General features: G+C 72.9%; 55 protein-coding genes and 3 pseudogenes (1 of these 58 cut by a window edge). 31 read left to right on the top strand and 27 right to left on the bottom strand.

All coding sequences use genetic code 11. The features are described 5' to 3' along the window. The 4 genes from ACFV6X_RS19190 to ACFV6X_RS19175 all read right to left on the bottom strand — a co-directional run. Positions 1 to 889: the 5' portion of a serine/threonine-protein kinase gene (locus ACFV6X_RS19190; RefSeq protein WP_385384948.1), read on the bottom strand. The gene continues 731 nt to the left of window position 1, outside the view; the window shows 889 of its 1,620 coding nt (coding positions 1–889); its start codon is at positions 887 to 889; its stop codon lies beyond the left edge, outside the window. Between the two features lie 58 nt (positions 890 to 947). Then, positions 948 to 2,561, bottom strand: a complete 1,614-nt coding sequence (locus tag ACFV6X_RS19185) for a nickel transporter (protein WP_385384946.1) — start codon at positions 2,559 to 2,561, stop codon at positions 948 to 950. Next, positions 2,558 to 4,063, bottom strand: coding sequence for a tetratricopeptide repeat protein (locus ACFV6X_RS19180; RefSeq protein WP_385384943.1), 1,506 nt, complete (start codon positions 4,061 to 4,063; stop codon positions 2,558 to 2,560). Before ACFV6X_RS19180 ends, ACFV6X_RS19185 begins: the two co-directional genes overlap by 4 nt. A 100-nt stretch (positions 4,064 to 4,163) precedes the next feature. Then, positions 4,164 to 5,687 carry a DUF4331 domain-containing protein gene (locus tag ACFV6X_RS19175; protein ID WP_385384940.1) on the bottom strand — a complete coding sequence of 508 codons (1,524 nt, stop codon included), beginning with the start codon at positions 5,685 to 5,687 and terminating at the stop codon, positions 4,164 to 4,166. Between the two features lie 204 nt (positions 5,688 to 5,891). On the opposite strand from ACFV6X_RS19175, the gene ACFV6X_RS19170 reads away from it, so the two are divergent. The 3 genes from ACFV6X_RS19170 (at position 5,892) to ACFV6X_RS19160 (ending at position 7,680) form a co-directional block, all read left to right on the top strand. Beyond that, positions 5,892 to 6,434 (top strand): sigma-70 family RNA polymerase sigma factor, encoded by a 543-nt coding sequence (locus ACFV6X_RS19170; protein ID WP_385384938.1) that lies wholly within the window; start codon positions 5,892 to 5,894, stop codon positions 6,432 to 6,434. Between the two features lie 43 nt (positions 6,435 to 6,477). After that, entirely contained in the window at positions 6,478 to 7,284 is an 807-nt protein-coding gene (locus ACFV6X_RS19165) for an anti-sigma factor domain-containing protein (protein WP_385384935.1), read from the top strand. A 126-nt stretch (positions 7,285 to 7,410) separates the two neighbouring features. Further along, on the top strand, positions 7,411 to 7,680 hold the full coding sequence (locus ACFV6X_RS19160) for a hypothetical protein (protein ID WP_365448303.1): 270 nt from the start codon (positions 7,411 to 7,413) through the stop codon (positions 7,678 to 7,680). Positions 7,681 to 7,722: 42 nt separating this feature from the next. On the opposite strand, the gene ACFV6X_RS19155 is transcribed toward ACFV6X_RS19160, so the two are convergent. Then, a complete protein-coding gene (locus ACFV6X_RS19155) occupies positions 7,723 to 8,919 on the bottom strand; it encodes a CaiB/BaiF CoA transferase family protein (protein ID WP_385384932.1) in 1,197 nt (398 codons plus the stop codon). 10 nt (positions 8,920 to 8,929) lie between these two features. Here ACFV6X_RS19155 and ACFV6X_RS19150 point away from each other — a divergent pair, with 10 nt between their 5' ends. Then, positions 8,930 to 9,157, top strand: a complete 228-nt coding sequence (locus ACFV6X_RS19150; RefSeq protein WP_385384930.1) for a hypothetical protein — start codon at positions 8,930 to 8,932, stop codon at positions 9,155 to 9,157. On the opposite strand, the gene ACFV6X_RS19145 is transcribed toward ACFV6X_RS19150, so the two are convergent. From ACFV6X_RS19145 to hmgA, 3 genes are read right to left on the bottom strand one after another with little or no spacing between them, the layout of a single operon-like run. Further along, the gene (locus ACFV6X_RS19145) at positions 9,154 to 10,299 is read right to left on the bottom strand and encodes a type ISP restriction/modification enzyme (RefSeq protein WP_385384928.1); all 1,146 of its coding nucleotides are present in this window, start codon (positions 10,297 to 10,299) and stop codon (positions 9,154 to 9,156) included. The genes ACFV6X_RS19150 and ACFV6X_RS19145 overlap by 4 nt on opposite strands. A 26-nt stretch (positions 10,300 to 10,325) precedes the next feature. Then, positions 10,326 to 11,075 (bottom strand): GntR family transcriptional regulator, encoded by a 750-nt coding sequence (locus ACFV6X_RS19140; RefSeq protein WP_385384926.1) that lies wholly within the window; start codon positions 11,073 to 11,075, stop codon positions 10,326 to 10,328. Between the two features lie 27 nt (positions 11,076 to 11,102). Continuing rightward, the gene (gene hmgA / locus ACFV6X_RS19135; protein WP_385384923.1) at positions 11,103 to 12,479 is read right to left on the bottom strand and encodes a homogentisate 1,2-dioxygenase; all 1,377 of its coding nucleotides are present in this window, start codon (positions 12,477 to 12,479) and stop codon (positions 11,103 to 11,105) included. 165 nt (positions 12,480 to 12,644) lie between these two features. Between hmgA and ACFV6X_RS19130 the strand changes: the two genes are divergently transcribed. From ACFV6X_RS19130 to ACFV6X_RS19085, 10 genes are all read left to right on the top strand, one after another. Beyond that, complete coding sequence (locus tag ACFV6X_RS19130; protein ID WP_385384920.1) at positions 12,645 to 13,232, top strand: hypothetical protein; 588 nt, start codon at positions 12,645 to 12,647, stop codon at positions 13,230 to 13,232. Beyond that, the gene (locus ACFV6X_RS19125) at positions 13,229 to 13,846 is read left to right on the top strand and encodes a TetR family transcriptional regulator (RefSeq protein ID WP_385384917.1); all 618 of its coding nucleotides are present in this window, start codon (positions 13,229 to 13,231) and stop codon (positions 13,844 to 13,846) included. The genes ACFV6X_RS19130 and ACFV6X_RS19125 overlap by 4 nt, the downstream gene beginning before the upstream one ends. Positions 13,847 to 13,983: 137 nt before the next feature. After that, positions 13,984 to 16,236, top strand: coding sequence for a molybdopterin oxidoreductase family protein (locus ACFV6X_RS19120; protein ID WP_385384915.1), 2,253 nt, complete (start codon positions 13,984 to 13,986; stop codon positions 16,234 to 16,236). A 133-nt stretch (positions 16,237 to 16,369) separates the two neighbouring features. Continuing rightward, a complete protein-coding gene (locus ACFV6X_RS19115; protein WP_385384912.1) occupies positions 16,370 to 17,794 on the top strand; it encodes a CitMHS family transporter in 1,425 nt (474 codons plus the stop codon). A 43-nt stretch (positions 17,795 to 17,837) separates the two neighbouring features. After that, entirely contained in the window at positions 17,838 to 19,082 is a 1,245-nt protein-coding gene (locus ACFV6X_RS19110; protein ID WP_385384909.1) for an MFS transporter, read from the top strand. A gap of 87 nt (positions 19,083 to 19,169) precedes the next feature. Then, on the top strand, positions 19,170 to 19,337 hold the full coding sequence (locus ACFV6X_RS19105; protein ID WP_385384906.1) for a hypothetical protein: 168 nt from the start codon (positions 19,170 to 19,172) through the stop codon (positions 19,335 to 19,337). Between the two features lie 108 nt (positions 19,338 to 19,445). Further along, complete coding sequence (locus tag ACFV6X_RS19100) at positions 19,446 to 19,904, top strand: DUF3574 domain-containing protein (protein ID WP_385384903.1); 459 nt, start codon at positions 19,446 to 19,448, stop codon at positions 19,902 to 19,904. A gap of 101 nt (positions 19,905 to 20,005) precedes the next feature. After that, positions 20,006 to 21,394, top strand: coding sequence for an aldehyde dehydrogenase family protein (locus ACFV6X_RS19095; protein WP_385384900.1), 1,389 nt, complete (start codon positions 20,006 to 20,008; stop codon positions 21,392 to 21,394). A 14-nt stretch (positions 21,395 to 21,408) separates the two neighbouring features. Then, positions 21,409 to 22,494: a Zn-dependent alcohol dehydrogenase gene (locus ACFV6X_RS19090; protein WP_385384897.1), complete on the top strand. Its 1,086-nt coding sequence runs from the start codon at positions 21,409 to 21,411 to the stop codon at positions 22,492 to 22,494. Positions 22,495 to 22,650: 156 nt separating this feature from the next. Then, entirely contained in the window at positions 22,651 to 23,979 is a 1,329-nt protein-coding gene (locus ACFV6X_RS19085; protein ID WP_385384895.1) for an MFS transporter, read from the top strand. Here ACFV6X_RS19085 and ACFV6X_RS19080 read toward each other — a convergent pair. The 3 genes from ACFV6X_RS19080 to ACFV6X_RS19070 all read right to left on the bottom strand — a co-directional run bounded on the left by ACFV6X_RS19080 (position 23,971) and on the right by ACFV6X_RS19070 (position 26,552). Next, entirely contained in the window at positions 23,971 to 24,912 is a 942-nt protein-coding gene (locus tag ACFV6X_RS19080) for a DMT family transporter (RefSeq protein WP_385384892.1), read from the bottom strand. The genes ACFV6X_RS19085 and ACFV6X_RS19080 overlap by 9 nt on opposite strands. A gap of 115 nt (positions 24,913 to 25,027) precedes the next feature. Next, a complete protein-coding gene (locus ACFV6X_RS19075) occupies positions 25,028 to 25,864 on the bottom strand; it encodes an ArsR/SmtB family transcription factor (RefSeq protein WP_385384889.1) in 837 nt (278 codons plus the stop codon). Between the two features lie 46 nt (positions 25,865 to 25,910). After that, positions 25,911 to 26,552, bottom strand: coding sequence for a TetR/AcrR family transcriptional regulator (locus ACFV6X_RS19070; protein ID WP_385384886.1), 642 nt, complete (start codon positions 26,550 to 26,552; stop codon positions 25,911 to 25,913). Positions 26,553 to 26,639: 87 nt separating this feature from the next. On the opposite strand from ACFV6X_RS19070, the gene ACFV6X_RS19065 reads away from it, so the two are divergent. The 3 genes from ACFV6X_RS19065 (at position 26,640) to ACFV6X_RS19055 (ending at position 28,880) form a co-directional block, all read left to right on the top strand. Next, the gene (locus ACFV6X_RS19065) at positions 26,640 to 27,791 is read left to right on the top strand and encodes an acyl-CoA dehydrogenase family protein (RefSeq protein ID WP_385384883.1); all 1,152 of its coding nucleotides are present in this window, start codon (positions 26,640 to 26,642) and stop codon (positions 27,789 to 27,791) included. Positions 27,792 to 27,850: 59 nt separating this feature from the next. Then, the gene (locus ACFV6X_RS19060; RefSeq protein WP_385384880.1) at positions 27,851 to 28,138 is read left to right on the top strand and encodes a YiaA/YiaB family inner membrane protein; all 288 of its coding nucleotides are present in this window, start codon (positions 27,851 to 27,853) and stop codon (positions 28,136 to 28,138) included. A 100-nt stretch (positions 28,139 to 28,238) separates the two neighbouring features. Next, entirely contained in the window at positions 28,239 to 28,880 is a 642-nt protein-coding gene (locus ACFV6X_RS19055) for a TetR family transcriptional regulator (RefSeq protein ID WP_385384877.1), read from the top strand. Positions 28,881 to 28,907: 27 nt separating this feature from the next. Here ACFV6X_RS19055 and ACFV6X_RS19050 read toward each other — a convergent pair whose 3' ends face one another. Beyond that, positions 28,908 to 29,369 carry a MaoC family dehydratase gene (locus ACFV6X_RS19050; protein WP_385384875.1) on the bottom strand — a complete coding sequence of 154 codons (462 nt, stop codon included), beginning with the start codon at positions 29,367 to 29,369 and terminating at the stop codon, positions 28,908 to 28,910. Positions 29,370 to 29,481: 112 nt separating this feature from the next. Here ACFV6X_RS19050 and soxR point away from each other — a divergent pair, with 112 nt between their 5' ends. Beyond that, positions 29,482 to 30,003, top strand: a complete 522-nt coding sequence (gene soxR, locus ACFV6X_RS19045) for a redox-sensitive transcriptional activator SoxR (RefSeq protein ID WP_385384872.1) — start codon at positions 29,482 to 29,484, stop codon at positions 30,001 to 30,003. Positions 30,004 to 30,060: 57 nt separating this feature from the next. On the opposite strand, the gene ACFV6X_RS19040 is transcribed toward soxR, so the two are convergent. The 3 genes from ACFV6X_RS19040 to ACFV6X_RS19030 all read right to left on the bottom strand — a co-directional run bounded on the left by ACFV6X_RS19040 (position 30,061) and on the right by ACFV6X_RS19030 (position 32,735). Further along, positions 30,061 to 31,128: an RNA ligase (ATP) gene (locus ACFV6X_RS19040; protein WP_385384869.1), complete on the bottom strand. Its 1,068-nt coding sequence runs from the start codon at positions 31,126 to 31,128 to the stop codon at positions 30,061 to 30,063. 74 nt (positions 31,129 to 31,202) lie between these two features. Next, positions 31,203 to 31,943, bottom strand: coding sequence for a 3-keto-5-aminohexanoate cleavage protein (locus tag ACFV6X_RS19035; RefSeq protein ID WP_385384866.1), 741 nt, complete (start codon positions 31,941 to 31,943; stop codon positions 31,203 to 31,205). Positions 31,944 to 32,132: 189 nt separating this feature from the next. Beyond that, the gene (locus ACFV6X_RS19030) at positions 32,133 to 32,735 is read right to left on the bottom strand and encodes a hypothetical protein (protein WP_385384863.1); all 603 of its coding nucleotides are present in this window, start codon (positions 32,733 to 32,735) and stop codon (positions 32,133 to 32,135) included. 248 nt (positions 32,736 to 32,983) lie between these two features. Between ACFV6X_RS19030 and ACFV6X_RS19025 the strand changes: the two genes are divergently transcribed. Then, entirely contained in the window at positions 32,984 to 33,157 is a 174-nt protein-coding gene (locus ACFV6X_RS19025; RefSeq protein WP_385384860.1) for a hypothetical protein, read from the top strand. 269 nt (positions 33,158 to 33,426) lie between these two features. Further along, a pseudogene (locus ACFV6X_RS19020) lies at positions 33,427 to 33,889 on the top strand (penicillin acylase family protein); the annotation flags it as partial. Between the two features lie 48 nt (positions 33,890 to 33,937). Here ACFV6X_RS19020 and ACFV6X_RS19015 read toward each other — a convergent pair. After that, positions 33,938 to 35,182: an exo-beta-N-acetylmuramidase NamZ domain-containing protein gene (locus ACFV6X_RS19015; RefSeq protein ID WP_385384857.1), complete on the bottom strand. Its 1,245-nt coding sequence runs from the start codon at positions 35,180 to 35,182 to the stop codon at positions 33,938 to 33,940. Positions 35,183 to 35,362: 180 nt separating this feature from the next. Here ACFV6X_RS19015 and ACFV6X_RS19010 point away from each other — a divergent pair, with 180 nt between their 5' ends. Genes ACFV6X_RS19010 through ACFV6X_RS19000 form a run of 3 tightly spaced genes read left to right on the top strand, consistent with a single transcriptional unit; the run spans position 35,363 to position 38,411 of the window. Continuing rightward, positions 35,363 to 36,127 carry an SDR family oxidoreductase gene (locus ACFV6X_RS19010; protein WP_385384854.1) on the top strand — a complete coding sequence of 255 codons (765 nt, stop codon included), beginning with the start codon at positions 35,363 to 35,365 and terminating at the stop codon, positions 36,125 to 36,127. Then, positions 36,124 to 37,791 carry a class I adenylate-forming enzyme family protein gene (locus tag ACFV6X_RS19005; protein ID WP_385384852.1) on the top strand — a complete coding sequence of 556 codons (1,668 nt, stop codon included), beginning with the start codon at positions 36,124 to 36,126 and terminating at the stop codon, positions 37,789 to 37,791. Before ACFV6X_RS19010 ends, ACFV6X_RS19005 begins: the two co-directional genes overlap by 4 nt. Before the next feature lie 26 nt (positions 37,792 to 37,817). After that, positions 37,818 to 38,411: a TetR/AcrR family transcriptional regulator gene (locus ACFV6X_RS19000; RefSeq protein WP_365458460.1), complete on the top strand. Its 594-nt coding sequence runs from the start codon at positions 37,818 to 37,820 to the stop codon at positions 38,409 to 38,411. A 52-nt stretch (positions 38,412 to 38,463) separates the two neighbouring features. Here the strand turns inward: ACFV6X_RS19000 and ACFV6X_RS18995 are convergent, their stop codons facing one another. The 7 genes from ACFV6X_RS18995 to ACFV6X_RS18965 all read right to left on the bottom strand — a co-directional run bounded on the left by ACFV6X_RS18995 (position 38,464) and on the right by ACFV6X_RS18965 (position 43,531). Beyond that, on the bottom strand, positions 38,464 to 39,678 hold the full coding sequence (locus ACFV6X_RS18995; RefSeq protein ID WP_385384849.1) for an acyl-CoA dehydrogenase family protein: 1,215 nt from the start codon (positions 39,676 to 39,678) through the stop codon (positions 38,464 to 38,466). A 5-nt stretch (positions 39,679 to 39,683) separates the two neighbouring features. Then, positions 39,684 to 40,706, bottom strand: a complete 1,023-nt coding sequence (locus ACFV6X_RS18990) for a phosphotransferase family protein (RefSeq protein ID WP_385384846.1) — start codon at positions 40,704 to 40,706, stop codon at positions 39,684 to 39,686. 168 nt (positions 40,707 to 40,874) lie between these two features. Next, entirely contained in the window at positions 40,875 to 41,171 is a 297-nt protein-coding gene (locus ACFV6X_RS18985; protein ID WP_385384843.1) for a hypothetical protein, read from the bottom strand. 157 nt (positions 41,172 to 41,328) lie between these two features. After that, positions 41,329 to 41,661 (bottom strand): DUF202 domain-containing protein, encoded by a 333-nt coding sequence (locus ACFV6X_RS18980; protein ID WP_385384840.1) that lies wholly within the window; start codon positions 41,659 to 41,661, stop codon positions 41,329 to 41,331. After that, complete coding sequence (locus tag ACFV6X_RS18975) at positions 41,649 to 42,041, bottom strand: YidH family protein (RefSeq protein WP_385384837.1); 393 nt, start codon at positions 42,039 to 42,041, stop codon at positions 41,649 to 41,651. Before ACFV6X_RS18975 ends, ACFV6X_RS18980 begins: the two co-directional genes overlap by 13 nt. 37 nt (positions 42,042 to 42,078) lie before the next feature. Continuing rightward, the gene (locus ACFV6X_RS18970) at positions 42,079 to 42,588 is read right to left on the bottom strand and encodes an NUDIX hydrolase (protein WP_385384834.1); all 510 of its coding nucleotides are present in this window, start codon (positions 42,586 to 42,588) and stop codon (positions 42,079 to 42,081) included. 34 nt (positions 42,589 to 42,622) lie between these two features. Then, the gene (locus ACFV6X_RS18965) at positions 42,623 to 43,531 is read right to left on the bottom strand and encodes a DMT family transporter (protein ID WP_385384831.1); all 909 of its coding nucleotides are present in this window, start codon (positions 43,529 to 43,531) and stop codon (positions 42,623 to 42,625) included. 343 nt (positions 43,532 to 43,874) lie between these two features. Here ACFV6X_RS18965 and ACFV6X_RS18960 point away from each other — a divergent pair, with 343 nt between their 5' ends. From ACFV6X_RS18960 to ACFV6X_RS18950, 3 genes are all read left to right on the top strand, one after another. Further along, entirely contained in the window at positions 43,875 to 44,825 is a 951-nt protein-coding gene (locus ACFV6X_RS18960) for a hypothetical protein (protein ID WP_385384828.1), read from the top strand. Between the two features lie 134 nt (positions 44,826 to 44,959). Continuing rightward, the gene (locus ACFV6X_RS18955; RefSeq protein ID WP_385384825.1) at positions 44,960 to 45,685 is read left to right on the top strand and encodes a molybdopterin-dependent oxidoreductase; all 726 of its coding nucleotides are present in this window, start codon (positions 44,960 to 44,962) and stop codon (positions 45,683 to 45,685) included. Beyond that, positions 45,669 to 46,301 carry a cytochrome b/b6 domain-containing protein gene (locus tag ACFV6X_RS18950; protein WP_385384822.1) on the top strand — a complete coding sequence of 211 codons (633 nt, stop codon included), beginning with the start codon at positions 45,669 to 45,671 and terminating at the stop codon, positions 46,299 to 46,301. Before ACFV6X_RS18955 ends, ACFV6X_RS18950 begins: the two co-directional genes overlap by 17 nt. Before the next feature lie 44 nt (positions 46,302 to 46,345). Here the strand turns inward: ACFV6X_RS18950 and ACFV6X_RS18945 are convergent. The 3 genes and pseudogenes from ACFV6X_RS18945 to ACFV6X_RS18935 form a co-directional block, all read right to left on the bottom strand. Further along, a pseudogene (locus tag ACFV6X_RS18945) lies at positions 46,346 to 46,732 on the bottom strand (SDR family NAD(P)-dependent oxidoreductase); the annotation flags it as partial. A gap of 37 nt (positions 46,733 to 46,769) precedes the next feature. Beyond that, on the bottom strand, positions 46,770 to 48,167 hold the full coding sequence (locus ACFV6X_RS18940) for a GntP family permease (RefSeq protein WP_385384819.1): 1,398 nt from the start codon (positions 48,165 to 48,167) through the stop codon (positions 46,770 to 46,772). A 40-nt stretch (positions 48,168 to 48,207) separates the two neighbouring features. Further along, positions 48,208 to 48,735, bottom strand: coding sequence for a gluconokinase (locus ACFV6X_RS18935; protein WP_385384816.1), 528 nt, complete (start codon positions 48,733 to 48,735; stop codon positions 48,208 to 48,210). Between the two features lie 141 nt (positions 48,736 to 48,876). Between ACFV6X_RS18935 and ACFV6X_RS18930 the strand changes: the two genes are divergently transcribed. Next, a complete protein-coding gene (locus tag ACFV6X_RS18930; protein WP_385384813.1) occupies positions 48,877 to 49,578 on the top strand; it encodes a FadR/GntR family transcriptional regulator in 702 nt (233 codons plus the stop codon). A gap of 21 nt (positions 49,579 to 49,599) precedes the next feature. On the opposite strand, the gene ACFV6X_RS18925 is transcribed toward ACFV6X_RS18930, so the two are convergent. Then, positions 49,600 to 50,022, bottom strand: a complete 423-nt coding sequence (locus ACFV6X_RS18925; protein ID WP_385384810.1) for a YchJ family protein — start codon at positions 50,020 to 50,022, stop codon at positions 49,600 to 49,602. A 372-nt stretch (positions 50,023 to 50,394) separates the two neighbouring features. On the opposite strand from ACFV6X_RS18925, the gene ACFV6X_RS18920 reads away from it, so the two are divergent. The 4 genes and pseudogenes from ACFV6X_RS18920 to ACFV6X_RS18905 all read left to right on the top strand — a co-directional run. After that, a complete protein-coding gene (locus ACFV6X_RS18920) occupies positions 50,395 to 52,260 on the top strand; it encodes a phage tail sheath C-terminal domain-containing protein (protein ID WP_385384808.1) in 1,866 nt (621 codons plus the stop codon). Positions 52,261 to 52,294: 34 nt separating this feature from the next. Continuing rightward, the gene (locus ACFV6X_RS18915) at positions 52,295 to 52,819 is read left to right on the top strand and encodes a phage tail protein (RefSeq protein ID WP_141309194.1); all 525 of its coding nucleotides are present in this window, start codon (positions 52,295 to 52,297) and stop codon (positions 52,817 to 52,819) included. A gap of 20 nt (positions 52,820 to 52,839) precedes the next feature. Beyond that, positions 52,840 to 53,568, top strand: coding sequence for a hypothetical protein (locus tag ACFV6X_RS18910; protein ID WP_385384805.1), 729 nt, complete (start codon positions 52,840 to 52,842; stop codon positions 53,566 to 53,568). Beyond that, a pseudogene (locus ACFV6X_RS18905) lies at positions 53,561 to 54,031 on the top strand (hypothetical protein); the annotation flags it as partial. The gene ACFV6X_RS18910 and the pseudogene ACFV6X_RS18905, both read left to right, overlap by 8 nt.

Below are 54,031 nucleotides of genomic sequence, written 5' to 3'. Positions count from 1 at the left end.
ACGGGGTGTACGGCGTCGTCGGCGCGGTGTCCGCACGCCGGGTGCCTCCGGCGGAGGGGGTGCCCCCGGCAGCGACCAACCGCAGATCCCGCTCGGCCTGTTCGGGCGACATCCGCTCGGCCGGGTCCTTGCGCAGCAGCCCCTCGATCACCGGGGTGAGCGGGCCGGCCCGGTGTGGTGGCGGCGGCTCCTCGTCGACGATCGCGCGCAGGGTGCTCAGCGGGGTGTCGTGCCGGAACGGGGAGTGGCCCTCGACCGTCGCGTACAGCAGCACGCCCAGCGACCACAGGTCGGACTCCGGCCCCGGCGTGCGGCCCAGCGCCCGCTCCGGTGCCAGGAACTCGGGCGAGCCGACGACCTCGCCGGTCATGGTCAGCGCGGAGCTGCCCTCGACCGTCGCGATGCCGAAGTCGGTGAGGACGACCCGGTCGTCGTTCGACAGCAGGACGTTGGCCGGCTTCACGTCCCTGTGCAGCACCCCGGCCTCGTGCGCGGCGCGCAGCGCGGACAGCACCTCGGCGCCGATGCGCGCCGCGCGCCGCGGCGGCAGCGGGCCCTCGGCGTCCAACTGGTCCGCCAGCGAGATGCCGCGGACCAGCTCCATCACGATCCAGGGCCGGCCCTCCTCCGTGGCGACGTCGTACACGGTCACGACGTTGCGGTTGGCGACCCGCGCCGCCGCCCAGGCCTCGCGCTCCAGGCGGGCGTACATCCGCTCCACGTCGGAGGCCGCCAGGCCGGCCGGGGCGCGTACCTCCTTGACGGCGACCTCGCGGTTCAGCACCTCGTCGCGGGCGCGCCACACGGTGCCCATCCCGCCCTCGCCGAGCGGCGACAGCAGGCGGTACCGGCCGGCGATCACGCGTTCACTGCCCGGTTGCACGGACACGGGCGCCCCCCTTCGCAGCCGCGAGTGATGTGTCGTCTGATTTCTCCCCAAAAGTAGCTCACCCGAATGCCGTTGCCGCCCCCCTGAGCACCAATCCGGCGCCCAGGGCCACGACGACGAAGGCGGAACCAACCGGTGCGCCGCGGCGGACCAGCGCGGCCAGGGGGTTGGCGGTCCAGCGCGGCCGCCGGACCAGCGCGCGGCTCACTCCGGCACCGAACCTCACGACGGCGAAACCGGCGGCGGTCAGGGTGAGCGCCAGGCCGGCGCCGTAGGCGACGACGAGCAACAGCCCGAACCAGGCGTGTCCGAGGGCCGCGGCTCCCACGAGCACGACGACCGCGGAGGGACTGGGGACCATGCCACCGGCGAAGCCCATGAGGATCGTGCCGCGCAGGGTGGGGGCGACGGGGTGGGAGTGGGTGTGGCGCCCGTGGGTGTGGGTGTGGGCGTGAGGAGCGGCAGGGGTGTGGTGGCCGGGGTGCGGGCGGTCGTGTCCCCCGTGTTCGTGCGGGTGGTCGCCGTGGTCGTGCGGGTGGTCGTGTCCCCCGTGGTGGTGCGCGTGGTCCCGGTGGTCGGCCGCGTGTGCGTGCTCGTGGCCGTCGTGGCCGTGCTCCCGACCGTGCTCGTGCACATGAGCCGGGGCGTGCCCGCGGTTCCGGATCGCCCGCCGGACCAGGCCCGCTCCCGCCAGGGTCACCAGGACGCCGCTCGCGATGCCGAGCCAGGCGACCACCGAGGGGGCCGCCGCGGAGCCGCCCGTGACCAGGAGACCGAGGGCGACCACGCCGAGGGTGTGGGTGACCGTGACGGAGGCGGCCAGGGGCAGGACGTCCTTCATGCGGGCCCGGCCGCCGTGGGCCGCCGCGGTGGCCGCCATCAGCGTCTTGCCGTGTCCCGGTGCGAGGGCGTGCAGGGCGCCCAGGCCGGTCGCGACGAGCAGGGCGAGGGCGGCGAAACCGGCGGTGAGGTCCTGGCGGGCGACCAGCGAGTCCAGGGCCCTGGTCCAGCGGTCGGCGCCGCGCGGCAGGACGGACGCGGCGGGCGCGTCGCCCCGTTCCTCGGCCAGGGCGGGACCGCCGGGCCGAGTCCGCAGCGCGGCGGAACCGGTGTCGGCCGGGGACGACAACAACTCCTCCGGGTAGGCGGTCAGTTGGCGCGACACCGACTCCTCGGGCACGTCCGACGCGGTGAGCGTCGTACGGTCCCCGCGCGCGGTGACCTCCCGCCAGCCGGGCCCCGAGCCGGCACCGGCGCTGCGGAATCCGACGGTGGCGGGGTCGCCCTCGGGAAGGGGAGCGGTCAGTCCGCACTCCAGCCTGAGGGTGTCGAGCCCCGCCTGACCGGGCCGCACGCGCGCCTGGCTGCCGGTGACCCGGAGGGGCACCGAGCGCCCGTCGACGGTGACCTCGCTGTCCCGGGCGGCGGTGGCGCACCGCTGCCTCGCCCACCCGCTCAGGCCGAGCCGCTCGACGTCGGGTGCGGCCTGGGTCGCGGGGATCTCGGCGAGGTCCTCGACGTGGTCGACGCGGAGTTCACCGGGGGCGGCGACCAGGCCGTCGTAGTGGTTGACGGTGAAGTTGCCGAGCGGGTGCGCGGACGCGGTGCCGGCGGGGACGAGCAGAAGGGCGCCGGTGGCGGCCAGGACGGCGAGGAGACGAGGGAGCTTCACCCGGCCGCCTCCAGGGACTTCAGGGCCGTACGGGCCTCGCGGGCGCCCAGCGGGGAGAAGCCGGGGTTCAGTCTCAGGGCCGCCGTAAGGGAGGCGCGGGCCTGCTGTGCGCGGCCCGTGGCCAGCTCGATCATGCCGCGGTGGTACAGGAAGGCGGCGTTGCGGTAGCCGGTGGCGGTGGCCCGGCGGGCGTACGGCAGGGCCTCCTCGTCACGTCCGTTGACGTGCAGCGCCCAGGCGAGGGCGTCCGCGGTGTGCACGGTCCGGCGCCGGTCCCACTCGGCGCGGGCGGCCTTCAGGGCGAGCTTCGCGTCACCGTGGTCGGCGGCGGCGAGCGCGGTGTCGAGGTCGGCGTTGACGCCACCCGCGCGCGCGAGGGAGGTCCAGGCGTGGACGAGGGCGTACTGCTCACGGGCCTTGGCCCGCTCGCCGCCCGCTTCGTACAGCTCGCCGAGAGCGACGAGCGCGCCGGGCAGCGGGGCACGGGCGACGACCGCCTCCATGCCCCGCACGGCTCCGGCACGGTCGCCGTCCGCCGCCTGCGCGCGGGCCCGCCCCTCCAGGGCGGGAAGGTAGCCGTCGTCGGCGGCGAGGGCGCGGGCGTAGTGCCGCAAGGCACTCGCGTGGTCGCCCTGGTTCCAGGCGAGTTGGCCGAGCGCGGTGGCGATGTAGGCGGTGTCGGCCGGTGTGGCGGCGGCGTCGAGGGCCTGCTCGAGGACCCGGTGGGCGGTGCCGACGTCGCCGCGCAGCTCGCGCACATAGGCGTACCGCGTGAAGACGGGGATGCCCGGCCGCCGGGCGTCGGCGGTGCGGGCGGCCTTCGCCGCCTGCTCGTACCGGCCGAGTTCGAGCAGGGCGTCGATACGGCTGCACAGGGCGCGTTCGTTGTAGGGGTTGTGCTCCAGGGCCTGGTCGGCGTGCTCCAGGGCGCCGGTGAAGTCGTGACGGGCGGCGGCGAGAGCGGCCCGCCCGGCCAGCGCCTGGTCGTTGCGGGGACGCAGGCCGAGCGAGCGGTCCAGCGCCTCGTCGGCCTGCGGATAGCGGGAGGGGTCGCCGTCGACCCTGGCCTGTTCGACGTAGCCGAGCCCGAGGGTGGCCCAGGCGGCGAAGTCGCGCGGCTGCGCACGGAGATGGGTCTGGAGCCCGGAGACGGCCGCGTCCAGGTCGCCCCCGCCGAGCAGGGCGGCGGGGGACACCCCGCCGCCCGTCGTGGCCACGGCCCGTCCGTCGTCGGCCCGCGTGTTGCCGACCGCGATCGACGCTCCGGTGAGCGCCACGGCCAGCAGTACGACGCAGCCGGCGAGCTGGGCCCGGCGCCAGTGCCGTCCGTGCGCCGGGACCCGCCGCAGCGGGGCCACCCGCTCGGCGGTGTCCCCCGCCGCGGACGCGGTGCCGCCGGACGGGGCCGGGGCGCCGGCGCCCGCCGCCACCCCGCACTCCCGGGCGTCCGGCCTGCGGCCGCTCTCACTCTGCGGCGCTTCGTCGTTGGTACGCGGGACCATGCCTCTCCTCGGTGTGCCGGCGGGTGGGACGTCGATGGGGAGGCGCGGCCCGCGCCGTGGGGGATGGGAGGGGTACGGGCCGCGCCGTTCGGTGGGGGCGTCAGTACGCGCGGCCCCGCATGCGGCGCCACCACATCAGGGCCGCGCCGATCAGCAGGATTCCGCCCGCACCCGCGCCCGCGGAGGCGGCGATCAGGGTCGTGTCGTCCGAGCCGGCGGGCTGGAGGGCGTCACCGATCTGACTGCGGACGTCGTTGCCGCCCGAGGCGCCCTTGGCCAGCGGGCCGCGCGAGCCCTCCGTCGGCAGCGCCAGGTACGGGAAGGCCTTCTCGAACTCCTTGTCGTTCTTGTCCACCGCGTCGCCCAGGTCGTTCTTGGCGCCGAGCAGTTCGCCCTCGACGACCTGGAGGGAGGCGTCGATCACGTCGTCCGTGAGACGGCGGCCGTTGGGGAAGCCCGCGTTGTCGCCGTCCAGGACGCCGAGCCGCTTCGGTGTCGTGGCCGGCTTGACGGACGTGTTCAGGCGCAGCATCTCGGAGGGCGTCACATGGGGCGGCTGGTTGAGGTCCTTCACGCCCTTGAGGAAGACGTCGACCAGGTCGTTGCGCGGCTCGGCGGGCGCCGGGATCTTGTAGATCGCCTCGATCAGCCCGGGCAGTTCGGGGTGGGTGACGTTCTCCAGGAACTGGGCGTCGTCCCAGGGCCCGGACGCGTTGAAGGTGTCCTTGTCCTCGATCGGGTTGACGACCTCGTTGACCAGCGGATTGCCGAGGCGCGAGACCTGCCGGAAGTGCCCCTGGGCGTTCTTGCGCTGGGTCGTCGACCAGATGCCGACGACGGGCTGGTGGGTGGACTCCTGGATCAGGTGGTTGGGCACCTGGAGGGCGATGGAGTTGACGTTGTAGCCCTTGAGCGTGTCGTTGCCGACCTCGGAGAGGTTCCCGCCGTAGAGCAGGTCGAAGACCCGCAGGTCCAGGAAGAACGGGTCGTCGGCCTGACCGGCGAACGTCGTGGAGCCGCCCGCCAGTTCGTGCACCGCCGCCTTGCGCAGCCCGGCGTAGTCGGGCATGGACGCCTTGCCGACGTTCGACGGCGCGACCGGGACGTCGTCCGCGATCTTCGTGCGGGACACCAGCCGCTGCTTCTTCAGCCGCAGCAACTCGATGTCGTAGGTCTGCGTGACGTTGAGGTCCTTGTCGTCCAGGGTCTCGACGGCACCGGTGTTGTAGAGGAACGTCTTCTTGTTCTTGACGTGCGTCCTGAACGTGTAGCGGAACAGCAGCTCGCCCTGTCCGTCACCGTTGTTGTCGATGTGGAGGTCGTACTGGGCGTCCTCGGCGAACGTGAAGAAGTTCGGTCCGCCGGCCGGCTCCTCGAACGGGATCCAGTTCGCGATGATCGTCGTCGTGTCCGGCTTGTCCGGGCTGACGAACGCGTACACGTCGGTGTTGTCGTACTGCGGGGTCCCCGATATCAGCGGGGCCTCCCGGTGACTGGAGGCGGCTGCCGCCCCCGGTTCCAGTGCCGTCACGCCGGCGGCCGCGAGCCCTCCGGCGGCCAGCGCACCACAGACGAGGGTGGCGACGCTCCTGAGTCCCGCGCCGCGCTTGGAGATAGCTGTCATGCCGTCCGTCCTCAGTGCCAACTTGCCTGACGCCGGGGATTCGAAGCCGGGGGTGGACCGGATTGGTCGGACGGGAAATTGTTTTCCCGGCTGCCCGACCCGCGTTTTCGGCGAGCTGATCCGTAACCCCATCCGGAGGTGCGTGCGTTGCGAATGTCTGGTGTGACGGGGCGGCCGGGGTGCGGTCGCGGAAAGGGGGAGCGCGTGGAGGCGGACAGACTGCTGATCCGCGTCGCGGGCGGGGACCAGATGGCGTTCGAGGAGCTCTACGCACTGGTGTCCGGGCCCGTGTTCGGGCTCGTCAAGCGAGTGGTGCGGGACGCGGCGCAGTCCGAGGAGGTGGCCCAGGAGGTGCTGCTCGAACTGTGGCGGTCCGCCGCCCGCTTCGACCCCGCCCGTGGCAGCGCCCTGTCCTGGGTCCTCACGCTCGCCCACCGTCGTGCCGTGGACCGGGTGCGCAGCGCCCGCGCGGCCGGCGAGCGCGAGCAGCGCGAGGCACTGCGCTCCGGGACGCCCGCCTTCGACCAGGTCGCCGAGGAGGTGGAGGCCGGGCTCGAACGCGAGTGGGTGCGCCGGTGCCTGAACCGGCTCACCGCCCTCCAGCGGGAGTCCGTCACCCTCGCCTACTACGACGGCTACACCTACCGTGAAGTGGCCGAACGGCTCTCGCTGCCGCTCGGCACGGTCAAGACCCGGATGCGCGACGGACTGACCCGGCTGCGCGAGTGCCTCGGAGGAGTCGCGTGAGCTTCCTGGACCGTTCGCACCCCCAGGGCCGAGGGGGTACGGCATGAGCCTGCTCGACCGGCTGCGCGGCCGCGCCGACCTGCACAGCCTCGCCGCCCCCTACGCGCTCGACGCCCTGGAGCGGGACGAACGCGCCCGCTTCGAGAAGCACCTGGCGGCCTGCGAGCGCTGCGCGCGGGAGGTACGGGTGCTCTGTGAGGACGCCGTGCGGCTCGCCTGGTCCACGGCGGCCCCCGCGCCGGCCGCCCTGCGCGACCGCGTGCTGGCCGCCGTACGCACGACCCCGCAGGAACCGCCGCGCGCGCGTGCGGCGGCGCTGCCTCCGCACGTGTGGGGTACGCAGCCCACCCCGGCGCGCGCCCGCACGCCCCGGACACGCCCCCTGTTCGTCCCGTTCGCCACCGCGACCGCCGCCGCGGCCCTGGTCGTCGCCGCCCTCTTCGCCGTCCAGGCGAACCGGACGGGCGACCAACTGGCCGCCGAGCGGGACAGGTCACGTGAGATAGCCCACGTCCTGGCCGCCCCGGACGCCCGTGCGGCCACCGGACGGGATGCCGAGGGAAGAACGATCGGAGTGATCGCCTCCGCATCGGAGGGGCGCGCGGTCGTCACCCTGAACGGGTACGACAAGCTGCCGGGCGACCGTGTGCATCAACTGTGGCTCATGCGCCCCCAGGCGCAACCACGCTCCCTGGGCCTCCTGGACGGCGACACGCCCTTCGTCGCGAACGGCCTGGACAGAGCGGCGACGTCACTCGCTGTGACCGTCGAGCCCGACGGAGGCTCACTCCGGCCCACCACGCAGCCGGTTGTCCAACTCGCCCTGGAATCGGTTGGATTCGGAGGGTGATCGAAGAGGGATGGTCAACGCCCTTACGGGGAAGGTGAATCCTGTGACCGCGATACACGCGTGCCCCAAGGGGGAGATAGGGTTACCCTGCCCGGGCCGGGTGGACTCGTACGGGTGGGGAGTGACATGGAACAGATAACAGTGCGCAGCAGGGCAAGGGTCCCTGCGATCACCTGCGGGAGCAGCGCGACCAGTTCGCGTCTCGACCGCCATCTCTCGGTGCTGGCCGGCCCCGCCGTCCCGCAGCGCGAGGCGGCCGAGGCGACCTCGCTGATGCGTGAGATAACTGCACGTGACACCTCGCACGAGCGCAGCGACCGGGTGTCCCGGGTGCGCCGGGTCTCGCTCTTCGCCCCGCTGCGTCGCCTGCGCCGTTCGCTGTTCGGCGGCCGCTGACCCGCACGAACGTCCCCCGACGCACTCTTCGAGGGCCCGCGCTCAGACAGCCACACCGTCCCGGCGCAGCGCTGCGATCTCGCCGTCCGTCATCCCCACGGCACGCAGTAATGCTTCGGTGTGCTGCCCGAGCGCGGGTACGTCTCCGCTCCGCGCCGGCTCCCCACCCGGCCAGGTGATCGGGGGCAGCAGCGCCTTGAGCGGCCCGGCGGGCGAACCCACCTCCCGCCACCGCTCCCGGGCCGCCAGCTGCGGATGCTCCGCCACCTCACGTACGTCCCGCAGCCGGGCGCACGCGATCCCCGCGGCCTCCAGCCGGGCCTGTGCCTCGTCGGCGGTCAGCGCCGCCAGCGCCCGCGCGACCCGCGCGTCCGTACGTTCCCGGTGCGCCACCCGCGCCGCGTTCGTCGCGAACGCCGGATCACTGCCCAACTCGGGCTCGCCGAGAACCTGTTCGGCGAGCCGCCGCCACTCCCGGTCGTTCTGCACCGACAGCAGCACCCGCCCGCCGTCCGCCGTGGCGTAGGCGTCGTAGGGGGCGATGACGGCGTGCGCGAGGCCTGTGCGCGCCGGTGGTGCGCCGTCGTGCATCACATGGTGCAGCGGATGCCCCATCCACTCGGTGAGCGCCTCCAGCATCGACACCTCCACCGGCCCGCCCCGCCCGGTGGCGCCGCGCCTCACCAGCGCCGCCAGCACACCCGAGAAGGCGTACATGGCCGCCGCGATGTCCGCCGCGGGGATCCCCGCCTTCACCGGCTGCTCGGGCGTCCCCGTCACCGACACCAGCCCGGCCTCGCACTGCACGAGCATGTCGTACGCCCGCTTGTCGGCGTACGGCCCCGACGCCCCGTAGCCGGAGATGTCGACGGCGATCAGCCGCGGGTGCGCGGCGCACAGCGTGGCCGCGTCCAGCCCGAGCCGTGCCGCCGCCCCCTGCGCGAGGTTCTGCACGAACACGTCGGCCTCCGCCACGAGCCGCCGTACGGCGTCCAGTCCGCGCGGGTCCTTCAGGTCCAGCGCGATGGATTCCTTGCCGCGGTTGCACCACACGAAGTGCGAGGCGAGGCCACGCGCCGCGGTGTCGTAGCCGCGTGCGAAGTCGCCGCCGTCGACCCGTTCGACCTTGACGACCCGGGCGCCGAGATCGGCGAGCTGCCGGGTGGCGAAGGGGGCGGCGACGGCCTGTTCGACGGCGACGACGGTGATGCCCTCCAGGGGCAGGGGAAGACGGTCCATGGGGTGGATCATGTCCCGAGCGTGCCCGCCTTGTCAGCGGGGCCGGTCGTCAGCCCTGGCCGCGGCGGCCGTGCGGATCGCGGACGCCGAGGCATGGACGCGGATCCCGATGCGGCGGGTCGCCGCCGAGCCGAGCTGCGGCACGGTGTCGCTGTACAGCTACGCCGGCCACCGCATCCGGATCCACCGGGCCCGGGTGCTGGACTGCTTCGGGCCGGAGCGGCAGGGCGACGGCTAGAGCAGGGCGAACTGGCCTTCCGGGCCCTCCTCGCGGTGGTCCAGGACCGAGGCGGGGCGGCGGGCCGGGGCCGGGACCGGCAGGACCCCGGCCGTGCGCAGCTCGGTCGCGGTGAGGGTCGACTCCGTGCCCAGCGGGGGGAGTTCGGCCAGCAGCGTGAGGACCGTGATCAGCTCCTGCAGCTCCGAGGTCCACGTCTGGGGCCAGGTCGCCGGGCGGATCGCGAGGAGCGTGCCGGGGTCGCCCTCGGCCGTCCGGGCCGCGAACCAGTGCTCCAGGACGCGGACACCGCCCGCCTCGAAGTCCCAGGCCTGGGACGGCACGGGGGAGACGCGGCCCTCGTCGAGGTACAGGGCCTCCTCGTCGCGGTCGTAGCGGAGCGTGCGGGGCCGGGCGGGGAGCGGGGCACGGACGTAGGGGCGGCGGCCGCCGGGCAGTTTGGGGCGGTCGCCGTCGCGGCGCAGCAGCCAGAGCATGCGCCGGCCCCGCTGTACGCCCTGCGACCAGAGCGCGGGGTCCTCGGTGAGCGGCACCGTGAGGTCCGCCCGCACCGCGCTCAGGATCCACGCCAGGACGTCGACCGGGCCGGCGGCCTGTCCGAGGCGGTCGGCCAGGTGCTCCAGCAGGCCGGGGGCGAGGTTCGGCTCGGCGCCGCCGGGGCGGCGGTACAGGGGCCGTACCCGGCCGGGGCGGAGCAGCGGGACCAGGGACGTGGCCAGTAGGCGGGGGCCGCCGCCCTCGGGGTTCTCGACCACGAACACCTGCTGTTCGTCGGTGACCCGCCACAGCTCCGGCCGGGCCGCGTCGATCAGCCGGTGGTCCGGGATCAGCCACTGCTCGTCGAAGGGCGCCGGCAGCACACGGACCGGCTCCGGGCAGGGGCCCTGCGCGCGCAGCAGCTTCTCCGTGCCGGTGGAGCGGCCCGGCAGCTGCCCGACCGCCGAGTGCAGGGTGCGGGAGCGCGAAGGTTCGAACAGGGCCTCGCGGTCCGCGCCCTCGGCCTTCATCAGGGCGTCCCAGCGGGCCTTGAGGGTGGACGGGTCGGGGGCCGTCGGCCACCCCCGGCCGATTCGCGGCGGTGCGACGGACCACGGCATGAGGTCCGCGAGCAGCGGAGCGTCGTCGTGCGTCACGCCCGGCATCGTACGACGGCCCTCCGGCGCGTGGGTCAGGTGGCGTCCAGCGTCACCGTGAAGGAGAAGCGGTCGCCCCGGTAGTGGATCACGGCGACGTCCAGCACCCGCCCGGAACCGTCGTACGTCACGCCCGTGTAGTGCAGGATCGGGCTCAGCAGCGGCACGTCGAGCAGGCGCGCCGTCTCCGGGTCCGCGAGCCGGGCCTCCACCGTGTCCGTGATGCGGCTGATGTCCGCCCCGACCACGTCCCGCAGCACCTTGGTCATCGGCCGGCGGCCCAGATCGTCCAGGTCGATCCGGTCCGCCACCTCCGGGCGGACGTAGTTGTGGGCGTGGTTGGTCGGCTCGCCCGTCTTCTCGTCGCTGCGCAGCCGGTGGTACGTCGCCACCTCGCCGAGGTCCGGGAAGTACTCGGCGAGTTCCGCGGGCACCGGCGCGTGCCCGTGGTCCAGCAACTCGGCGGTCATGCCGGACTGCTGGGCCACGATCGCGTCCACCGAGCCCAGCAGCCGCACCGGGGCGCCCCGCCGCGCGCTGGGCTCGATGAACGTGCCGCGCCTGCGGTGGCGGCTGATCAGGCCCTCGTCCTCCAGCTCCTTCAGCGCCTGCCGCATGGTCAGCACGCTCACGCCGTAGTGCCCCGCCAGTTGCTCCTCGGTCGGCAGGCGCAGCGGGTCCCGGGGCGAGCGGCCGAGTATCGAGGCGCGCAGCGACTGCGACACCTGGTACCAGAGCGGCAGCTTGCGGTTCAGGACGATCGAGTCCGGGGCGAAGGAGGTCACGGGGCCATCCGTACCGGCAGGATTCGGTCAGTGCAAGGGGCGGAAGTGCCGCTCCATGCCCTGCCACACGTCGTCGTAACGCTGTTGCAGGTGTTCCGCCTGCTCCGCCTGCGGTGTCAGGGTCATCGGCCAGCGCGTCTCGAACATGAACGCCAGCCCGTCGTCCACCCGCTGCGGCCGCAGCTCGGCCGCGCTCGCCCGGTCGAACGTCTCCCGGTCCGGGCCGTGCGCCGACATCATGTTGTGCAGCGAGCCGCCGCCCGGCACGAACCCCTCGGCCTTCGCGTCGTACGCGCCCTCGACGAGCCCCATGTACTCGCTCATCACGTTCCGGTGGAAGTACGGCGGCCGGAACGTGTCCTCGCCCACCAGCCAGCGCGGCGCGAAGACCACGAAGTCCACGCCCGCGAGGCCGGGGGTGTCGGACGGCGAGGTGAGGACCGTGAAGATCGACGGGTCCGGGTGATCGTAGGAGATGGTGCCGATCACATTGAAGCGGCGCAGGTCGTAGACGTACGGCACATGGTTGCCGTGCCAGGCGACGACGTCGAGCGGTGAGTGGTCGTACGTCGCCGTCCAGAGGTTGCCGCAGAACTTGTTGACGACCTCCACCGGGCCCTCGACGTCCTCGTACGCCGCGACCGGCGCCCTGAAGTCCCGTGGGTTGGCGAGGCCGTTGGCGCCGATCGGGCCGAGATCGGGGAGGCGGAAGGGGGCGCCGTAGTTCTCGCAGACGTAGCCGCGCGCGGCCGGGCCCTGCCCGTCGTCGGACCCCGCGTCCAGCAGCTCCACGCGGAAGCGGACCCCGCGCGGGACGAGCGCGACATGGCCGGGCTCCACCGCCAGCAGCCCGAACTCCGTGCGCAGCAGCAGACCGCCGCGCTCCGGCACGATCAGCAGCTCGCCGTCCGCGTCGCTGAAGACGCGATCCATGTCGGCGTTGGCGTGGTAGAGGTGCACGGCCATGCCGGTGCGCTGGGTGACGTCGCCGTTGCCGCCCAGGGTCCACAGGCCGGCCAGGAAGTCGGTGCCGGGCGGCGGTTCGGGCAGGGGGTTCCAGCGCAGCCGGTTCGGGTCGGGCACGGTCTCGGTGAAGGGGGCCGTGCGCAGGCCGCCGTTGCCGGTGCGGGTGAACGCCGGGTGCGCGGCCGAGGGGCGGATGCGGTAGAGCCATGAACGGCGGTTGTGGGCGCGGGGCTCGGTGAACGCCGTGCCGCTGAGCTGCTCGGCGTACAGGCCGAGGGGTGCGCGCTGGGGTGAGTTCCGGCCTTCGGGCAGTGCGCCCGGGAGGGCCTGCGAGCTGTGCTCGTTGCCGAATCCGGAGAGGTAGGCCAGCCCTTCGGCGGTCTTCCGCGCTGCCCCACGCTCGAACACGCTCGCGCGGGAGGTGCCCCCATCGCTCATGATCGCTGCTCCCTCGCCCGTCGATTCCTATGGTTCACCGTAGGATTGCGGTTGCTCCGGCGCAAGGGGGATGTCCGGCCTCCTCTCGGCGGAGGACGGAGGACGGCCGAGAACCAGACTCCAGGGGGATTCGGGGTGTCGCACCGGTGTTCTACGCTCGCCGACATGTCGTGGACGCGTCGATCCCGTGCCGCGCTCGCGGTCTGTGTCCTGTCGGTGGCCGCAGCCGCGGGCTGTGGCACCGGCGATGCCGGGGAGCGGGAGAACGCGGAGTCGCCGCCGGCGGTGGGCCGGCTGCTCGACGACACCGACGAGGCCGGGCGCCCCTATCGTGAGGTGCGCGAGGAGGACGCGCCCGAGATCGGCATAGAGGTGCAGCCCGACGCCTCCGGCGCCGGATGGGACGTACGTCTGCGCCTTGGCGACTTCGGCCTCTCGCCGGCCGGTACGGCACCCAGGGCGGTGCCCGGGCGGGGCGTCGCCCGCCTCTTCGTGGACGGCCGCCCCGTCGCCGAACTGCGCGACCCCGAGCACCGCCTGGCCGCCGGCCTGGTCCCCCGCGGCACGCACCAGGTGACCGCGCGGCTGTACGCCGACGACGGCACCGTCTGGGCGGTCGACGGCGAGCCCGTCGAGTGCACGGCCGACATCACCGCGTCGGGCAGCGAGTCGGCGGCCACGACGAGTGCACCGGGCGCGGAGATGCGTAGCGGGGGTGGAGGTTCACCGGGTCCCGGCGGAAAGGCATCATGAAGCCCGTGCCCCACCCGACCACGCTCCGTCGTGCGCCCGTCCAGCGGCGCAGTGCCGAACGGCTGACCCGCATCCTCGACGCCTGCGCCGACCTCCTCGACGAGGTCGGCTACGACGACCTGAGCACCCGCGCGGTCGCCCAGCGCGCCGGTGTTCCCATCGGCTCGGTCTACCGCTTCTTCGGCAACAAACGGCAGATGGCCGACGCGCTCGCCCAGCGCAACCTGGACCGCTACGCGGAGCGGGTCACCGCCCGCCTGAAAGGCGCCGAACAGGGCGACTGGCGGGCCGCCATGGACGCCGTGCTGGACGAGTACCTCGTCATGAAGCGCACCGCGCCCGGCTTCTCCCTCGTCGACTTCGGCAACCAGATCCCCGTCGGCAGCCGGCAGGCCGAACCCAACCACCGGGTCGCCGACCGGCTCACCGACCTCCTCGGCGGCCATCTCACCCGCGAACCCGACGCCGAGCTGCGCCGTGTCTTCCTGATCGCCGTGGAGACCGCGGACGCCCTGGTGCAGCTGGCGTTCCGGGTGGATCCGGAGGGGGACGCGGACATCGTCGCGGAGATGCGGGAGATGCTGCGGGCGTACCTGGGGCGGGTGCTGGACTGACGGGAGCCGGGCGGCCGTCCGGGCGCCCTCTTCCTCTTCGGAGATCCTCTTCACGCAAGGGCTCCCCTCCATGCATACCGGTCGGTATGCTCATCCCGTCCGTGCGTCGCCGTCGTCGTCAGACCCCGGGAGGACCCGTGTCCCGCACCGCCCTGCGAATCTGTCCCTTGTGCGAGGCCACCTGCGGGCTGACGCTCACCATCGAGGGGACCCGGGTCACAGGGGCCCGCGGTGACCGCGACGACGTCTTCAGCGAGGGGTTCATCTGCCCCAAGGGCGCCTCCTTCGGGGCGGTCGACGGCGACCCCGACCGGCTGCGCGGGCCGCTCGTGCGCCGGGACGGGGAGCTGCGCGAGGCCAGTTGGCAGGAGGCGTTCGACGCCGTGGCCGCCGGGATCCGCCCGGTCGTCGAGCGGTACGGGGCGAACTCCGTCGGGGTCGTCCTCGGCAACCCCAACGTGCACACCATGGCCGGCGCGCTCTACCCGCCCGTCCTGATCGGCGCCCTCGGCACCCGCAGCGTGTTCACCGCGTCCACGGTCGACCAGATGCCCAAGCACGTCTCCAGCGGACTCCTCTACGGCGACGCGAACGCCATCCCCGTGCCCGACCTCGACCACACCGGCCACCTGCTGCTCATCGGCGCCAACCCGCTGGAGTCCAACGGCAGTCTGTGCACCGCGCCCGACTTCCCCGGCAAGCTGAAGGCGCTCAAGGCGCGCGGCGGCACGCTCACCGTGATCGACCCGCGCCGCACCCGCACCGCCAAACTGGCCGACCGTCACATCGCCATCCTCCCCGGCGCGGACGCCCTGCTGCTCGCGGCGATGACGCACGTCCTCTTCGAGGAGGACCTGGTCGCGCTCGGCGACCTCGCGCCGCATGTCGAGGGGCTCACCGAACTCCGGGAGGCGATGGCGGCCTTCACTCCCGAGGCCGTCGCCGGTGCCTGCGACGTCGAGCCCGCCGTGACGCGTGCCCTCGCCCGGGAACTGGCCGCCGCCCCCACCGCCGCCGTCTACGGGCGCATCGGCAGCTGCACGGTCCCGCACGGCACGCTCGCCAGCTGGCTCGTCGACGTCCTCAACATCCTCACCGGCAACCTCGACCGGCCGGGCGGTGCCCTCTTCCCGCAGGCCGCCACGGACCGGACACCCCGTCCGGCCGGACCCGGCCGCGGCTTCGCGCTCGGGCGCTGGCGGTCCCGGGTGAGCAAGCACCCCGAGGCGAAGGGCGAGCTGCCGCTCTCCGCGCTCGCCGAGGAGATCGACACCGCCACCGAGGAGGGCGAGCCGGTCCGGGCGCTGATCGCGGTCGCCGCCAATCCGGTGCTGTCCGCGCCCGACGGCGCCCGGCTCGACAAGGCCCTCGGCTCGCTGGACTTCATGGTCAGCGTCGACCCGTACCTGAACGAGACCTCGCGCCACGCCCACGTCGTGCTGCCGCCGCCCCCGCCGTCCCAGAGCGCCCACCACGACTTCGCCTTCAACACCCTCGCCGTGCGCAACCAGGTCCGCTACACCCGCCCCGCCGTACCGCTGGAGCCGGGCCGGATGGCCGAGACCGAGATCCTCGCCCGGCTCGTGCTGGCGGCCTCCGGCATGCACGGCGCCGACCCCGGTGCCGTGGACGCCATGGCCGTCGAGCAGACCCTCGGCAAGGCGGTGACGGAGCCCCACTCACCGGTGCACGGCCGGGACCCGAAGGAACTCGCCGCCCGGCTCGACGGCGACACCGGCCCCGAGCGGCGCCTCGACATGATGCTGCGCCTCGGCCCGTACGGGGACGGCTTCGGCGTACGGCCGGACGGGCTGAGCCTCGTGAAACTGCTCGCCCATCCGCACGGCGTCGACCTCGGGCCGCTGCGCCCCCGGCTGCCGCAGCCGCTGAAGACGGCGAGCGGGAAGGTCGAGCTGCTGCCGGCGCCCCTCGCCGGCGATCTGCCGCGTCTGCGGCAGGCCATGACGGAGCGCGCCGCCGGTCTCGTGCTCGTCGGGCGCCGCCATCTGCGCTCCAACAACAGCTGGATGCACAACGTCCCCGCCCTGACCGGCGGCACCAACCGCTGCACCTTGCACATCCACCCCGAGGACGCCGACCGGCTCGGCGTGCGCGACGGGGCGCCGGTCCGGGTGAAGGGCGCCGGGGGAGAGGTGACGGCCCCCGCCGAGGTCACCGACGGCGTACGGCCCGGCGTGGTCAGCCTCCCGCACGGCTGGGGCCACGACCGCCCCGGCACCCGTCTCACCCACGCCGCGACCGACCCCGGCGTCAACGTCAACCAGCTCCTCGACGGCAGCCGGCTCGACCCGCTCTCCGGCAACGCGGTCCTCAACGGCGTGCCCGTGGAACTCGCGCCGGTGACCGAAAAGCTCACCGCGCTGACCTGAGCAAAGCTGTGACCAGGAGTTTTGCGCTTATTGCTCGCACGTCAACATCTTGTTAACGCCGATTGACGGGACCTAACGTCGTCGAACCGCCGGCCCTGGTGGGAGTTCAAGGGCGAACGTTAGGTATCCACTCATGCTGACCATCCTCGGCTTCGCCATGATCGCGACCTTCCTGGTCCTGATCATGTTGAAGAAGATGTCGCCGATCGCGGCGCTCGTGCTCATCCCCGCACTCTTCTGTGTGATCGTGGGCAAGGGCGCGCACCTCGGCGACTACGTCATCGACGGAGTCTCCAGCCTCGCCCCCACCGCGGCGATGCTCATGTTCGCGATCGTCTACTTCGGGGTGATGATCGACGTCGGTCTGTTCGACCCGATCGTCCGGGGCATCCTGAGGTTCTGCAAGGCCGACCCGATGCGCATCGTCGTCGGTACGGCCCTGCTCGCCGCGATCGTCTCGCTGGACGGTGACGGCTCGACCACGTTCATGATCACCGTCTCGGCGATGTACCCGCTCTACAAGCGGCTGAAGATGAGCCTGGTCGTGATGACCGGTGTCGCGGCGACCGCCAACGGCGTGATGAACACCCTGCCGTGGGGCGGCCCGACCGCCCGCGCCGCCACCGCCCTGAAGCTGGACGCCAGCGACATCTTCGTCCCCATGATCCCGGCCCTCGCCGTCGGTCTGGTCTTCGTCGTCGCGCTGTCGTACGTCCTCGGTCTGCGCGAGCGCCGGCGGCTCGGTGTGCTGACCCTGGAGGAGGTGCTGGAGGAGGAGAAGGAGACGGTGCTCGTGGGCACGGGCGGCGTCGGCGCGGGCGCCGCCTCCCGTGCGGGCACCCAGCAGGTCACCGGTGGAGCCGGCGCCGGTGCCGGTGCCGGAACCGGCGCCGAGGACCTCGGCGAGGACGACGACTTCCAGGGACTGGACCCCGACCGCCCCACCCTGCGCCCCAAGTTGCTCTGGTTCAACGCGCTGCTCACGACCGGCCTGCTCACCGCCATGATCATGGAGCTGCTGCCGATCCCGGTGCTGTTCCTGATCGGCGCCGCCCTCGCACTCACCGTCAACTTCCCGAGGATCCCGGACCAGAAGGCCCGCCTCGCCGCGCACGCCGACAACGTCCTCAACGTCTCCGGCATGGTCTTCGCCGCCGCCGTCTTCACCGGTGTCCTGCAGGGCACCGGCATGGTCGACAGCATGGCCAAGTGGCTGGTCGACGTCATCCCGGGCAGCATGGGCCCGCACATGGCCCTGGTCACCGGTGTGCTGAGTCTCCCGCTCACCTACTTCATGTCCAACGACGGCTTCTACTTCGGTGTCCTGCCGGTCCTCGCCGAGGCCGGCGCGGCGCACGGCGTGACGCCGGTGGAGATGGCCCGCGCCGCGCTGGTCGGCCAGCCGCTGCACATGTCCAGCCCGCTGGTCCCGGCCGTGTACGTGCTGGTCGGCATGGCGAAGGTGGAGTTCGGCGACCACACGCGGTTCGTCGTGAAGTGGGCGGCCATGACCTGTCTGGTGATCCTGGGCGCGGGCATCCTGTTCGGCATCATCTGACGTCACCGCACCCGACCTACTTCACGCCAGGAGGTACACGACCATGGGGCCCGGTGGGAACCGCGGCTGGCTGCTCCGCCTCGTCATCGCCTTCAGCTTCGCGCAGGGGGCGGTGTCGATGGCCCGGCCCGCCGTCTCCTACCGGGCCCTCGCGCTGGGCGCGGACGAACGCGCGGTCGGTGTGATCGCGGGGGTGTACGCCCTGCTCCCGCTGTTCGCCGCCGTTCCGCTGGGCCGCCGTACCGACCACGGCCGTTGCGCGCCCCTGCTGTCCGCCGGTGTCGTCCTGACAGCGGGCGGCTGCGCGCTCAGCGGCCTCGTCGGCTCCCTCTGGGGGATGGCGATCTGGAGCGGTGTGATGGGCCTCGGTCACCTCAGCTTCGTCATCGGCGCGCAGTCGCTGGTCGCCCGCCGGTCCGCCCCGGACGAACAGGACCGCAACTTCGGGCACTTCACCATCGGTGCCTCACTCGGGCAACTGGTCGGGCCCGTCGCGGCCGGTGCGCTGATCGGCGGCCACGACATGGCGGACAGCAGCGCGCTCGCCCTGCTCGTCGCGGGCGTGGTGGCCGCGCTCGCGTTCACGTCGCTGTGGCGCACAGAGAGCCGTACTCCGGACATGTCCCCTGCGACACGCGGCGAGCGTGTCCCCGTGCGGGGCATCCTGCGGGCCCGGGGTGTCCCCACGGGCATCCTGATCAGCCTCTCCGTGCTGTCCGCGACCGACGTCCTCACCGCCTACCTGCCGGTGGTCGGCGAGCACCGGGGCATCGCCCCCTCGGTCATCGGCCTGCTGCTCAGCCTGCGCGCGGCGGCCACCATCGCGTGCCGGCTCGTCCTGACCCCGCTGCTGAAGCTGGGCCGCACCCTGCTGCTCACGCTGAGCTGTCTGCTGGCGGCCCTGCTGTGCGCCGCGATCGCGCTGCCCGTGCCGGTGTGGACGCTGGCGCTGATCCTCGCGGCGCTCGGCTTCTGCCTCGGCGTCGGACAGCCGCTGTCCATGACGACGGTCGTCCGGGCGGCCCCGCTCGAGGCCCGCTCCACCGCCCTCGCCCTGCGCCTCACCGGCAACCGCCTGGGCCAGGTCGCGGCCCCGGCGACGGCGGGCCTGATCGCCGGGGTGGCGGGGGTGGCGGCCCCGTTCGTGATGCTCGGCGGGTTGCTGCTGCTGTCGGCGGGGGTCGCGATGCGCTCGCGGGCGCACCGGGACGGGGAGCGGACACCCCCCGCCGACCGACGGCTCTCGCCCCGCCCGACGGAGCGCGGGCGGGACAGCAACGTCACCTGAAGGCACCGGCGGTGCGCTCGTGCCGGCAGGCGCGCGAACAGGACAGCGGGCGAATCCACACAGCCCGCCGGGATCCGGCGGACTGCCGTGGCATTTCGTGGCAAACCACAGCGTCTGCGACGCGGCAAGGGGGTGGAGGGCGTCTTCACCACCTTCCCGAGCGACGTGGCCTTCGTTCACCCCGACGCCAAGGGCCACCAGAACGCCGCGAACCACGTCGCCGCGGCGATGCTGGACGCTCTGGGCGTGAACTGACCGGATCCGCGTTCCTGGGGTGCCCTCGACCTCCCGTACGGCAGGCGGTTTCCGGCCTTTCGGCGCGGCCGCCGCGTCGCGTGGCGCCCCGACCGGTAGGCAAGGGCCATGACCCTTCGACTCACCCGCGCCCGGGTCGCCCTGGCGACCGCCGCCACCCTGCTCGCCGTCGGGGCGCCCACCGCGTACGCCACGCTCGGCGAGGAGACCCCTGCCGCCCCCACCCCGGTGCGCGGTGCGGCGTACGCCGAGACGCGACTGCTCTTCGGTACCGCGCGGCCCGAGGGTAGACCGGCCGTCACCGAGCGGCAGTTCATGGCCTTCGTCGACAAGGAGGTGACCCCGGACTTTCCGGACGGGCTCACCGTGCAGAGCGGGCGCGGGCAGTGGCGGGACGCGGGCGGCACGATCGTGAAGGAGCGGTCGTACGAGCTGATCCTGCTGTATCCGGCGGGCGAGGCGGCGGCCAGGGACCGGAAGGTCGAGGAGATCCGCCGGGACTACGAGAAGGCCTTCGGCCAGGAGTCGGTCGGTCGCGTGGACGATCAGGTACGCGTCGACTTCTGAGCCGCTCGGCGGTGTTGCCGTAGCCCCCTGCCGGGCCTGGCGCGGAAAAACTATCGCCGCTAGTTTGGGTGCCGACGACGCCGCTGTTCGGGAGGTAGGCCATGAAGGCCCGGGACGGGATGTACATCGACGGCGCCTGGCGCCCCGCCGCAGGCCAGGACGTGATCGAGGTCGTGAACCCGGTCGACGAGGAGGTCATCGGCCGGGTCCCCGCGGGCACCGCCGAGGACGTGGACCAGGCCGTGCGGGCCGCCCGCGCCGCCCTGCCCGGGTGGTCCACGACGCCGCCCGCCGAGCGCGCCGCGCGCCTGGCCGCCCTGCGGGACGTGCTGGCCGCCCGCAAGGACGAGATCGCGGAGACGATCACCGCCGAGCTGGGCTCGCCGCCGGCGTTCTCGCAGGCGGTGCACATGGGCGCCCCGATCGCGGTCGCGGGCTCGTACGCCGAACTGGCCGCGACCTACGCGTTCGAGGAGAAGGTCGGCAACTCGACCGTCTACCAGGAGCCCGTCGGCGTGGTCGGCGCGATCACGCCCTGGAACTACCCCCTGCACCAGATCGTCGCCAAGGTCGCCCCCGCCCTGGCCGCGGGCTGCACGGTCGTCCTGAAGCCGGCCGAGGACACCCCGCTGACCGCCCAGGCCTTCGCGGAGGCGGTGCACGAGGCGGGCCTCCCGGCCGGTGTGTTCAACCTGGTCACCGGCCTCGGCCCGGTGGCCGGGCAGGCGCTCGCCGAGCATCCGGGCGTCGACCTGGTCTCCTTCACCGGCTCCACGGCCGTCGGCAGCCGGATCGCCGCCACGGCGGGCGCCGCCGTGAAGAAGGTCGCCCTCGAACTCGGCGGCAAGTCCGCCAACGTCATCCTGCCGAGCGCCGACCTGGCCAAGGCGGTGGGCGTCGGCGTGGCCAACGTGATGTCCAACTCGGGGCAGACGTGCAGCGCGTGGACCCGGATGCTCGTGCACTCCTCGCAGTACGCCGCCGCCGTCGAACTGGCCGCCGCCGCGGCCGCCAAGTACGGCGAGCGCATCGGGCCCCTCGTGAACGCCCGGCAGCGCGACCGGGTGCGCGGCTACATCGACAAGGGCGTGGCCGAGGGCGCCCGCCTGGTCGCGGGCGGCGCCGACGCCCCGCGGGAGCGCGGCTACTACGTCAGCCCGACCGTCTTCGCGGACGTCACGCCGGAGATGACCATCGCCCAGGAGGAGATCTTCGGGCCGGTGCTGTCGATCCTGCGGTACGAGGACGAGGCGGACGCCCTGCGGATCGCCAACGGCACGGTGTACGGGCTCGCCGGCGCGGTCTGGGCGGGCGAGGAGGCGGAGGCGGTGGCGTTCGCGCGCCGGATGGAGACGGGTCAGGTCGACATCAACGGTGGCCGCTTCAACCCGCTCGCGCCCTTCGGCGGCTACAAGCGCTCGGGCGTCGGCCGGGAACTCGGCGTGCACGGCCTGACCGAGTACCTCCAGACCAAGTCCCTCCAGTTCTAGAGGAGTTCACTGTCATGGCTGTGCGTGCCGCCGTCCTTCCGGCTGTCGGTGCCCCGCTGGAGGTCACGGAGATCGACCTTCCCGCACCGGGACCCGGCCAGATCCGGGTCCGCCTCGCCGCCGCCGGGGTGTGCCACTCCGACCTGTCCCTCTCCGACGGCACCATGCGCGTCCCGGTCCCGGCCGTCCTCGGCCACGAGGGCGCGGGCACGGTGGTCGCCGTCGGCGAAGGGGTCACGCATCTCGCACCGGGCGACGGCGTGGTCCTCAACTGGGCGCCGTCGTGCGGCGACTGCCCGGCCTGCGCGCGCGGTGAGGTGTGGCTGTGCGCCGACGCCCTGAAGGGCTCCGCCGCCGTCCACGCCCACCGCACGTCCGACGGTGCCGAGTTGCACCCCGGGCTGAACGTGGCCGCGTTCGCCGAGGAGACGGTGGTGCCGACGTCCTGCGCGCTGCCCGCGCCTGCCGGGGTGCCCCTGACCGACGCGGCGCTCCTGGGCTGCGCGGTCCTCACGGGCTACGGCGCCGTGCACCACTCCGCGCGGGTCCGGACCGGTGAGACGGTCGCGGTGTTCGGTGTCGGCGGGGTGGGCCTGGCGGCCCTCCAGGCGGCGCGGATCGCGGGCGCGTCGCGGATCGTCGCGGTGGACGTCTCCCCGGAGAAGGAGGAACTGGCCCGCGCGGCCGGCGCCACCGACTACGTCGTCGCCTCCGACACCACGGCTCGTGAGATCCGCGCCCTGACCGGCAAGCAGGGTGTCGACGTGGCGGTGGAGTGCGTGGGCCGGGCGGTCACCATCCGCACGGCCTGGGAGTCGACCCGGCGCGGCGGCCGCACCACGGTGGTCGGCATCGGCGGCAAGGACCAGCAGGTCACCTTCAACGCCCTGGAGATCTTCCACTGGGGCCGCACCCTGTCCGGCTGCGTCTACGGCAACTCCGACCCGGAGCGGGACCTGCCGGTCCTGGCCGAGCACATCCGCGCCGGCCGCCTGGACCTGTCGGCCCTGGTGACGGAACGGATCGCCCTGGACGGCATCCCGGCCGCGTTCGAGAACATGCTGGCGGGCAAGGGCGGCCGGGCGCTGGTGATCTTCTGACGCCAGGCTTCCAGGAGTTCTGACCCAGAGGGACCCGGGCGCCACCCGGGTCCCTCTTGCCTCCCCGGTATCTTCACGCACGACCGTTGACCCCATACCGTCCGGTCAGTATGTTCCCCGGGAACGTCCCCACCGCACCCACCGGAGTGTGCACGCATGGACACGTCCCCCTCCGCTCACCCCACCTCCACCGCCACCACCGCCCGCCCCACGGGCAACCGCCGCCGGGTCGCCGCCTCGGCCGCCCTCGCCTCGGCCGTCGAGTGGTACGACTACTTCGTCTTCGGCATCGCCGCCGCCCTGATCCTCGGCGACCTGTACTTCCCCTCCGGCAGCTCCACCGCCGGCGTACTGGCCGCCTTCGCCACCTTCGCCGTCGGCTTCCTCGCCCGCCCGCTCGGCGGCATCGTCGCCGGTCACCTCGGAGACAAGCGCGGCCGCAAGCCGATGCTCGTCCTCGCGCTCACGCTGATGGGCGTCGCCACCACCGGCATCGGCCTGCTGCCGACGTACGAGACGATCGGCGTCGCCGCGCCGATCCTCCTCGTCGCCCTCCGGGTGGCGCAGGGCGTCGCCGTCGGCGCCCAGTGGGGCGGCGCGATGCTGCTGGCCACGGAGTACGCCCCCGAGGGCAGGCGCGGCGTCTACGGCAGCTTCGTCCAACTCGGCGTCCCCATAGGCGTGGTGACCGCCAACACGGTCTTCCTGCTGGCCGGCGCGCTCACCTCGGAGCAGGCGTTCGAGTCCTGGGGCTGGCGCCTGCCGTTCCTGGTCGGCGTCCTCGTGCTCGCGCTCGCCTGGTACATCCACACCCGGGTCGAGGAGACCCCCGAATTCCGGGACGCGGAGAAGGCGCTGGCCGAGCGGGAGAAGTCGGAGCAGAACAGCCCGCTGCGCACGATCCTGCGCCACCACCTCGGTACCGTCCTGCTCGCCGGCGGCTCCTTCGCCGTGAACACCGCGACGTTCTACATCCTGATCACCGGCGTCCTCGACTACACCACCCGCGAGCTCGACATGAACCGCGGCGCGGTCCTCACCGTCTCGCTCTGCGTCAGCCTCACCCAGCTCGTCCTGATCCCCGCCTCGGCCGCGCTCTCCGACCGTGTCGGCCGGATCAGGATCTACGCGCTCGGCGCGGTCGGCATCGGACTGTGGGCCGTACCGCTGTTCCTGCTGATCGACACCGGTTCCCTGCTGTGGCTGGCGGTCGGCACCTTCGTCGCCAGCTGTTTCCTCAGCATCATGTACGGCCCCCAGGCCGCCCTGTTCGCCGAGCTGTTCACGCCCGAGATGCGCTACACGGGCGCCTCCCTCGGCTACCAGATCGCGGCGGTCGCCGGTGGCGGTCTCGCGCCGTTCGTCATGGTGCTGCTGCTGGAGGCGACCGGCACGTCGATGGCGGTGTCCGCCTACATCATCGGCCTCGCCGTGATCGCGCTGCTGTCCATCAAGGTCCTTGCGGACCGGGCGCGTTCACGCTGACTTCGAGGCCGTCTGTTCGGTCCGCGACGCCGCCCCGCTCCCCGGCGCCGCGGACCGCGGCCGGGACCGCGACACGGCCACACCGGCCAGGCACAGCGCGCCGCCCGCCATCGTGAGCAGCCCGGGCACCTCGCCCAGCGCCAGCCACGACATCAGCACGACCAGGGCGGGCACCGCGTACGTCGTCGCGCCCATGCGGCTGGCCGTCGTCCGGGACAGGGCGTACGCCCAGGTGGTGAAGGCCAGCGCGGTCGGGAAGACGCCCAGGTACACCATGTTGAGGGTGGCCGACAGCGGCGCGTCGGCCGCCTCCGTCACCAACTGCCAGGAGAACGGCAGGCAGCACACCGAGCCGACCAGGCATCCGAACGTCGTCACCTGCAGCACGCTCGCGCGCCCGAGGGCCGGTTTCTGCGCCACGACCCCGCCCGCATAGGCGATCGCGGCCAGCAGGCACAGCACCACGCCGAGCACCGACGAGCCGCCCTCGCCGGTCATCGACAGCCCCACGGTCACCGCCCCGGCGAACGACACCGCCATCCCGGCCAGCAGCCGCGGCGGCATGGGATCGCCGAGCAGACGGGCGCCGAGCAGGGCGATGAGGATCGGGCCGACGTTCACGACCAGGGCGGCCGTACCGGCGTCGACCTGCTGTTCGCCCCAGTTGAGGGCGACCATGTAGAAGCCGAACCACAGCACGCCCGATATCGCGATCCCGCGCCAGGCCTCCCGCGGCGGCCACCCCTCCCCCCGGACGAGGAGGACCGCCCCCAGCACGAGGGCTCCGGCGAGCAGCCGCCCGAGCGCCAGCGCGCCCGGCGAGTACGCGGCTCCGGCGCTGCGGATCGAGACGAAGGCGGAGGCCCACAGCACCACCGTGACGGTGGCGGCGCCGGTGGCCAGCAGCTGGGTACGAGGGGCGACGTTCATCATGTTCCCGAGGTTAGGAGGGGGAGGGGGCCGCAGGCTCGCGGATTTCGGACGGGGAGCAGGGCAGGGCAGGCAGCTGGACACGGCGGGGAGCAGGGCATGAGGGGGAGCGGCGCACTCAGCGCAGCGCGGCCGCGTCGATGCCGAGCAGCGCGGACAGCGCCCGCTCACCGGCCGGCGTCACTTTCACCGCCCGCTCCGAGCCGATGCGTACGCACCAGCCCGTGTGCAGGGCGTGCCGGCACAGGGCGGCGCCCGCGACGCCCGCGAGATGAGGGCGGCGCTCGGTCCAGTCCAGGCAGGCGCGGGCGAGCGGACGGCGGCCGGTGCGGTCCAGGGCGATGCCCGCTTCGCCGAACCACCGCAGGCCCGCGTCCGTGAGCGCGAACCCGCCGGACCGCCCGTCGCCCGTGTGCCCGCGGGGTTCGCCGGCCGGTGCCGGGAGCCCGCGCGAGTCCAGTCTGCTGGGCTCCGGCACGGTCGGACTCGCGGCATCGGTGGGTCCCTTCGGCTCACCGGCCGGCCGCAGCAGTCCGCGCGCGGTGAGCGCGTCGGTGACCGTGATGCCGAGCCGCCCGGCGAGATGGTCGTAGCAGGTGCGGCCACGGGCCATGGCCGAACCGGCGCTCGCCTCGCGCAGTCCGCCCGGCCGCCGGATCACGGCACCGGGCGCGACCTGCGCGGCCAGGTCCTCCACGAGCTGCGCGATCCGCGCGTCGGCCAGCCGTACGTACCGGTGCCGGCCCTGCCGCTCCTCGGCCAGCACTCCGCCCGCGACGAGCTTGCCGAGGTGCTCGCTCGCCGTCGACGCGGCCACCCCGGCGTGCCGCGCCAGCTCACCGGCGGTCCACGCCCGCCCGTCGAGCAGCGCCAGCAGACAGGCGGCCCGCGTCTCGTCGGCGATCAGCCCGGCGAGCCGCGCGAGCGCCGGGGCCCGGGGGTCCTTGGAGGTCATGCCCCCAGCATGGGGCACACACCTTTCGGCGCCCACCGAAATATGCCTAGGCGAGCCGACCGACCTGGTCGTACTGCTGTGCCAGCCCGTCCAGCAGCGCGCCGAGCCCGGTCTCGAAGGCCCGCTCGTCGATCTTCTCCTGCCGCTCGGCGAGGAGGTGCGCCTGGCCGAGATGGGGGTAGTCGGCGGGGTCGTACGCGCTCTCGTCGGTCACGAAGCCCCCGGCGAACGAGCCGAGCGCGGAGCCCATGATGAAGTACCGCATCAGCGCGCCGATGGACGTGGCCTGCGCCGGTGGCCAGCCCGCCTCGACCATCGCGCCGTAGACGGCGTCGGCGAGCCGCAGCGCGGCCGGGCGGCGGCCGGGCCCGCGGGCCAGCACGGGCACGATGTTCGGGTGGTCGCGCAGCGCGGCCCGGTAGGAGACCGCCCAGTCGTGCAGCGCGGTCCGCCAGTCCCGCCCGTCCTCGAACATCGACAGATCGACCTGCGCGCTCACCGAGTCGGCGACCGCCTCCAGGATCTCGTCCTTGGTGCGGAAGTGGTTGTAGAGCGAGGGCCCGCTCACTCCCAGCTCCGCGGCGAGCCGCCGGGTGGAGACGGCCGCGAGGCCTTCCGTGTCCACCAGCGCCCGGGCCGCGTCCACGATCCGGTCGGTGCTGAGCAGGGGCTTGCGCGGTCGGGCCATGGCGCACATAGTAGGGCCGAGTCGGAAACTAGCAGTGCTAATTTAACGGACGACATTCAAGGTGTCCTTCATGTGGGGTGACGTGTCATGAACCTGGAACTGAGCGAGGAGCAGACCGCCGTACGGCAGCTCGCCCGGGACTTCGTGGACCGCGAGATCGCCCCCCACGTCATCACCTGGGACCGTGCCGAGGAGGTCGACCGGGGGATCGTCAAGAAGCTCGGCGAGGTCGGCTTCCTCGGCCTGACCGTCGACGAGGAGTACGGCGGCAGCGGCGGCGACCATCTCGCGTACTGCCTGGTCACGGAGGAACTCGGCCGCGGCGACTCCTCCGTGCGCGGCATCGTCTCCGTCTCCCTCGGCCTGGTCGCCAAGACCGTCGCGGCCTGGGGCGACGAGGAGCAGAAGCGGCGCTGGCTGCCCGGCCTGACGTCCGGCGCGTACGTCGGCTGCTTCGGCCTCACCGAGCCGGGCACCGGCTCCGACGCCGGCAACCTGACCACCCGCGCGGTCCGCGACGGCGGGGACTACGTCATCAACGGCACCAAGATGTTCATCACCAACGGCACCTGGGCCGACGTCGTCCTGCTCTTCGCCCGCTCCACCGGCGCGCCCGGTCATAAGGGCGTCTCCGCGTTCCTCGTGCCGGCCGACACGCCGGGACTGACCCGCCGCACCCTCCACGGCAAGCTCGGCCTGCGCGGCCAGGCCACGGCCGAACTGGTCCTGGAGGACGTCCGGGTGCCCGCCTCCGCGATGCTGGGCCCGGAGGGCAAGGGCTTCTCCGTGGCCATGTCCGCCCTGGCGAAGGGGCGGATGTCGGTCGCGGCCGGATGCGTCGGCATCGCCCAGGCCGCACTCGACGCGGCGGTCCGCCACGCGGGGGAGCGCGAGCAGTTCGGCCGGACCATCGCCCATCACCAGCTCGTCCAGGAGCTGATCAGCGACATCGCCGTGGACGTCGACGCGGCCCGGCTGCTGACCTGGCGGGTCGCCGACCTGATCGACCGCGGGCTGCCCTTCGCCACCGAGGCCTCCACGGCCAAGCTCTTCGCCTCGGAGGCGGCCGTGCGCGCGGCCAACAACGCCCTCCAGGTCCACGGCGGCTACGGCTACATCGACGAGTACCCGGTGGGCAAGCTGCTGCGCGACGCCCGCGTGATGACCCTCTACGAGGGCACGAGCCAGATCCAGAAGCTGCTCATCGGGCGGGCGCTGACAGGGGTTTCGGCCTTCTGAGTACCTTCTGAGTACTTCGGCGGATGTGGTGGGCGCCACGTCCGCCGACCCTGTTCCTCATGAGTGACACACCGGTCAAGCAGCAGAGCACGGCCGCCTTCTACGGACAGGCCGTCGCGTCGTTCGCGCTCGCCCTCGGCGCCACCGCCGTCGGCATCTTCCGGCTGGAGGCCGACCCGTGGGTGCGGGCCTTCCTCGCCATCGCCGTCCTCTACCTCGTCACGTCCGCCTTCACGCTCGCCAAGGTCGTCCGGGACCGGCAGGAGGCCGGGCAGATCGTGAGCCGGGTGGACCAGGCCCGGCTGGAGAAGCTGCTCGCCGAGCACGACCCGTTCGAGAAGCTCTGAGGGCATGCTGCGTGCGGGCGCCCCGGGAGGCCTCACTAAGCGCTCGCTCAGCTTCGGCGGTATGGTGGTGCCTCTGATCGGCGAGAGGGGCGAACGAGCGATGACTACGGCGGAGGAGACGGCCGGCGGCGAGCTGCAGGCATGGGCCGAGGTCACCCCCGAGGCGGCCCGGCGACTGCTGATCGCCGCCGTGGAGGCCTTCGCCGAGCGCGGCTACCACGCCACGACGACCCGTGACATCGCGGGCCGCGCCGGGATGAGTCCGGCCGCGCTCTACATCCACTACAAGACCAAGGAAGAGCTGCTGCACCGCATCAGCAGGATCGGCCACGAGCGGGCCCTCGACATCCTGCGCACCGCGGCCGGGCGCGAGGGCAGCGCGAGCGAGCGGCTCGCCGACGCGGTGAGCTCCTTCGTGCGCTGGCACGCCGGGGGGCGCACGACCGCGCGCGTGGTGCAGTACGAACTGGACTCGCTGGGCCCCGAGGCCCGCGCGGAGATCGTCGCGCTGCGCCGGCAGTGCGACGCCGAGGTGCGCGGCATCATCGAGGACGGCGTCGCCGCGGGCGAGTTCGAGGTGCTCGACGTCCAGGGCACGACGCTCGCGGTGCTGTCGCTGTGCATCGACGTCGCCCGCTGGTTCAACATCGACGGCCCCTGGACGCCCGACGAGGTCGGCGCGCTCTACGCCGACCTCGTACTGCGGATGGTGGGCGTGCGGAAGGCGCCGACCGCGCGGTAGCGGCGGCGTCCCGGAGGCGGCCGCGGCTCAGAGGTAGTACCGCGACACCGACTCGGCCACGCACACCGGCTTGTCGCCGCCCTCGCGTTCCACGCTGAAGGCGACGCTCACCTGGATGCCACCGGTCACGTCCTCGACGCCGGTGATCTTCGCGGTGGCGCGCAGCCGGGAGCCGACCGGGACGGGGGCGGGGAAACGGACCTTGTTGGTGCCGTAGTTGACACCCATCTTCATGCCCTCGACGCCGATCAGCTGCGGGCCGAAGAGCGGCAGCAGGGAGAGCGTGAGGTAGCCGTGCGCGATCGTCGTGCCGAAGGGGCCGGCGGCGGCCTTCTCCGGGTCGACGTGGATCCACTGATGGTCGCCGGTGGCCTCGGCGAACAGGTCGATCCGCTTCTGGTCGACCTCCAGCCAGTCGGTGTACCCCAGTTGCTCGCCCACCGCCGCCTTCAGCTCGTCGGCTGACGTGAAGATCCTCGGCTCTGCCATGTCCCGGCCTCTCGCGTGGCGACTGCAATGTCTAAGCAACTGCTTAGCATGGTGCCGTCCGGGGCCGCTGTCAACGGACCCGGGCCGTCGGCGACTGGGTAGGCTTCGAGAGGTGCCCCAGATTCCCGAGAAGATCCACGAGCTCACGGTCGGCCAGCTCGCCGCGCGCAGTGGCGCCGCCGTCTCCGCCCTGCACTTCTACGAGGCCAAGGGGCTGATCAGCAGCCGCCGCACCCCGGGCAACCAGCGCCGCTACACCCGGGACACGCTCCGCCGCGTCGCCTTCGTCCGCGCCGCCCAGCGTGTCGGCATCCCGCTGGCCACCATCCGCGAGGCGCTCGCCGAGCTGCCCGAGGAGCGCACGCCCACCCGGGACGACTGGGCCCGCCTGTCCGAGGCCTGGCGTTCGGAGCTGGACCAGCGGATCAAGCAGCTCAACCGGCTCCGCGACCACCTCACGGACTGCATCGGCTGCGGCTGCCTCTCCCTGGCCACCTGCGTCCTGTCCAACCCCGACGACATCTCCGGCGAACACCTCTCGGGCTCCAGCCTCCTGGTGGAACGCCCGCCCGGCGGGCAGCGGCGGGCGTCGCGGGGGCGGGAGCAGCAGCCGGAGCCCGAGGAGTGCCGCTAGCGGGGACGGTCGCCCGGCGGGACCGCGCTCGCGCCCGCCCCGCCGACCGCTCGCCGCTCACTCGTACTCGGTTCCGCCCTTCCGGGTCAGATACGCCGGGCTCACCGCCTTCGCCACCGCCCGGCCGCCGGTCACCGGGCTGTAGCGCTCCGTCACCGGGCGGATCACCACGCCCTCGCGCAGGTGCAGGTTCCGACCGGACACCGTCTCGCGGCCCGAGGCGAACTCCAGTACGCGGGCGATGTCGTACGGCCCGGTGAACAGACGCGGCACCGACGGCAGCTCTCCGCCCAGCAGTTGCTCCGCGTCCAGCCAGCGCACCTGGCCGTCGATCTCCGCGGACACGTCGAACACCGCGTACCCCAGGGTGTCGCGCCGCCCGTCCGCGCCGTACGTCAGGTCCTGCACCCCGGCGCCGTACACCTCGCCGAAGATCCCGACCCGGCGCGCCCCCAGCCGCCGGGCGAGCCGTGCCGCGGCCTCCGCGACGCCGTGCCCGCGCACCGCGCGCCAGTAGAGGTTGCGCGGGTCCTCCTTCAGCGCCAGCGACTTCGCCCCGAAGCCCTTGGAGGAGACGTACACCCGGTCCTCGCCGGCGACGTACGTCACCAGGCACGCCGAACCGTGCAGCTTCTCGGTCAGCACGACGGGCTCACCCGGCCTGAAGATGTCCGGGTGGCGCTGGACGTTCTCGATGTCGACCCAGGGCAGCAGCTCGGGCGCCGACTCGACGTCGCCGTTCATCGTGGGCGGTACCGGCGGCACCCACTTGGTGATGCCGAGCCGCTCCGCGAAGTCCGTGCCGTCCGCCGCCGCGGCCGCCAGATCGACGTCCGCCAGCGCCTTCGGCCGGCACACGATCCCCTGCGACAACTCGCCACGCAGCCGCACCGCCTTGACCCTGTCCACCTTGCCGCCCGCCAGCCGCCCGGTCAGCCCCAGCTCCTCGATCAGCCCGGCGGGCAGCACGGCCTGCTCGGGGATGTAGAGCGCGGCGTCGCCGGTGCGGTAGGCGCCCTTGGCGACGACGGCCCGGTACAGGCCGACCTGGGCCAGGTCGAGCGCGTCCGCGTTCGGATGCTCGTGGACGGTCAGCACTTCGGCGGTGACACGCAGCGTCGACATGGGGGACTCCTCGGTCCTCAGTGGTGTCTCGTCGCCGCCAACTGTCCGTGTCCGAAAGCGCTGGTGCGACCGGTTTACCGGCTGCTACCGTCCCGTGCTTCCGCGTACGCCCGTACCGCCTCCGCCACCAACCGCGCGTTGGAGTCGGCCGGTTGCCCGTCCGGCAGGACCAGCATGTCCTCCAGGCCGGCGCGGGTCGCCAGCCCCAGCCGGCCGGCCAGCCGCAGCACGGGCCACGCGCTGTCGTCCGTGCCGTGCAGCAGCACCGGGCGGCCGTGCGCGGAGCCCAGCTCGGCCAGCAGCGCCCGCGCGCTGTCCTCGGCCGTCACCGGCAACGGATCGGTCACCTCCGCGAGCACCCGCAGCACCCTCGGCCCGAGCGGCGAGCGCGCGAACCGTGCCGCCCCGTCCGTCCCGGACCAGATGCCCGCCTCGACGCCCACCCCGGCGTCGAGCAACGCGGCGGCCAGTTCCTCGGCGCCCGGCTCGTGCCAGTTGACCGACGCGTGGTCGGGCAGCACGGTCCAGCCGCGCACGCGCTTCAGCCGGGCCGCCGGATCGGGCTCGGCCCAGGCGCCGGTGGTCACCCCGACCGGCACCGGCACCCGCCGGCGCAGCGCCTGGAGCGTGGCGGCCACCACGCGCGCGGACAAGGAGTCGTGCCCGCACGGTGTCTTGGGGTGGACATGGACGTCGTCCGCCCCGGCCGCGACCGCGCGCGCGGCGTCCTCGGCCATCGTCTCGGGCGTCAACGGCACCCTCGTGCCGTCGGTGGCCTCGCGCGTCCCGTTGAGACAGACCTGCACGTTCACCATGCCTCGATGGTGCCAGGCACCACCGGTCGCGTGCGTGCCGAGACATCCGCCGGCATCCGCCGCGTACCGGGGCATCCGCCGTTCAGGGGGTGCGGCATCCCCTGCGCACCCCCAGCCGGTCCGCGGCGGACGGCACATGGCCCGCCACGTACACCCCCGTTGCCCCGTGGCCGTGGCACTCGTGGCGTCTCAGGCGGACATCAGCAGTCGTTCGCGCCTGGCGTACGCCAGGGCCTCGGGCGTGAGCACGGGGCGCGGGACGAGAATTCCGCAGTCCGTGCAGACCGGGCCTGACGAGGGCTCGTGATCCAGGTCGTACTTCCAGCGCAGGCGCTCCCCGTCACACACGGGGCACGCCGAGCCGGGCTCGCGCTCCAGCGCCGCGATGATCTGCCGCAGCACTTCCGCCAGCGGCTCCGCCGGGTGCACCTCGGGGTCGTCGCACCAGGCGACCCCGAAACCGCCCCAGGTCAGCCGGTGCCAGTCGTCCACCGTGCCCGGCCGGCGCAGCCCGTCGTGCTTCTCCTTCTTGCGGCGCTCGGCGAACTCGACCTCGTAGGCCAGCCACACGGCTCGGGCCGCCTCCAGCTCCTCCAACGCGGCCACGAGCCGCGCAGGGTCGGGAGAACGGTCCTCCGGGCCGAACCCGGCCCGGGTGCACAAGTGGTCCCAGGTCGCCCTGTGCCCGTAGGGGGCGAATCGCTCAAGGCACTTGCGTAGCGAGTAGCGCCGTAGCGCCAGGTCGCATCGGGGGTCGCGTACCTGTCTCGCCAGACTCCGGAAACCGGCCATCGCCCTGCACCTCCGTCACACCTGCACCTGTACTTCGGTCACTTCGGCGTCGTCGTACGGACGTCGCCGAATAGACGTATCGACCAGCGATTCGGCTCCATCCGTTTTCCTCCGCGTGACGACGGCCACTCCCGGGCGGTCGTCGCGACCCGCACAGGTGACGTGTCGCGCTCGACAGACTGAGAACTCCCCACAGATCCCACGGGTTCCTGAAGACGGCTTCCGTATGCGTCCTGATTGCCGGTCTTTTGTCCTCGCTTTCCCGGGCGGCGGCCTCCCCGGCCCACCCGGACGCCGAAGCGGCGGCCGTCGCCGACCACTGCGGCAGCGGGTGCTCGGACATCCTGCCGCCGGGTCGGAACGGCAACGCCACCCTCGCCCAGAGATCCTCCTCCACCGGCCGGCCGGGCGCGGTGACGTGACGATCCGCCTTCGCGGGCGGCGCGGCCGCCAACCAGGGTCTGGAGCAGGGTCCCTGGCGCAACGCGCCCTGCAGCGAGGCCGGATCTCCAGGCGCAGATCGACGGCGTCGCCGCCGACGGCGAGCGGGGCCGCCGGGCCCTCGCCGACGTGAACGCCCACGTCGACGGCATCAACGCCGACATCGCCGCCTCCGACAGCGGTCGCTGCTTCCCCGGCGAGTACGCGGCGGGTCACACCGGCTCGCCGGTCCGCACGATGGCCCAGGCGGGCCTCACCGAGGGGGGAGGCCGTCCTGCCGAAGGCGCCGAAGGTGGCCGACAGCTCTCCGGTGACCGACCCGGCGGCCGCCGCGGCGGTGGCCGAGCTGTCGGCGTGGGTGTCCGCCGGGTCCCGGCGCACCGAGACGTCGGCCGGTTCGCACACCTACGCGCACGCCGACGCGATCGGGGTCGTGAACGCCTGGTGGCCGCTGCTGGTGAAGGCCGCGTTCGAACCCGGCCTCGGCAGTGACCAATTCGCGGCGCTAACCGCCGGCCTGCCGGTCGACGAGTCCCCGTCCGCCGCCCCCGGGCCGACGGAGCGCGCGCCAGACGAACCGGTGCGCGGCGGGCGGCCAGTGGTGCGCCGACCCGGTCGTCCACCGTCCGCCGGGCGGCATCGGGCACGGCGGGGTCAGCCGGCAGAACCGGCCGACCTACCAGCAGGTCGTGGAGGTCACCTCACACAGGTGACCTCTTCGGTGGCGGCGGGGCCTGCGACGAGGCCCGCCGCCGTCCGGCTCAGCGGTAGAGGAGGTACTGCCGCCGCGTCCTGCGGAACGCCGCCAGCTCCTGCTCCCAGCCCGCCACCACGTCGTCGGTGTCCGCCCCGGCGTCGATCATCGTGCGGACGAGCGTGGAGCCGGTGAGCTTGTCGATCCAGTTGTCCGACCGCCAGGCGAAGCCGCTCCAGGCCCGCTTGGCGGTGATCAGCAGGGCGATCCCGGTGCGCACGGGGTCGAACGCCGCCCGGTCGTGCACGTGCAGCTGTACGCCACCGATGGTGCGGCCCTGGAACTTGGAGAAGGTGGGCGCGAAGTACGCCTCCCGGAAGTGCACGCCCGGCAGGCCGAGTTCGCTCACGGCCGCCGCCCAGCCGCGGTCGATGCCCTCCGCCCCGAGCAGTTCGAAGGGGCGGGTGGTGCCCCGGCCCTCGGAGAGGTTCGTGCCCTCGAAGAGGCACGTGCCCGCGTAGACCAGGGCGGTCTCGGGCGTCGGCATGTTGGGGCTCGGCGGCACCCACGGCAGCCCGGAGGCGTCGTAGAAGTCCGAGCGCCGCCACCCGCTCAGGCGGACGGTGTCCAGGGACACCGGAGAGGTCAGGAACTCCTCGTTGAACAGCAGCGCCAGCTCCGCCACCGTCATGCCGTGGGCCTGCGAGATCGGCTGCCGCCCCACGAAGGTGGCGAACTCCTTGTGCAGCACCGGCCCTTCGGCCGACACGCCGGTCACCGGGTTCGGCCGGTCCAGCACGACGATGCGCTTGCCCGCGAGGCGGGCGGCCTCCATGCAGTCGTACAGGGTCCAGATGTAGGTGTAGAAGCGTGCGCCCACGTCCTGGATGTCGAAGACGATCGTGTCCACGCCGGAGGCCGTGAAGATGTCGGCCAGCGGCTGGCCGCTCTTCTGGTAGGTGTCGTAGACGGGCAGGCCGGTCGCCGGGTCGTCGTAGCGGCCCTCGGAGCCGCCGGCCTGCGCGGTGCCGCGGAAACCGTGCTCCGGACCGAAGACGGCGGTGACGTCCACCCTGTCGTCGGCGTGCATCACGTCGACGATGTGGCGTACGTCCCTGGTGATGCCGGTCGGGTTGGTGACGATGCCGACGCGGTCGCCGTCGAGGAGGTCGTAGCCTCCGGCGGCGAGGCGCTCGAATCCAGTCCGCAACGGGCGGTCGCCGCCTGCTGCGGGTGCGGCCGCCGCCGGGGCCCCCGACGCCGCGACCGCTGCGGTGGTGGTGGCGAGCAGGCTGCGTCTGGACAGCTTCATACGAGGGCCTCCGTGATCGCGGCGGGTGTCATGCTCACGCACGCTAGCGCGCCCCCGCCCACCACGGGAACGAACCGGGCCGGACTTCGGCTCCCGCGTCGCCCTTCCGCCACTACATACCGACCGGTTAGTCTGACCGCGCGAGGGCAGAGCCGAGGCGCGTCGAAGGAGACCGAACCGATGGTGGGAGCCGTGCAGGGTGCCGGAGTGGTCGTCACCGGTGCAGGAGGCGGGATCGGGGCCGCACTGGCCCGGCGCTTCGCCGCCGAGGGGGGCCGGGTGGTGGTCAACGACCTCGACGCGGACAAGGCCAAGGCCGTCGCCGACGAGGTCGGCGGCATCGCCGTCCCCGGCGACGCCTCCGCGATCGTCGCCGAGGCCAAGGACGCGCTCGGCGGTGCGGTGGACGTCTACTGCGCCAACGCCGGGGTCGGCTCCGGCGGTTCCGAGGCGGCCCCCGAGGAGGTCTGGCAACTGGCCTGGGACGTCAACGTCATGGCGCACGTGCGTGCCGCCCACGCGCTGCTCCCCGACTGGCTGGAGCGCGGCAGCGGGCGCTTCGTGTCCACCGTGTCGGCCGCCGGGCTGCTCACCATGATCGGCGCCGCCCCCTACAGCGTCACCAAGCACGGCGCCTACGCCTTCGCCGAGTGGCTCTCCCTCACCTACCGCCACCGGGGGGTGAAGGTGCACGCCATCTGCCCGCAGGGCGTGCGCACCGACATGCTCGCCGCCACCGGCAGCGCGGGTGACCTGGTGCTGGTGCCGACCGCGATCGAGCCCGCGGCCGTCGCGGAGGCGCTGTTCAAGGGGATCGAGGAGGACCGCTTCCTGATCCTGCCGCACCCCGAGGTCGCCGCGTACTACGAGGCCCGGGCCGCCCATCCGGACCGCTGGCTGACCAGCATGAACCACATCCAGCAGAAGTGGGAGGCGGCCCCGTGACCCGCTCCCACTACGCCGCCAAGCCCTGGCTGGCGCTCCTCGACGAGGCCCAGCGGGCGCCCGTCAGCCCCGACGACTCACTGGTGCACGCCCTGCGCCGGGTCGCCGGCGAGGCACCGGATCGGACCTTCCTCGCCTACTTCGACGGACGGCTGAGCTACCGCGAGGCCGACGAGCTGAGCGACTCCGTCGCCGGGCACCTCGCCGAGCGGGGCGTGGCGCGGGGCGACCGTGTCGCCGTGCTGCTGCAGAACTCGCCGCACTTCGTGCTGGCCGTGCTGGGCGCCTGGAAGGCGGGCGCGGTGGTCGTGCCGGTCAACCCGATGTACAAGTCGGGCGAGGTCGGCCATGTCCTGCGGGACGGCGGGGTGGCCGCGCTGATCTGCTCCGACCGGGCCTGGGAGTCGTATCTGCGCGAGACCGTGGCCGGCTCGCCGGTACGGGTCGTGCTCACCGCCTGCGAGCTGGACTTCCAGACGCGGGGCGAGGCGCGCGTGCTGACCTTCGAACGGGCCGCGCGGGCCGAGGACACCGACGACCTGACCGCCGTCGCACGGGCGGGCGGCAAGGCGGCGGAGGACCGCCTGCCCGGCCCGGACGACATCGCGCTGATCAGCTACACCTCCGGCACCAGCGGCACCCCCAAAGGGGCCACCAACACGCACGGCAACATCATGTACAACGCCGAGCGGCAGCGGACCGGGCTGGGGCTGCCCGAGGCGCCGGTGTACTTCGCGATGGCGCCGCTCTTCCACATCACCGGGATGGTCTGCCAGCTCGGGGCGTGCCTGAACAGCGCGGGCACGCTGGTCCTGGCGTACCGCTTCGAGGCGGGCGTCGTGCTGGACGCGTTCGCCGAGCACCGGCCGCACTACACGGTCGGGCCGTCGACCGCCTTCATGGCGCTGGCCGCCCACCCGTCCGTCACCCGCGACCACTTCTCGTCGTTCCGGATCATCTCCTCCGGCGGTGCGCCGCTGCCGCCCGCGCTGGTGGAGAAGTTCCGGGCCGGTTTCGGTCCGTACATCCGCAACGGCTACGGGCTCACCGAGTGCACCGCGCCGTGCGCCGCCGTGCCGCCCGGCCGGGAGGCGCCCGTCGACCCGGCCTCGGGGACGCTGGCCGTGGGCGTGCCCGGCCCCGACACCGTCGTGCGGATCGTCGACGACGAGGGCGCGGAGGTGCCGTTCGGGGAACAGGGCGAGATCGTCGTACGGGGCCCGCAGGTCGTGCCCGGCTACTGGCGGCGGCCCGACGCCACCGATGAGACGTTCCCCGGCGGTGAGCTGCGCACCGGGGACATCGGGTTCATGGACGCCGAGGGCTGGCTGTACGTGGTCGACCGCAAGAAGGACATGATCAACGCGTCCGGCTTCAAGGTCTGGCCGCGCGAGGTCGAGGACGTGCTCTACACCCATCCGGCGGTGCGCGAGGCCGCCGTCGTCGGGGTGCCCGACGGCTACCGGGGAGAGACTGTCAAGGCCTACATCAGCCTCCGTCCGGGTGCCGCACCGGACCCGGACGAACTCGCGGCGTACTGCAAGGAGAGACTGGCCGCCTACAAGTACCCGCGGCTGGTGGAGATCCTGCCGGACCTGCCGAAGACGGCGAGTGGGAAGATCCTCCGGCGGGAGTTGCGCTCCCGTTCGCGAGAAAGTCAGTAGGACATCACGGAAGGCAGGTGGCGGCAGTGCCCAGGACGACGGACACGGACGGGACGCCTGTGCCGCAGCGGCTGCTGGCCGCCGCCACCCGGCTCTTCGCGGAGCAGGGCTACGACCGCACCTCGGTGCAGGAGATCGTCGAGGCGGCGGGCGTCACCAAGGGAGCCCTGTATCACTACTTCGGCTCGAAGGACGATCTGCTGCACGAGGTGTACGCGCGCGTGCTGCGCGTCCAGCAGGAACGTCTGGACGCGCTCGCGGACGCCGACGAGCCGGTCGAGAAGCGGGTGCGGAACGCCGCCGCCGACGTCGTGGTGACGACCATCGAGAACCTCGACGACGCGATGATCTTCTTCAGGTCGATGCACCATCTGAGCCCGGAGAAGAACAAGCAGGTCCGCGCGGAGCGCCGGCGCTACCACGAGCGCTTCCGCGCGCTCATCGAGGAGGGCCAGCAGGCCGGCGTCTTCTCCACGGCGACCCCGGCCGACCTGGTGGTGGACTACCACTTCGGGTCGGTCCACCATCTGTCGACCTGGTACCGCCCCGACGGGCCGATGAGCCCCCAGCAGGTCGCCGACCACCTGGCCGACCTGCTGCTGCGGGCACTTCGGCCGTAGCGAGGCACGGTGAGGGGCGGTCGCCATGGGCAACCGCCCCTCACGCACGGCCTCACAGGTACTTCTTCAGCTCCCGCCGCGCCAGCGACCGCTGGTGCACCTCGTCCGGGCCGTCCGCGATCATCAGCGTGCGCGCGCCGGCGTACAGCTCGGCCAGCGGGAAGTCCTGGCTCACACCGCCCGCGCCGTACAGCTGGATCGCCTTGTCGAGGATGCCGACGACCGTGCGCGGCGTGGCGATCTTGATGGCCTGGATCTCGGTGTGGGCACCCCTGTTGCCGACCGTGTCCATCATCCAGGCGGTCTTCAGGACCAGCAGGCGCATCTGCTCGACGGCCACCCGGGCGTCCGCGATCCAGTTGTGCACCACGCCCTGCCCGGCCAGCGGCTTGCCGAACGCCTCGCGCGACACCGCGCGCCTGCACATCAGCTCGATCGCCCGCTCCGCCATGCCGATCAGCCGCATGCAGTGGTGGATCCGGCCGGGGCCGAGCCGGGCCTGGGCGATGGCGAAGCCGCCGCCCTCCTCGCCGACGAGGTGGGAGACCGGCACGCGCGCCTGGTCGAAGACCACCTCGGCGTGGCCGCCGTGGGAGTGGTCCTCGTAGCCGAAGACCTGCATCGCCCGCTTGACCGTCACGCCCGGGGTGTCGCGCGGCACCAGGACCATGGACTGCTGGCGGCGGATGTCCGGCCCGTCCGGGTCGGTCTTGCCCATCACGATGAAGATCTTGCAGTCCGGGTTCATCGCCCCGGAGATGTACCACTTGCGGCCGGTGATGACGTACTCGTCGCCGTCGCGCTCGATGTGTGTGGTGATGTTGGTGGCGTCCGAGGAGGCCACGTCGGGCTCGGTCATCGCGAAGGCCGACCGGATCTCACCGGCGAGCAGCGGCTCCAGCCACTGCTTCTTCTGCGCGTCGTCGCCGAACTGCGCGAGCACCTCCATGTTCCCGGTGTCCGGCGCGGCACAGTTCGTCGCCGTGGGCGCGAGGTGCGGGGAGCGGCCGGTGATCTCGGCCAGCGGGGCGTACTGGAGGTTGGTGAGGCCGGCGCCGTGCTCGGCGTCGGGCAGGAAGAGGTTCCACAGGCCCTGGCGACGGGCCTCGGCCTTCAGCTCCCCGACGACCGCCGGGGTGTCCCAGGGGGAGGCGAGCGCGGCCCGCTGCTCCTCGGCCACGGCCTCGGCCGGGTACACGTACTCGTCCATGAAGGCGAGCAGCCTGGCGCGCAGTTCCTCGGTGCGTGCGTCGAACGCGAAGTCCATGCCGGTCAGCCTTCCTGAAGTGTGGTGAGACCGTGCTCGATGAAGACGGGAACGAGATCGCCGATGCGGTCGAAGCCGCGGCCGACCGTCTGGCCCAGGGTGTAGCGGTAGTGGATGCCCTCCAGGATCACGGCGAGCTTGAACCAGGCGAACGCCGTGTACCAGGCGACCGCGGAGACGTCGCGGCCGGAGCGGGCCGCGTACCGTTCGATCAGCTCGGCCGGGCTCGGGTGCCCCGGGGCCTCGGCGGTGGTGGAGACCGGCGACTTCGGCATGCCGAGCGGCATGCTGTACATCACCAGCAGGCCCAGGTCGGTCAGCGGGTCACCGAGCGTGGACATCTCCCAGTCGAGGACCGCGTTGATCGTGTCGTCGGCGCCCACCAGGACGTTGTCGAGGCGGAAGTCGCCGTGTACGACGGCCGGGGCGGGGGAGGTGGGCAGGGCCCGGCCGAGGGCCGCGTGCAGCTCGTCGATGCCGGCGAGGTCGCGGTTGCGGGAGGCGTCCAGCTGCTTGCCCCAGCGGCGCAGCTGGCGGTCCAGGAAGCCCTCGGGGCGGCCGAAGTCGCCGAGACCGACCTCCTCGGGGTCCACCGCGTGCAGCTCGACCAGGGTGTCCACCAGGGAGAGGACCACCTCGCGGGTGCGCTCGGGACCGAGCGGGGCGAGCTGGTCGGCGGTGCGGTACGGCGTGCCGGGCACGAACTGCATGACGTAGAACGGCGCCCCGAGGACCTCCTCGTCCTCGCACAGCAGCAGCGTGCGCGGTACCGGAACCTTCGTCGGCCCGAGGGCGCTGATCACCCGGTGCTCGCGCCTCATGTCGTGCGCGGTCGCCAGGACGTGACCGAGCGGGGGCCGGCGCACGACCCACCGGGACTCGCCGTCGGAGACCGCGTAGGTGAGGTTCGACCGTCCGCCCTCGATCAGCCGGCCGGTCAGCGGGCCGTGCACCAGACCGGGCCGCTCACGGTCGAGCAGGCCGCGCAGCCGGTCGGGATCGAGGCCTGGCGGGTGGTCGGAAGCCATCGTCGCTCCTACGGACGTGTGAACGTGACCCGACCAATGATGCCGACCGGTCGGTATGCCGTCCAGGGGGCCGGGCGAACGTGATCGGCGCCACGACAGGCCGACGGCTCCCCGCGCGGGAGGCGGGGAGCTGCCGGGGACTCCTTGAGGGCCGGGGGCGGCCCGGTCTCAGTGGTCGTCCCAGTGGCCGTCGTGCTCGGCGTGCCGGTGGCCGTCGTGGAGGTAGTCCACGTGGTCGCCGTGCTGCACCCGCGCATGGCCGCAGCCCTCGTCGTGCCGATGGTCGTGGCCGGCGTGGGCGTTGTGCCCGGTGGGCTCGCACTCGTCCCAGTGGCCGTCGTGCGCGCGGTGCAGGTGGCCGTCGTGGGCGTAGTCGATGTGGTCGCCGTGCGGGACCTCGGCGTGCCCGCAGGCGGGGCCGTGGGTGTGCGTGTGGGCGGAGTGTTCCTCGTGCAGGGTGGTCATTGCGCTCACCTTCGGGTTCGGGTGGTGGACGACCGAAAGGCTGCCACGGGGACCGGGCATATCCGGGCATCCGTACCTTCGTGGCGTACGAGTTCCCCGGAGGGGCGGGCGTCGGCGGTGGCTGTCGGTGTGGCGGCCGGGCCGGTGACCGGCTCGGTCAGAACAGCAGCGTCGACGCGCAGACCGCCAGGGCCACCGTGCACAGGGTGGCCGCGGTGGCGTGCCGGGGGGTCAGGGCCGGGGGGTGGCCCGGGGCCGTGAGGGTGCGGATCCGGGCGTGGGCGACCAGGAGGAGGCCCAGCCAGAGGGCGCAGCACAGCGCGCAGGCGAGGATGCGGGGCGCCGAGGGGCCGCCGTGCAGGGCCGTGCGGGCCGCGAGCACCGCGGCGACCGTGCCGGAGAGTGTCGTACGCCGCCAGGCGAGCCGGGTCCGCTCCGGCTGGAGCCCGGGGTCCCGCTCCGGGGCGACGGGGGCACTCACCCGTCCCATCCCACGAGCACCACGACCACCATCGCCACCGCCACCACCGCGACGACGACGCTCAGCAGTGCCGGGAAACGGGACACCGGCAGATCCTCGCCCCGGCGCATCGCGCGCTCGCAGCGCATCCAGTGGTCGACCGCCCGCAGGGAGCACAGCACGCCCGCCCCGAGCAGGGCGAGCGCCAGCCCGACCCGCCAGCCCCATCTGAGGTCCGGCAGGAACTGGTCCACCGCGAACCCGCCGCCGATCAGCGCGAGCGCGGTGCGCAGCCAGGCCAGGAACGTGCGCTCGTTCGCCAGCGAGAACCGGTAGTCGGGTGTGTCGCCCTCCTCCCGGATCCGCTGGGGCCCGAACCAGAGCCGGACGTTTCGCACGAGTTCGATCACGCGCACGACCCTATCCGGAAGGCCCCGCGGGGCACGCTCAGCGCCGGTGCGCCTCCAGGCGGTGGTACGCCGCCAGTCCGTCCGGCACCCACTCCCACTCGCCGAGCCGCAGCCGTACCTCCTCCTCGGGCAGGAAGTCGTGCCAGGCGACCTCCTCGGCCTGCGGGCTCACCGGGAGCTCGCAGCGGACCTCGTACACGGCGGACCACCAGCTCAGGCCGGCGCCGTCGGCGTAGAGGAACTTGAAGAGGTACGAGGGGCGGGGCAGGCCGCTGACGCCGAGTTCCTCCTCGGCCTCGCGCAGGGCCGCGTCGTCGTAGGACTCGCCCGCGCCGACCACGCCGCCGACGAACATGTCGTAGAGGGAGGGGAAGACCAGTTTCGTCGGCGTGCGGCGGTGCACGAACACCCGGCCCTCGGCGTCCCGGGCCTGGACGAACACACAGCGGTGGCGCAGACCGCGCTGGTACACCTCCCCGCGCGGGGCCTGCCCGATCACGCGGTCGTGCTCGTCGACGACGTCGAGGATCTCGTCAGCAGCGCTCATGGAGCCATCCAAGCAGCCCGGACGGCCCGGTGGATCAGCGCGTCGTGGCGCCCTGGAGCGCCGGAACCGGCACCGCCGCCCGTACCACCGCGCCCCGGGGCATCGCCGGGTGCATGCCGAGCAGGACGATGCCCGTCACCACGGCCGCGAGACCCGTCGCCTGCCAGGCCAGCGCGCCGGTGTCCATCTGCAGCCGGTCGCCCAGGAAGCCGACGCCGCAGATGATGCCGGCGAGCGGCTGGGCGGCGGTGAGGGCGGGCAGCGACTTGCACAGCGACCCGGTCTCGAACGCGCTCTGCACCAGGATCAGCCCGGTGATGCCGATCAGCAGCACCGCGTACGGCTGCCAGGAGGTGAGCAGCCCGCCCAGGCCGCTCGCGGCGAAGCGGTCGCCGCTGACCCGCGTCAGCGCGTCCTGTACGCCGTAGAGCAGGCCGGCCGCCAGGGCCAGCAGCACCGGGGCCGAGCTCATCCGGGAGCGCTTGGCGCGCATGGTCAGCAGGATGGCGAGGCCCACCATCGCGCCGACGATCATCCACAGCCGCTGCGGATCCGCGACCGCGGCCCCGGCGCGCGGCTGACCGGCCACGATGAACGTGATCACGCCGCCCGCGAGCAGTGCCAGGCCCGCCCAGCCCTGGCGGCCGAGCGGCCGCCCCGTCCGGCGGCGGGACAGGCCGAGGGCGAAGAGCAGGTTGGTCGCGAGCAGCGGCTCCACCAGGGAGAGCTGCCCCTGCCCGAGCGCGGCGGCGCCGAGGCCCATGCCGGCCACCATCAGCGCGATGCCACCGAGCCAGCTCGGCACCTTCATCAGGTCGAGCAGCAGCCGGGGGGAGAGGAAGTCGGCGCGGGGCGCGTGCTGGGCCGCGTTCTGCTGCAGGACGAAGCCGAAGCCCAGGCAGCAGGCGGCGCTCACGGCGAGAACCAGAACCAGGACCGACAAGCTGCCTACCTCGATGATCATGGGGGGTGTGGGGACCGCGGCGGAGGCGGTGCGGCGCACCGCGTCAGGCGGTCGCGTCGGGTCACGGCGGCCGGTGGGGGGCCGGAACTGCGGCGTGACGTTCCAGCCATGGTCAGGGGGTCGATGCCATGACGCTATGACGTACGTCACACGAGCCCTGCCAGCGGAAGATCCACTCGCCTCTGGTCTGCGCCAACTCCCCGGGCGGGAGGTGGGGTTGACGTCGGCGGAGGCGCGGCAAAGCTTGACGATGAGCCTTGGCTATGGGTTGGCTGTCCGGGATCAGCCGACTACGGCACCGTTGCCCGAGGAAAGTTCCGCGTTGTCCTTGCCCCCGCCATCCCCCGGCCGCACCCATGGGCCCGCGGACCTGGCCTTCGACGCGGCCCTCGACGACACCGAGCTGGTCGCCGCGCGGGCCGCGCTGGCGCAGGGGCGATGGCAGACCGCCCGTTCCCTGCTCGCGCGTACCGGCGACGACTGGGACCGGCGCGGACACCGGATCACGGTCCTGGCGCTCGAACCGTACAGCGCCTCCTGGGCGGCGGAGTGGCTGCTCGCCGAGCCGGTCTCGGCCGACGCCGCGACGCTGCTCGCCCTGGCCGAGGTGCGCCGCGCCCTGCGCGGCAAGGAGCGGCCGGCCCGCGCCCGCGAGGCCTGCCACCACGCCGCGGCGCTCGCCCCCGCCGACCCGACACCCTGGCTGGGCCTGCTCCTGCTGGAGCGCACGCTGGGCAGCAGGCGGGAGATGGTACGGATCTTCGAGGAGGTCCGGACGCGGTACGCCGACCACCACCACGCCCACCACCTCATGGTCGCCCGGCTCGCCGAGCGCCGCGCCGCCGCCGGACCCGACCCCCTGCACGAGGTGTACGACTTGGCCCACCGGGCCGCCGAGCAGGCGCCGGCCGACTCCCCGCTCGCCGTGCTGCCGGTCGTCGCGCACGCCGAGCGGTACCGCGTACTGGCCACCGGAGGGTTCGAAGCGGCCGATCCGGCCGTCTCGGCGCACTGGAGCGGACGTCTGGCCCGGCAGGCGCTGGAGGCCGCCTACGACTGGTGGCTGGAATGGGAGCAGGACGGCCACCCCCGCCGACTGGTCGACCTCAACTATCTGGCCCACGCCAAGTGCTGCGAGGGGCGCGCCGCCGAGGCCGCCGCCCTCCTGGAGCGGATCGGCGACCACGCGACGCCGGAGCCCTGGTCCTACCCGTCCAAAGACCCGAGCACCGCGTTCCGAGAGGCCCGCGAACGCACCCTGGGCGTCGTCTAGCCCGCGACGCGCCCGCCGTCGGCGGTACGGGACCGAACGCCTGGCCGGCATTGGGGCTCACCTCGTGGTTACGGAATTCTGACGGGCGGCCCGATCGCTGGCCCGTTCGCCCGTCCCGGTGCTCGAATGGACGTGTGAACTCCGGACAACCCGAGCAGGAGGGCCGGCCGATCGGCCGCCGTGTCCTGCTCGGCACCCTCGGCCTGGGCGCTCTCGGCGTGGTCGCCGCGCCCACCCTGCAACGCGGACTGGAGTCCTTCCTCGGCAACGCCGCCGACAAGGACCCCACCGGCCTGACCGGCCTGCTCCCGAACGGCGGCGGCTTCCGCTACTACTCCGTCGCCGCCTCCGTCCCGCGCAAGAACGCCACCTCCTACCGCCTCACCGTCGACGGCCTGGTCGACCGGCCGCGCGCCTACACACTGCCCGAGCTGCGCGCCCTGCCGCAGACCCGGACGATCCGGGACGTGCAGTGCGTCACCGGCTGGCGTGTCCCCGACACCCCCTTCGAGGGCGTCCGGCTGTCCCGGCTGCTGGACGCGGCCGGCGTGCGCCCCACCGCCAAGGCGATCCGCTTCACCTGCTTCGACGGCACCTACTCGGAGAGCCTCACCCTCGACCAGGCCCGCCGCGCCGACGTCCTGGTCGCCCTGCGGATGCGGGACGAGGACCTCAGCCACGCACACGGCGGCCCGGTGCGCCTCTACGTCGCGCCGATGTACTTCTACAAGTCCGCCAAGTGGCTCTCCGGGATCACCGTCACCGAGGACGTGGAACCGGGCTACTGGGAGGAACGGGGCTACGACACCGACGCCTGGGTCGGCCGTTCGAACGGACGCGACGATGAGCCCACGAGCTGACGCGCCCGCCCGGGCCACCCGCGTCCACCGGTTCGGCCGGGCCGAACGGTGGGTGCACCGCACGTCCGCCGCCCTGACGGGGGTGTGCGTGCTAACGGCGGCCTGCCTCTACGTCCCCGAGCTCGCGCAGCTCGTCGGCCGCCGCGCGCTCGTCGTCACCGTCCACCAGTGGGCGGGCCTCGCCCTGCCGGTGCCCGTCCTGCTGGGCCTCGCCTCCCGCGCCTTCCGCTCCGACCTGCGGCTGCTGAACCGCTTCGGTCCGCACGACCGGGTCTGGCTGCGGGCCGCCCTGCGCCGGGACAAGCGGTACTCGGCACGCCCGGCGGGGAAGTTCAACGCCGGGCAGAAGGTCTACGCCGCCTGGATCGCCGGGGCGACGCTGGTGATGCTGGGCACGGGCCTGATCATGTGGTTCACCCACCTCACCCCGTTGGTCTGGCGGACCGGCGCGACCTTCGTCCACGACTGGCTGGCCCTCACCCTCGGCATCGTCCTCGCCGGCCACATCGGCATGGCGCTCGCGGACCCCGAGGCCCGGCGGGGGATGCGCACCGGCGAGGTGGGCCGGGAGTGGGCGGACCGGGAGCACTCCCTGTGGCGCCACTCAGGGGACTGAGGGACCTGGGTCCTGGGCGGCGTCCGGGGTGAAGTCCAGCAGCGCCGGGCTGCCTCCCGGCCGACCAGGAACGCGCTGGTGAGGTTGGTGTCCAGGACGCGGTGCCAGTCCGCGTCCGTGAACTCCAGAAGGGGGGCGCGCAGTTGCATGCCCGCGTTGTTGACCAGGATGTCGAGCGGGCCCACCCGCTCCTCGACCTCGGCGATCCCGGCGGCCACCGATGGGGCGTCCGTGACGTCGAACACCGCCGTGCGGACGTCGCCGGGGAGACCGGCCGCCGCCCGGGCCAGCCGGTCCGGGTCGCGGCCGTTGAGGACGACCGTGCAGCCGGCCTCCAGCAGGCCACGGGCCGGCGCATGACCGATGCCCCGGCTGGAGCCGGTGACCAGGGCGATCCGGCCGCCGGTGTCGAAGAGGGGATGAGCCGTCATCGTCGTACTCCTGACATGGCCCGTGCGGCCACCGGGCCTATATGAACAAGGACAACAGCAGGACGAGGGCGCCCGCGACCACCGAGATGATCGTCTCCATCACCGACCAGGTCTTGATCGTCTGGCCGACGGTCAGCCCGAAGTACTCCTTCACCAGCCAGAAACCGGCGTCGTTGACATGGCTGAAGAAGAGCGAACCGGCGCCGATGGCGAGCACCAGCAGGGCCGTCTCACCGGTCGACATACCGACCGCGAGCGGCGCGACCAGACCGGCCGCCGAGACGGTCGCCACGGTCGCCGAACCGGTCGCCAGCCGGATCGCCACCGCGATCAGCCAGGCCAGCAGCAGCGCCGGGATCGACCAGTCCTTGGAGATGTCCAGGATCATCTGGCCGACGCCGGTGTCGATCAGGGTCTGCTTGAAGCCGCCGCCCGCTCCGACGATCAGCAGAATGCCCGCGATGGGCGCGAGCCCCTTCTCCACGAGCCCGGAGACGCGCTCCTTGGCGAAACCGGCGGGCCGCAGCAGCGTGAAGATGCCCAGCAGGACGGAGGCGAGCAGGGCGATCAGCGGGGAGCCGACCACGTCGAAGACACGCTGCGTGGTGTTCTCCGGGTCGTCGATCACGATGTCGACGAGTGCCTTGGACAGCATCAGGATGACCGGCAGCATGATCGTGAGCAGCGTGGCGCCGAACCCGGGGCGCTTCTGGAGCTCCTCGGACGCGCGCTGCGGGATCATGCGGTCCGGCGCCGGGACGTCCACCCAGCGGGCGGCGTACCGGGAGAACAGCGGGCCGGCGATGATCACCGTCGGGATGGCGACCAGCACGCCGAGCGCCAGCGTCACGCCGAGGTCGGCCCCCAGCGCGTCGATCGCGACCAGCGGACCGGGGTGCGGCGGGACCAGGCCGTGCATCACGGACAGGCCGGCGAGCGCCGGGATGCCGATCCGCATCAGCGAGTAGTTGCCGCGCTTGGCGACCATCAGCACGACCGGGATCAGCAGCACGACGCCGACCTCGAAGAACAGCGGAAGGCCGATCACCGAGGCGATGAGCACCATCGCCCACGGCATCGAACGCCCGCTCGCCTTCGCGAGGATCGTGTCGACGATCTCGTCGGCACCGCCGGAGTCGGCGAGCATCTTGCCGAGGATCGCGCCCAGCGCGATCAGCACGCCCACGCCGGCGACCGTGGAGCCGAGGCCGGTGGTGAAGGTGGTGATGACCTTGTCGAGGGGCGCGCCGGCGAAGGCTCCGAGCGCCAGCGAACCGATGGTCAGCGCCAGGAAGGCGTGCAGTTTGAACTTGGTGATGAGCACGACGATGACGGCGATGCCCGCCAGTACCGCGATGCCCAGTTGCGCGTGTCCCGCCGAAGTGATCGGCTCGACGGGGTCCGCCGCCAGCATCTCGACGCTGAGTCTGGTCACGGGGGTTCCCTTGCAGATACGGGGATGGGGGGAGGGGGTGTTACGGCGCCGAGGGCGACGTCGGGTCGAGGGCGTCCAGCGCGGCCACCGCGCGCGCGGTGATGTCCTCGGGGGTGCCCGAGACGTCGACCGCGACTCCCGCCTCGTCGGCCTGGAGCGGCTGCAGCGTGGCGAACTGGGAGTCCAGCAGCGCGGTCGGCATGAAGTGGCCCTGCCGGTGCGCCATCCGGTCCTCGATGAGCTCGCGGTCACCTGTGAGGTGCACGAACACGATCCCGGGTGCGGCGGCACGGAGCCGGTCGCGGTAGGACCGCTTCAGCGCCGAGCTGCTGACCACCCCGCCCAGCCCGGACCGCTCGTGGGCCCATGCGCCGATGGCGTCCAGCCACGGCCACCGGTCCGCGTCGTCGAGCGGGGTACCGGCCGACATCTTGGCGATGTTGGCAGGCGGGTGGAAGTCGTCGCCCTCGGCGTAGGGGACGCCGAGCCGGGCGGCGAGCAGCGGACCGATCGTGGTCTTGCCCGTGCCCGCGACGCCCATCACCACGACGACGTGGGGGGTACGCATGACTGCCTCGCTGTCTTCCTCGACATACGACGTCGCATCCGACGTCGGCCAAATGAAACCTATTAGGTACGACGAATTCAAGAGTCTGTGATGAATAAGTCTGACTTTTTGGCAGCGTGATCCGCCCCGTACGCTGAGTGCATGAGCACGATGGGCCGGGGGCTGCACGGCCGTGTACTGGACACCCTCGGCCCCGAGATCACGGCGGGCGAGTACCCCCCGGGCAGTGTGTTGCGCACGGACGAACTGGCGCAGCGCTTCGACGTCTCCCGCTCGGTGATGCGCGAGGCGGTGCGGGTGCTGGAGTCGATGCACCTGGTCGAGTCCCGCCGCCGGGTGGGCGTCACGGTCCGCGCCAGGTCCGAGTGGAACGTCTACGACCCCCAGGTCATCCGCTGGCGGCTGGCCGGCGCCGACCGCCCCCACCAGCTGCGGTCCCTCACCGTGCTGCGCTCCGCCGTGGAGCCGGTCGCCGCGGGGCTGGCCGCGCGGAACGCCACCGCCGAGCAGTGCGCCGAGCTCACCGAGTGCGCGCTCGGCATGGTCGCCCACTCGCGCGGGCACCAGCTGGAGGGCTACCTGATACACGACGTGGCCTTCCACCGTGTGATCCTCAACGCCTCCGGCAACGAGATGTTCGCCCGCCTCGGTGACGTCGTCGCCGAGGTGCTGGCCGGCCGCACCCATCACGACGTGATGTTCGAGGACCCCGACCCGGCCGCCGTCACCCTGCACGTCCAGGTCGCGGAGGCGGTGCGGGAGGGCGACGCGGTGCGCGCGCAGGAGCTGACCCGGGAGATCACCGTCGGCGCGCTCCAGGAGCTGGACGTCCTCGCGCCGTAGGCCTTCGCCGGCCGGCGTCGCTCAGTCGAAGAACTCCCCGTCGACGTACACCCACGCGCCGTCGACCCGCTCGAAACGGCTGCGCTCGTGCAGGGCGCCGCCCCGGTAGGACGCCCGGAACGTCACGGTCCCCGTGCTGTGGAACGCGGAACCCTCGGTCGTGTCGAGGATCTCCAGACCCGTCCATCGCGTCCCGGCGTCGAGGCCGAGCCGCGCCGGGCGCGTGCGCGGATGCCAGGTCCGCAGCAGGTACCCCTCGTCGCGCCGGACGAAGGCGGTGTAGCGCGAGCGCATCAGCGCCTCGGCGGTCGGCGCCGCGGTCTCACCCCGAAGGAATCGGCCACAGCACATCTCGTATGTCTCCGCAAGACCGCACGGACATTCCGGGTGGTGCACCGGAGCGGCGGGGCGTGGGCTGCGGGAACGGCCGGTGCGTCGGGACATGTGCTCCATTGTGCTGCACTACGACGTGTGGGGATTGTGTGCATCACCTGTCCCGACACGCGCACATCGTGTGCGAGTCGCGTTCGCCACCCTCCATGGAAACTCCCCGAGTCCTGGCGTGAACCCGCCTTGCTCCCACAACTCTCCACTCTTCAAGGTGGGTTGAGCACCTGAGCATCAGGAGTCACAAGCGTGTGCTTGGCCTGGGTGACCGACCGCCCGGGGTGCCGACGGGGGATTGATGCGGTGCGCGCACCACCGCCGCCCATGAGGGGCGGCGTCTTCGCGCGCCGATCCGGGATGTCTCCGGAATGTCTCCCTCTGTCATCTCTTGGTGCCTTCGTTCGTGCCCGAGAAGGGATTGGAGGGGGAATGCCGACGCATGCAGTAGGCCCCACCCGGCCGACGTATCCCGGCGTCTACGTCGAAGAGCTTCCCAGCAGCACCCGCACCATCTCCGCCGTGACCACGTCGGTGACCGCGTTCGTCGGTCACACCCGGCGCGGTCCGCTCAACGAACCGGTGCGCGTCACCGGCTTCGCCGAGTTCGAGCGCCGCTTCGGGGGGCTCGGCTCGCAGAGCGCCGTCGCCTACGCGGTGCACCAGTTCTTCGCGAACGGCGGCGGCGTCGCCGTGATCGTCCGGGTCGCCAAGGCCGGCAGCGGCAAGGCCGCCTGCGTCGTCCTGGAGTCCACCGAGGGCCACAGCGAGAGCCGCGTCCTCGAAGTCCACGCCAAGGAGCACGGCCTCTGGGGCAACGGCCTGCGCGTCGCCGTCGACTACGACACCCCGCACCCCGGCGAGACCTTCAACCTGCGGGTCCACGACGCCAAGGGTGACGCCCGCGAGAGCTTCACCGGCCTGTCCATGGACCCCGGTCACGGCCGCCACGCGCCGACCGTGATCAACGCCGGCTCCCGCCTCATCCGCGTCGAGGCCGTCGGCGAGGGCCGCCCCGACCCGTCCGGCACCGTCTCCAAGCCGTTCGGCGAGGAGCTGCCGAACCTGGAGGTCGACCTCGCCGTCAAGATCGGCGACGTCGAGCGCGAGTTCCGGCTCTACGACCCCGACTGCGACGGCGAGGTCCCGTGCAGCGTCGCCGAGCTCGCGCTGCTGCTGGAGCGCAAGCTGCGGGCGCTGCCCGACGCGCCCGGCAGGCACGCCTTCGCGGGCGCCGAGGTCACCGCCTTCGGACGGCGCGTCCAGGTCGTCGCGGGGTCCACCGACCCCGAGGACGTCGTGCGCTTCCTCGGCGAGTGCGCCAACGACCTGGGCCTGGAGGCCTCCGTCAACCCGCCGGTGTTCCCCCTGGAGGGCGGCGAGGACGGCGCGGCACCCGGCCCGCGCGACCTCATCGGCTCCGAGGGCGACAAGACCGGCATCCACGCCCTGCGCCAGGTGGCCGACGTCAACCTGCTGTCGCTGCCCGAGCTGGCCTCGTACGAGAAGACCGAGGACATGCTCACCGTCGTCTCGGCGGCCCAGCGGCTGTGCCAGGAACGGCGGATCTTCCTCCTCGTCGACGCGCCGGGCACCTGGCTGAGCGTCGACACGGCACGGGCCGGCGTCGCCGCGCTCGATTCCGTGCGCGGGAGCCACGCGGGCCTGTACTTCCCGCACCTCCAGCTCACCGACCCGCTCACCGGAAGGCTGCGCGCCTTCCCGCCGTCCGGCGCGGTCGCCGGTGTCATCGCGCGCACCGACTCCGAGCGCGGCGTGTGGAAGGCCCCGGCCGGCACCGAGGCACGGCTCATGGGCGTGCACTCGCTCACCGTCGACCTCACCGACCGCGAGAGCGGCCTGCTCAATCCGCTGGGCGTCAACTGCCTGCGCACCTTTCCGCTCACCGGCCCGCTGGTCTGGGGCGCGCGCACGCTCCAGGGCTCCGACGCCCTGGACAGCGAGTGGAAGTACGTGCCGGTGCGGCGGCTCGCGCTGCACGTGGAGGAGAGCCTGCAACGCGGCCTGCAGTGGGTCGTGTTCGAGCCCAACGACGAGTCGCTGTGGCAGCAGATCCGGCTCAGCGCCTCCTCGTACCTGCACACCCTCTTCCGTCAGGGCGCCTTCAAGGGCAGCACCCCGCGTGAGGCCTACTTCGTCAAGTGCGACCACGAGACCACCACCGCCGAGGACGTCGCAGCCGGCGTCGTCAACGTCCTGGTGGGCATCGCGCCGGTCCGGCCGGCCGAGTTCGTGATCGTCAGGATCCAGCAGACGTCCGGGCAGTTCGCGCTCTAGTCGCGGCCCCCAGGAATACCGAGGACATTTTCCGATGGCTGAGTTCACGGTCAACGCCCATCGTTTCGACCCGTACAAGAACTTCAAGTTCCTGGTCCTGTGGGACGGTCGGACGGTCGCGGGCATCAGCAAGATCAGTCCACTGAAGCGGACCACCGAGGTCGTCAAGCACCGGCACGGCGGCGACCCCTCCTCCCCGCGCAAGTCGCCGGGCCGCTCCGAATTCGAGGGCATCACCCTGGAACGCGGGGTCACCCACGACCCCGAGTTCGACCGCTGGGCCAACAAGGTCTGGCAGGTCGGCGCCGGTCTCGGCTCCGAGGTGTCGCTCGCCGACTTCCGCAAGGACATCGTCATCCAGGTCCTCAACGAGGCCGGCCAGGTCGCCGTCTCGCACAAGCTGTACCGGACCTGGCCCAGCGAGTACCAGGTGCTCGGCGAGCTGGACGCCAACGCCAACGCGGTGGCCATCCAGTCGCTCAAGCTGGAGTGCGAGGGCTGGGAGCGGGACTACGAGGTACCCGAGCCCACCGAGCCCTCCTTTCTCAATCCGGCCTGACCCAGGAGGAGTTCGCGGTCATGGCGATCACGGGGGCGGCCGGCCTGCTGGCCACCTGGGAGGCGGGACTCGCCGAGGCACCCGCCGGGCGCGCGTCGCTGCTGCACCGCACCGCGCGCCCGGACCTCGACGCCCGGGCGCTGCCCGCCCTCCCGGTGGGCGAGCGCGAGGCCGACCTGTTCGCGCTGCGCCGGGCACTGTTCGGCGAGCGCATGCAGGTACGGCTGGAGTGCGCCGAGTGCGGCGAGGACATGGAGTTCGACCTGGACGCCGGGGATTTCGCCCGGTCGGTGGGCGTGCGCGGGGAGTCCGTCGTACAGGTCGCGCACGACGGCTGGGAGGCCGAGTTCCGGCTGCCCGGGATCGCCGACCTGGCCGCTGCGGCCCGGGCCGCCGAGCCGCGCGCCGCGCTGCTCGCCCGGTGCCTGGTCGCGGCGGCGCGCGACGGGACGCCGGTCACCGCGGACGACCTGCCCGAACCCGTGCGGCGCCGGATCGCCGAGGCGGCCGAGGCCGCCGACCCGGGGGCCGACGTGACGCTCGACGTGGCCTGCCCCGAATGCGGGCGGGCCACGCGGGCGGAGCTGGACATCGCCTCGTACCTGTGGACCGAACTGGACTCCTGGGCGCGGGACCTGTTGCTCGACGTCCATCTGCTCGCGACGGCCTACGGCTGGAGCGAGCCGGAGATCCTGGCGCTCAGCCCGCTGCGGCGCCGCTACTACCTGGAGATGTGCGCCGATGTCTGACTCCACGCCCGGCACCTCCGGGTCCGGTTCGCCCCCGCCCGGCTCCACGGCCGGTGGAGCCCACCCCGTCGGGTCCGGCTCCTCCGGGTCCGGTGCCGGGGCTGCCGACTTCCTCGACCGGCTGATCGCCCGGCACGCCCCGGCCGCCGCGGGTCCGCGTCCGGGAGTGGTGCGGGCGCAGCCCCGGCTGCCCGGCCCGTTCGAACGCGTCGAGGCGGTACGGGCCCGGACACGGGACGACGACGAGGACACCGGCCTGCTGTGGCCCGCCTCGGCGCCGTCCGCCACGCCGCGCACGGACGTACCGCGCCCCGGTCCGGCGGCCGAGGCGGCGCGCCCGCACCCGGAACGGGAGCGGACCGTCGTACACACCGAACGACTCACGGGCGAACCGGCGCCGCGCGCGGTGCTGCCCGGTGCGGCCGAGCTGCCGCTGCTGCGTCCGGTCGCGCCGCCGGTCGGC

Source organism: Streptomyces sp. NPDC059861 (assembly GCF_042731435.1).
In the GTDB taxonomy this organism is placed as follows: Bacteria; Actinomycetota; Actinomycetes; order Streptomycetales; family Streptomycetaceae; genus Streptomyces.
Note: the sequence above shows the minus strand (reverse complement) of the source record. Positions and strands in the feature narration are given on the sequence as shown.

What these genes read in the sequence shown, in the direction of transcription:
- ACFV6X_RS19180 (WP_385384943.1), bottom strand. Translation starts at nt 4,063, where the DNA reads ATGGTCCCGCGTACCAACGACGAAGCGCCGCAGAGTGAGAGCGGCCGC.
- ACFV6X_RS19175 (WP_385384940.1), bottom strand. Translation starts at nt 5,687, where the DNA reads ATGACAGCTATCTCCAAGCGCGGCGCGGGACTCAGGAGCGTCGCCACC.
- ACFV6X_RS19165 (WP_385384935.1), top strand. Translation starts at nt 6,478, where the DNA reads ATGAGCCTGCTCGACCGGCTGCGCGGCCGCGCCGACCTGCACAGCCTC.
- ACFV6X_RS19160 (WP_365448303.1), top strand. Translation starts at nt 7,411, where the DNA reads ATGGAACAGATAACAGTGCGCAGCAGGGCAAGGGTCCCTGCGATCACC.
- ACFV6X_RS19155 (WP_385384932.1), bottom strand. Translation starts at nt 8,919, where the DNA reads ATGGACCGTCTTCCCCTGCCCCTGGAGGGCATCACCGTCGTCGCCGTC.
- ACFV6X_RS19150 (WP_385384930.1), top strand. Translation starts at nt 8,930, where the DNA reads ATGTCCCGAGCGTGCCCGCCTTGTCAGCGGGGCCGGTCGTCAGCCCTG.
- ACFV6X_RS19145 (WP_385384928.1), bottom strand. Translation starts at nt 10,299, where the DNA reads ATGCCGGGCGTGACGCACGACGACGCTCCGCTGCTCGCGGACCTCATG.
- hmgA (WP_385384923.1), bottom strand. Translation starts at nt 12,479, where the DNA reads ATGAGCGATGGGGGCACCTCCCGCGCGAGCGTGTTCGAGCGTGGGGCA.
- ACFV6X_RS19130 (WP_385384920.1), top strand. Translation starts at nt 12,645, where the DNA reads ATGTCGTGGACGCGTCGATCCCGTGCCGCGCTCGCGGTCTGTGTCCTG.
- ACFV6X_RS19125 (WP_385384917.1), top strand. Translation starts at nt 13,229, where the DNA reads ATGAAGCCCGTGCCCCACCCGACCACGCTCCGTCGTGCGCCCGTCCAG.
- ACFV6X_RS19115 (WP_385384912.1), top strand. Translation starts at nt 16,370, where the DNA reads ATGCTGACCATCCTCGGCTTCGCCATGATCGCGACCTTCCTGGTCCTG.
- ACFV6X_RS19110 (WP_385384909.1), top strand. Translation starts at nt 17,838, where the DNA reads ATGGGGCCCGGTGGGAACCGCGGCTGGCTGCTCCGCCTCGTCATCGCC.
- ACFV6X_RS19100 (WP_385384903.1), top strand. Translation starts at nt 19,446, where the DNA reads ATGACCCTTCGACTCACCCGCGCCCGGGTCGCCCTGGCGACCGCCGCC.
- ACFV6X_RS19095 (WP_385384900.1), top strand. Translation starts at nt 20,006, where the DNA reads ATGAAGGCCCGGGACGGGATGTACATCGACGGCGCCTGGCGCCCCGCC.
- ACFV6X_RS19090 (WP_385384897.1), top strand. Translation starts at nt 21,409, where the DNA reads ATGGCTGTGCGTGCCGCCGTCCTTCCGGCTGTCGGTGCCCCGCTGGAG.
- ACFV6X_RS19085 (WP_385384895.1), top strand. Translation starts at nt 22,651, where the DNA reads ATGGACACGTCCCCCTCCGCTCACCCCACCTCCACCGCCACCACCGCC.
- ACFV6X_RS19080 (WP_385384892.1), bottom strand. Translation starts at nt 24,912, where the DNA reads ATGATGAACGTCGCCCCTCGTACCCAGCTGCTGGCCACCGGCGCCGCC.
- ACFV6X_RS19075 (WP_385384889.1), bottom strand. Translation starts at nt 25,864, where the DNA reads ATGACCTCCAAGGACCCCCGGGCCCCGGCGCTCGCGCGGCTCGCCGGG.
- ACFV6X_RS19070 (WP_385384886.1), bottom strand. Translation starts at nt 26,552, where the DNA reads ATGGCCCGACCGCGCAAGCCCCTGCTCAGCACCGACCGGATCGTGGAC.
- ACFV6X_RS19065 (WP_385384883.1), top strand. Translation starts at nt 26,640, where the DNA reads ATGAACCTGGAACTGAGCGAGGAGCAGACCGCCGTACGGCAGCTCGCC.
- ACFV6X_RS19060 (WP_385384880.1), top strand. Translation starts at nt 27,851, where the DNA reads ATGAGTGACACACCGGTCAAGCAGCAGAGCACGGCCGCCTTCTACGGA.
- ACFV6X_RS19055 (WP_385384877.1), top strand. Translation starts at nt 28,239, where the DNA reads ATGACTACGGCGGAGGAGACGGCCGGCGGCGAGCTGCAGGCATGGGCC.
- ACFV6X_RS19050 (WP_385384875.1), bottom strand. Translation starts at nt 29,369, where the DNA reads ATGGCAGAGCCGAGGATCTTCACGTCAGCCGACGAGCTGAAGGCGGCG.
- ACFV6X_RS19040 (WP_385384869.1), bottom strand. Translation starts at nt 31,128, where the DNA reads ATGTCGACGCTGCGTGTCACCGCCGAAGTGCTGACCGTCCACGAGCAT.
- ACFV6X_RS19035 (WP_385384866.1), bottom strand. Translation starts at nt 31,943, where the DNA reads ATGGTGAACGTGCAGGTCTGTCTCAACGGGACGCGCGAGGCCACCGAC.
- ACFV6X_RS19030 (WP_385384863.1), bottom strand. Translation starts at nt 32,735, where the DNA reads ATGGCCGGTTTCCGGAGTCTGGCGAGACAGGTACGCGACCCCCGATGC.
- ACFV6X_RS19015 (WP_385384857.1), bottom strand. Translation starts at nt 35,182, where the DNA reads ATGAAGCTGTCCAGACGCAGCCTGCTCGCCACCACCACCGCAGCGGTC.
- ACFV6X_RS19010 (WP_385384854.1), top strand. Translation starts at nt 35,363, where the DNA reads ATGGTGGGAGCCGTGCAGGGTGCCGGAGTGGTCGTCACCGGTGCAGGA.
- ACFV6X_RS18995 (WP_385384849.1), bottom strand. Translation starts at nt 39,678, where the DNA reads ATGGACTTCGCGTTCGACGCACGCACCGAGGAACTGCGCGCCAGGCTG.
- ACFV6X_RS18990 (WP_385384846.1), bottom strand. Translation starts at nt 40,706, where the DNA reads ATGGCTTCCGACCACCCGCCAGGCCTCGATCCCGACCGGCTGCGCGGC.
- ACFV6X_RS18985 (WP_385384843.1), bottom strand. Translation starts at nt 41,171, where the DNA reads ATGACCACCCTGCACGAGGAACACTCCGCCCACACGCACACCCACGGC.
- ACFV6X_RS18980 (WP_385384840.1), bottom strand. Translation starts at nt 41,661, where the DNA reads ATGGGACGGGTGAGTGCCCCCGTCGCCCCGGAGCGGGACCCCGGGCTC.
- ACFV6X_RS18970 (WP_385384834.1), bottom strand. Translation starts at nt 42,588, where the DNA reads ATGAGCGCTGCTGACGAGATCCTCGACGTCGTCGACGAGCACGACCGC.
- ACFV6X_RS18950 (WP_385384822.1), top strand. Translation starts at nt 45,669, where the DNA reads ATGAGCCCACGAGCTGACGCGCCCGCCCGGGCCACCCGCGTCCACCGG.
- ACFV6X_RS18935 (WP_385384816.1), bottom strand. Translation starts at nt 48,735, where the DNA reads ATGCGTACCCCCCACGTCGTCGTGGTGATGGGCGTCGCGGGCACGGGC.
- ACFV6X_RS18930 (WP_385384813.1), top strand. Translation starts at nt 48,877, where the DNA reads ATGAGCACGATGGGCCGGGGGCTGCACGGCCGTGTACTGGACACCCTC.
- ACFV6X_RS18925 (WP_385384810.1), bottom strand. Translation starts at nt 50,022, where the DNA reads ATGTCCCGACGCACCGGCCGTTCCCGCAGCCCACGCCCCGCCGCTCCG.
- ACFV6X_RS18920 (WP_385384808.1), top strand. Translation starts at nt 50,395, where the DNA reads ATGCCGACGCATGCAGTAGGCCCCACCCGGCCGACGTATCCCGGCGTC.
- ACFV6X_RS18915 (WP_141309194.1), top strand. Translation starts at nt 52,295, where the DNA reads ATGGCTGAGTTCACGGTCAACGCCCATCGTTTCGACCCGTACAAGAAC.
- ACFV6X_RS18910 (WP_385384805.1), top strand. Translation starts at nt 52,840, where the DNA reads ATGGCGATCACGGGGGCGGCCGGCCTGCTGGCCACCTGGGAGGCGGGA.